This is a genomic window from Ferrimonas sediminum, assembly GCF_900100175.1.
Classification (GTDB): Bacteria; Pseudomonadota; Gammaproteobacteria; order Enterobacterales; family Shewanellaceae; genus Ferrimonas; species Ferrimonas sediminum.
The window spans coordinates 1-56,922 of the sequence record NZ_FNEM01000021.1 but is presented as its reverse complement, the minus strand read 5'-3'; the positions used below and the strand labels follow the sequence as shown (position 1 = coordinate 56,922).

Annotated in this window: 56 protein-coding genes; 17 read left to right on the top strand and 39 right to left on the bottom strand. The window is 56.5% G+C overall.

Translation table 11 applies throughout. The features are described from left to right. Positions 1–2: 2 nt before the first annotated feature. The 10 genes from BLT77_RS17870 to fliD all read right to left on the bottom strand — a co-directional run bounded on the left by BLT77_RS17870 (position 3) and on the right by fliD (position 8,436). Positions 3–1,358: a hypothetical protein gene (locus tag BLT77_RS17870; protein ID WP_090367945.1), complete on the bottom strand. Its 1,356-nt coding sequence runs from the start codon at positions 1,356–1,358 to the stop codon at positions 3–5. 585 nt (positions 1,359–1,943) lie between these two features. Next, positions 1,944–2,273: a hypothetical protein gene (locus BLT77_RS17865; RefSeq protein WP_090367943.1), complete on the bottom strand. Its 330-nt coding sequence runs from the start codon at positions 2,271–2,273 to the stop codon at positions 1,944–1,946. Further along, a complete protein-coding gene (locus tag BLT77_RS17860; protein ID WP_245709989.1) occupies positions 2,266–3,219 on the bottom strand; it encodes a flagellar motor protein MotB in 954 nt (317 codons plus the stop codon). Before BLT77_RS17860 ends, BLT77_RS17865 begins: the two co-directional genes overlap by 8 nt. A gap of 20 nt (positions 3,220–3,239) precedes the next feature. After that, complete coding sequence (motA, locus tag BLT77_RS17855) at positions 3,240–4,097, bottom strand: flagellar motor stator protein MotA (RefSeq protein ID WP_090367940.1); 858 nt, start codon at positions 4,095–4,097, stop codon at positions 3,240–3,242. Further along, on the bottom strand, positions 4,094–4,822 hold the full coding sequence (locus BLT77_RS17850; protein WP_090367938.1) for an RNA polymerase sigma factor FliA: 729 nt from the start codon (positions 4,820–4,822) through the stop codon (positions 4,094–4,096). Before BLT77_RS17850 ends, motA begins: the two co-directional genes overlap by 4 nt. Positions 4,823–4,830: 8 nt before the next feature. Continuing rightward, a complete protein-coding gene (locus tag BLT77_RS17845; protein WP_176819379.1) occupies positions 4,831–5,286 on the bottom strand; it encodes a flagellar basal body-associated FliL family protein in 456 nt (151 codons plus the stop codon). Positions 5,287–5,309: 23 nt separating this feature from the next. Continuing rightward, positions 5,310–6,425: a flagellar hook-length control protein FliK gene (locus tag BLT77_RS17840; RefSeq protein WP_176819378.1), complete on the bottom strand. Its 1,116-nt coding sequence runs from the start codon at positions 6,423–6,425 to the stop codon at positions 5,310–5,312. Continuing rightward, positions 6,406–6,732: a hypothetical protein gene (locus BLT77_RS17835; RefSeq protein WP_090367932.1), complete on the bottom strand. Its 327-nt coding sequence runs from the start codon at positions 6,730–6,732 to the stop codon at positions 6,406–6,408. Before BLT77_RS17835 ends, BLT77_RS17840 begins: the two co-directional genes overlap by 20 nt. After that, positions 6,701–7,081 (bottom strand): flagellar export chaperone FliS, encoded by a 381-nt coding sequence (fliS, locus tag BLT77_RS17830; protein ID WP_090367930.1) that lies wholly within the window; start codon positions 7,079–7,081, stop codon positions 6,701–6,703. The genes BLT77_RS17835 and fliS overlap by 32 nt, the downstream gene beginning before the upstream one ends. 11 nt (positions 7,082–7,092) lie before the next feature. Next, entirely contained in the window at positions 7,093–8,436 is a 1,344-nt protein-coding gene (gene fliD, locus BLT77_RS17825; RefSeq protein ID WP_245709988.1) for a flagellar filament capping protein FliD, read from the bottom strand. A gap of 433 nt (positions 8,437–8,869) precedes the next feature. Between fliD and BLT77_RS17820 the strand changes: the two genes are divergently transcribed. After that, positions 8,870–9,067 carry a hypothetical protein gene (locus BLT77_RS17820; protein ID WP_090367924.1) on the top strand — a complete coding sequence of 66 codons (198 nt, stop codon included), beginning with the start codon at positions 8,870–8,872 and terminating at the stop codon, positions 9,065–9,067. Here BLT77_RS17820 and BLT77_RS17815 read toward each other — a convergent pair. From BLT77_RS17815 to BLT77_RS17760, 12 genes are read right to left on the bottom strand one after another with little or no spacing between them, the layout of a single operon-like run. Then, positions 9,061–10,080, bottom strand: a complete 1,020-nt coding sequence (locus tag BLT77_RS17815) for a hypothetical protein (protein WP_143026677.1) — start codon at positions 10,078–10,080, stop codon at positions 9,061–9,063. The two genes, BLT77_RS17820 and BLT77_RS17815, sit on opposite strands and share 7 nt — an antisense overlap. 8 nt (positions 10,081–10,088) lie before the next feature. Beyond that, positions 10,089–11,006, bottom strand: a complete 918-nt coding sequence (gene flgL / locus BLT77_RS17810) for a flagellar hook-associated protein FlgL (protein WP_090367919.1) — start codon at positions 11,004–11,006, stop codon at positions 10,089–10,091. 9 nt (positions 11,007–11,015) lie between these two features. Further along, positions 11,016–12,386, bottom strand: a complete 1,371-nt coding sequence (gene flgK, locus BLT77_RS17805; protein WP_090367917.1) for a flagellar hook-associated protein FlgK — start codon at positions 12,384–12,386, stop codon at positions 11,016–11,018. After that, complete coding sequence (locus BLT77_RS17800) at positions 12,383–12,787, bottom strand: rod-binding protein (RefSeq protein ID WP_090367915.1); 405 nt, start codon at positions 12,785–12,787, stop codon at positions 12,383–12,385. Before BLT77_RS17800 ends, flgK begins: the two co-directional genes overlap by 4 nt. Continuing rightward, complete coding sequence (locus BLT77_RS17795; protein WP_245709991.1) at positions 12,787–13,863, bottom strand: flagellar basal body P-ring protein FlgI; 1,077 nt, start codon at positions 13,861–13,863, stop codon at positions 12,787–12,789. The genes BLT77_RS17800 and BLT77_RS17795 overlap by 1 nt, the downstream gene beginning before the upstream one ends. 32 nt (positions 13,864–13,895) lie before the next feature. Then, a complete protein-coding gene (gene flgH, locus BLT77_RS17790; RefSeq protein ID WP_028114949.1) occupies positions 13,896–14,564 on the bottom strand; it encodes a flagellar basal body L-ring protein FlgH in 669 nt (222 codons plus the stop codon). 10 nt (positions 14,565–14,574) lie between these two features. Continuing rightward, complete coding sequence (gene flgG, locus BLT77_RS17785) at positions 14,575–15,360, bottom strand: flagellar basal-body rod protein FlgG (RefSeq protein ID WP_028114948.1); 786 nt, start codon at positions 15,358–15,360, stop codon at positions 14,575–14,577. Positions 15,361–15,370: 10 nt separating this feature from the next. Beyond that, positions 15,371–16,087, bottom strand: a complete 717-nt coding sequence (locus BLT77_RS17780) for a flagellar basal body rod protein FlgF (protein WP_090367911.1) — start codon at positions 16,085–16,087, stop codon at positions 15,371–15,373. Positions 16,088–16,094: 7 nt separating this feature from the next. Continuing rightward, positions 16,095–17,297: a flagellar hook protein FlgE gene (gene flgE / locus BLT77_RS17775; RefSeq protein WP_090367909.1), complete on the bottom strand. Its 1,203-nt coding sequence runs from the start codon at positions 17,295–17,297 to the stop codon at positions 16,095–16,097. 13 nt (positions 17,298–17,310) lie between these two features. Further along, the gene (locus BLT77_RS17770; RefSeq protein WP_090367907.1) at positions 17,311–18,000 is read right to left on the bottom strand and encodes a flagellar hook assembly protein FlgD; all 690 of its coding nucleotides are present in this window, start codon (positions 17,998–18,000) and stop codon (positions 17,311–17,313) included. Next, positions 18,000–18,422, bottom strand: coding sequence for a flagellar basal body rod protein FlgC (flgC, locus tag BLT77_RS17765; RefSeq protein ID WP_090367905.1), 423 nt, complete (start codon positions 18,420–18,422; stop codon positions 18,000–18,002). Before flgC ends, BLT77_RS17770 begins: the two co-directional genes overlap by 1 nt. Before the next feature lie 2 nt (positions 18,423–18,424). Then, the gene (locus BLT77_RS17760; protein ID WP_028114943.1) at positions 18,425–18,775 is read right to left on the bottom strand and encodes a flagellar basal body protein; all 351 of its coding nucleotides are present in this window, start codon (positions 18,773–18,775) and stop codon (positions 18,425–18,427) included. 95 nt (positions 18,776–18,870) lie between these two features. Between BLT77_RS17760 and flgA the strand changes: the two genes are divergently transcribed. From flgA to BLT77_RS17745, 3 genes are read left to right on the top strand one after another with little or no spacing between them, the layout of a single operon-like run. Then, positions 18,871–19,617: a flagellar basal body P-ring formation chaperone FlgA gene (flgA, locus tag BLT77_RS17755; protein ID WP_090367904.1), complete on the top strand. Its 747-nt coding sequence runs from the start codon at positions 18,871–18,873 to the stop codon at positions 19,615–19,617. Positions 19,618–19,631: 14 nt separating this feature from the next. Next, positions 19,632–19,958 carry a flagellar biosynthesis anti-sigma factor FlgM gene (gene flgM, locus BLT77_RS17750; RefSeq protein ID WP_281241985.1) on the top strand — a complete coding sequence of 109 codons (327 nt, stop codon included), beginning with the start codon at positions 19,632–19,634 and terminating at the stop codon, positions 19,956–19,958. Beyond that, positions 19,955–20,401, top strand: a complete 447-nt coding sequence (locus BLT77_RS17745) for a flagellar protein FlgN (RefSeq protein WP_090367900.1) — start codon at positions 19,955–19,957, stop codon at positions 20,399–20,401. The genes flgM and BLT77_RS17745 overlap by 4 nt, the downstream gene beginning before the upstream one ends. Here the strand turns inward: BLT77_RS17745 and BLT77_RS17740 are convergent. Genes BLT77_RS17740 through BLT77_RS17705 form a run of 8 tightly spaced genes read right to left on the bottom strand, consistent with a single transcriptional unit; the run spans position 20,346 to position 28,049 of the window. Beyond that, complete coding sequence (locus BLT77_RS17740; RefSeq protein ID WP_090367898.1) at positions 20,346–20,798, bottom strand: flagellar FliJ family protein; 453 nt, start codon at positions 20,796–20,798, stop codon at positions 20,346–20,348. The two genes, BLT77_RS17745 and BLT77_RS17740, sit on opposite strands and share 56 nt — an antisense overlap. Continuing rightward, positions 20,791–22,113: a FliI/YscN family ATPase gene (locus BLT77_RS17735; RefSeq protein WP_090367965.1), complete on the bottom strand. Its 1,323-nt coding sequence runs from the start codon at positions 22,111–22,113 to the stop codon at positions 20,791–20,793. The genes BLT77_RS17740 and BLT77_RS17735 overlap by 8 nt, the downstream gene beginning before the upstream one ends. Then, complete coding sequence (gene fliH, locus BLT77_RS17730) at positions 22,097–22,804, bottom strand: flagellar assembly protein FliH (RefSeq protein ID WP_090367896.1); 708 nt, start codon at positions 22,802–22,804, stop codon at positions 22,097–22,099. The genes BLT77_RS17735 and fliH overlap by 17 nt, the downstream gene beginning before the upstream one ends. Further along, on the bottom strand, positions 22,804–23,790 hold the full coding sequence (locus BLT77_RS17725) for a flagellar motor switch protein FliG (protein ID WP_090367964.1): 987 nt from the start codon (positions 23,788–23,790) through the stop codon (positions 22,804–22,806). Before BLT77_RS17725 ends, fliH begins: the two co-directional genes overlap by 1 nt. 19 nt (positions 23,791–23,809) lie before the next feature. Further along, on the bottom strand, positions 23,810–25,456 hold the full coding sequence (gene fliF / locus BLT77_RS17720) for a flagellar basal-body MS-ring/collar protein FliF (RefSeq protein WP_090367894.1): 1,647 nt from the start codon (positions 25,454–25,456) through the stop codon (positions 23,810–23,812). 9 nt (positions 25,457–25,465) lie between these two features. Next, positions 25,466–25,789 carry a flagellar hook-basal body complex protein FliE gene (gene fliE / locus BLT77_RS17715; protein WP_218126951.1) on the bottom strand — a complete coding sequence of 108 codons (324 nt, stop codon included), beginning with the start codon at positions 25,787–25,789 and terminating at the stop codon, positions 25,466–25,468. Positions 25,790–25,806: 17 nt separating this feature from the next. Next, the gene (locus BLT77_RS17710; RefSeq protein WP_090367892.1) at positions 25,807–27,111 is read right to left on the bottom strand and encodes a sigma-54 interaction domain-containing protein; all 1,305 of its coding nucleotides are present in this window, start codon (positions 27,109–27,111) and stop codon (positions 25,807–25,809) included. Continuing rightward, positions 27,108–28,049 carry a MotY family protein gene (locus BLT77_RS17705; protein ID WP_090367889.1) on the bottom strand — a complete coding sequence of 314 codons (942 nt, stop codon included), beginning with the start codon at positions 28,047–28,049 and terminating at the stop codon, positions 27,108–27,110. Before BLT77_RS17705 ends, BLT77_RS17710 begins: the two co-directional genes overlap by 4 nt. A gap of 490 nt (positions 28,050–28,539) precedes the next feature. On the opposite strand from BLT77_RS17705, the gene BLT77_RS17700 reads away from it, so the two are divergent. From BLT77_RS17700 to BLT77_RS17665, 8 genes are all read left to right on the top strand, one after another. Next, on the top strand, positions 28,540–29,307 hold the full coding sequence (locus BLT77_RS17700; protein WP_176819375.1) for a FliM/FliN family flagellar motor switch protein: 768 nt from the start codon (positions 28,540–28,542) through the stop codon (positions 29,305–29,307). A gap of 1 nt (position 29,308) precedes the next feature. Continuing rightward, complete coding sequence (locus BLT77_RS17695) at positions 29,309–29,665, top strand: FliM/FliN family flagellar motor switch protein (RefSeq protein WP_028114931.1); 357 nt, start codon at positions 29,309–29,311, stop codon at positions 29,663–29,665. Position 29,666: 1 nt separating this feature from the next. Continuing rightward, positions 29,667–30,395, top strand: a complete 729-nt coding sequence (gene fliP / locus BLT77_RS17690; protein WP_090367885.1) for a flagellar type III secretion system pore protein FliP — start codon at positions 29,667–29,669, stop codon at positions 30,393–30,395. Positions 30,396–30,398: 3 nt separating this feature from the next. Next, the gene (locus tag BLT77_RS17685) at positions 30,399–30,668 is read left to right on the top strand and encodes a flagellar biosynthetic protein FliQ (RefSeq protein WP_028114929.1); all 270 of its coding nucleotides are present in this window, start codon (positions 30,399–30,401) and stop codon (positions 30,666–30,668) included. Positions 30,669–30,670: 2 nt separating this feature from the next. Continuing rightward, positions 30,671–31,450, top strand: coding sequence for a flagellar biosynthetic protein FliR (gene fliR / locus BLT77_RS17680; RefSeq protein ID WP_090367883.1), 780 nt, complete (start codon positions 30,671–30,673; stop codon positions 31,448–31,450). Next, positions 31,447–32,580 (top strand): EscU/YscU/HrcU family type III secretion system export apparatus switch protein, encoded by a 1,134-nt coding sequence (locus BLT77_RS17675; protein ID WP_090367881.1) that lies wholly within the window; start codon positions 31,447–31,449, stop codon positions 32,578–32,580. The genes fliR and BLT77_RS17675 overlap by 4 nt, the downstream gene beginning before the upstream one ends. A gap of 10 nt (positions 32,581–32,590) precedes the next feature. Next, on the top strand, positions 32,591–34,678 hold the full coding sequence (gene flhA, locus BLT77_RS17670; protein ID WP_090367879.1) for a flagellar biosynthesis protein FlhA: 2,088 nt from the start codon (positions 32,591–32,593) through the stop codon (positions 34,676–34,678). Positions 34,679–34,777: 99 nt separating this feature from the next. Beyond that, entirely contained in the window at positions 34,778–35,305 is a 528-nt protein-coding gene (locus tag BLT77_RS17665; RefSeq protein WP_090367877.1) for an NUDIX hydrolase, read from the top strand. Between the two features lie 6 nt (positions 35,306–35,311). Here the strand turns inward: BLT77_RS17665 and BLT77_RS17660 are convergent, their stop codons facing one another. The 5 genes from BLT77_RS17660 to BLT77_RS17640 all read right to left on the bottom strand — a co-directional run bounded on the left by BLT77_RS17660 (position 35,312) and on the right by BLT77_RS17640 (position 41,940). Continuing rightward, positions 35,312–36,493: a CaiB/BaiF CoA transferase family protein gene (locus BLT77_RS17660; protein WP_090367875.1), complete on the bottom strand. Its 1,182-nt coding sequence runs from the start codon at positions 36,491–36,493 to the stop codon at positions 35,312–35,314. Then, complete coding sequence (locus tag BLT77_RS17655; RefSeq protein WP_090367873.1) at positions 36,493–37,641, bottom strand: acyl-CoA dehydrogenase family protein; 1,149 nt, start codon at positions 37,639–37,641, stop codon at positions 36,493–36,495. The genes BLT77_RS17660 and BLT77_RS17655 overlap by 1 nt, the downstream gene beginning before the upstream one ends. A gap of 16 nt (positions 37,642–37,657) precedes the next feature. Then, positions 37,658–39,790, bottom strand: coding sequence for a 3-hydroxyacyl-CoA dehydrogenase NAD-binding domain-containing protein (locus BLT77_RS17650; RefSeq protein ID WP_090367871.1), 2,133 nt, complete (start codon positions 39,788–39,790; stop codon positions 37,658–37,660). A gap of 12 nt (positions 39,791–39,802) precedes the next feature. After that, complete coding sequence (locus BLT77_RS17645) at positions 39,803–41,011, bottom strand: acetyl-CoA C-acetyltransferase (RefSeq protein WP_090367869.1); 1,209 nt, start codon at positions 41,009–41,011, stop codon at positions 39,803–39,805. A gap of 236 nt (positions 41,012–41,247) precedes the next feature. Next, positions 41,248–41,940, bottom strand: coding sequence for a TetR/AcrR family transcriptional regulator (locus BLT77_RS17640; RefSeq protein WP_090367867.1), 693 nt, complete (start codon positions 41,938–41,940; stop codon positions 41,248–41,250). 456 nt (positions 41,941–42,396) lie between these two features. Between BLT77_RS17640 and BLT77_RS17635 the strand changes: the two genes are divergently transcribed. Both BLT77_RS17635 and BLT77_RS17630 read left to right on the top strand, forming a co-directional pair. Beyond that, entirely contained in the window at positions 42,397–42,981 is a 585-nt protein-coding gene (locus BLT77_RS17635) for a helix-turn-helix transcriptional regulator (RefSeq protein ID WP_176819374.1), read from the top strand. Between the two features lie 314 nt (positions 42,982–43,295). Continuing rightward, positions 43,296–45,332 (top strand): hypothetical protein, encoded by a 2,037-nt coding sequence (locus BLT77_RS17630; RefSeq protein WP_090367863.1) that lies wholly within the window; start codon positions 43,296–43,298, stop codon positions 45,330–45,332. Positions 45,333–45,748: 416 nt separating this feature from the next. Here BLT77_RS17630 and BLT77_RS17625 read toward each other — a convergent pair whose 3' ends face one another. Both BLT77_RS17625 and BLT77_RS17620 read right to left on the bottom strand, forming a co-directional pair. Next, positions 45,749–47,560: a hypothetical protein gene (locus BLT77_RS17625; RefSeq protein ID WP_090367862.1), complete on the bottom strand. Its 1,812-nt coding sequence runs from the start codon at positions 47,558–47,560 to the stop codon at positions 45,749–45,751. Between the two features lie 610 nt (positions 47,561–48,170). Further along, positions 48,171–48,881, bottom strand: coding sequence for a TetR/AcrR family transcriptional regulator (locus BLT77_RS17620; protein WP_090367860.1), 711 nt, complete (start codon positions 48,879–48,881; stop codon positions 48,171–48,173). A gap of 439 nt (positions 48,882–49,320) precedes the next feature. Between BLT77_RS17620 and BLT77_RS17610 the strand changes: the two genes are divergently transcribed. The 3 genes from BLT77_RS17610 to BLT77_RS17600 all read left to right on the top strand — a co-directional run bounded on the left by BLT77_RS17610 (position 49,321) and on the right by BLT77_RS17600 (position 54,672). Further along, a complete protein-coding gene (locus tag BLT77_RS17610; protein ID WP_090367857.1) occupies positions 49,321–51,243 on the top strand; it encodes an Ig-like domain-containing protein in 1,923 nt (640 codons plus the stop codon). 413 nt (positions 51,244–51,656) lie between these two features. Further along, positions 51,657–53,492 (top strand): Ig-like domain-containing protein, encoded by a 1,836-nt coding sequence (locus tag BLT77_RS17605; RefSeq protein WP_176819373.1) that lies wholly within the window; start codon positions 51,657–51,659, stop codon positions 53,490–53,492. A 232-nt stretch (positions 53,493–53,724) separates the two neighbouring features. Then, positions 53,725–54,672: a helix-turn-helix transcriptional regulator gene (locus BLT77_RS17600; RefSeq protein WP_090367853.1), complete on the top strand. Its 948-nt coding sequence runs from the start codon at positions 53,725–53,727 to the stop codon at positions 54,670–54,672. A 445-nt stretch (positions 54,673–55,117) separates the two neighbouring features. On the opposite strand, the gene bamJ is transcribed toward BLT77_RS17600, so the two are convergent. Next, positions 55,118–55,567 (bottom strand): BamJ family beta-barrel-assembly machinery protein, encoded by a 450-nt coding sequence (bamJ, locus tag BLT77_RS17595; protein WP_090367960.1) that lies wholly within the window; start codon positions 55,565–55,567, stop codon positions 55,118–55,120. An 81-nt stretch (positions 55,568–55,648) separates the two neighbouring features. Beyond that, positions 55,649–56,377: a class I SAM-dependent methyltransferase gene (locus tag BLT77_RS17590; RefSeq protein WP_090367851.1), complete on the bottom strand. Its 729-nt coding sequence runs from the start codon at positions 56,375–56,377 to the stop codon at positions 55,649–55,651. Between the last annotated feature and the right edge of the window lie 545 nt (positions 56,378–56,922).

The following is a 56,922-nucleotide window of genomic DNA, read 5'->3' as shown; positions in this document are numbered from 1 at the left end:
AATTAATGCTTAGGCAGACGGGAGTTGGGCACGATCCACTGCTGTTCCGATACTGGATCCAGTACCCCCAGCTGCACATCGCTCTCCTTGAGGAAGATGTCGTTATCAGTGTTATGGCAGTTTTCGCACATCCGCTTGCTAGCACGCGCCTCCGCAGTAGCCAGAGGATTTTTGCTAACAAAGTGAGCGGCAAAAGGAACCCAGTAGGACTTGGTTTCAGGATTCTTCAAATCCACTACGACCTTACTGTCCTTGCTGGCACCAGCAGAGTGGCTCAGAGGAACCAGTTTGCTGTGGGGGTCGCCAGCCACGCTCAAACCCAGTTTGATATTCTCATCCTCACCCACCTGTCCCAGGGCACCCTGAGCAACGCGCTTAAGGGTTTCCCAGGTACCGACCGACTCGGTGTCGTCCTCATGGCAACCGAAGCAGTTGGTATAGGGTTGGGTATGACAGGCGGTACACTTGAGTTTCTCGTTGTGGTTGATTAATGCCGCTTTGCCAGTCAACAATTCGGTGTGATCGGCCACTTTATCCTGGTGGCAATCTTCACACTTAACTTTAATTACATCCCGTTTTTGGGTCTGTTCATAAGGTCCTGTCTTGGTTCCGTTTGGCCCTTCGTTATATAAACGTCCCTCGGGAATGTCTTTAATATCCCGACCATGGAACTCCTGTACATCGGAGTGGCAATCCAGGCAGGTCATATTGTGTTTCGTTACGTGGGCGTCGACCTCTCTGTGAGTTTCGGCATTTTCGTAATGGCAAGTTTCGCAGGTTTTTTCAGTTTCCGGCTGCTTAATAAATTCGTGTTTATTTAACAAACCACCGCCGGCGAAGTCAGGCTGGCTCACGTGACACTGTCCGCAGGTGGCGTGGCAACTGTTGCAGCCCTCCTCCGGATAATGATGCATCTCGTCGAATATCTCCTGCGCATCCGGGGTCTGCGCCAGGCGCTCCACCAACCCCTTGGTGACGCCGTTGACGGTATAGTGCAGAGAGTGACGGAAGTTGGTCACCATCTCCTCACCATGGCAGTCGCTGCACACCGAACCGCCATCGGCGGTGGGGTCAGCCTGAATGGCCGGGTGCCAGGATTTGGCCTTATTGCCATCGGCCTGGTGGCAATCGCTGCAGTCAAGCGCACTGTGGCTGGCCATGGCATCGACGCTCACCTGAAGCTGGGCTGCCCGTTGCCCCGCGTCCAGGTCACCGGTAGGCAGTTGTTTCTTTTCAATCATTTTTTGCAGCAGTTTGGCGTTCTTATGGCAATTGACGCAATTGTCCTGAGCCAGCGTTGTGGCACTGAACAGGGCAGCAACAACAGCCAGACAAACCAGCGGGTTGTTCGTTTTCATCATCATTTCCTTTGTATTGCAGCGATGCCCTGGCTTAATGACCGGCATTAAAACCAAAGTTCTCAGCAATAAATACAGTTATATTACTCTTATCAAATCACTGTTCGAAAATATTACGTCTCGAATTCATGACTGATGTTTTCAAGCAACTTTGAATTACCAATCAAATAATTCAACTGTATTGTGGCGCTCCATCATCGACATCAACCGTGATAGTAATCACACACGCGGATATTCAAATATTAAAACTGTTACCTTATTCCGAATATTAAATTGGCGGGAAAAGCGTTTCCCATATTCCGAAACCAACCCCGGTAAATCATAATCTGAACCAAAATTGAGACCCTGCCAACACCTCCTTGACACTCATGAACAAAAGTTTCACCCATTAAAAGCGGTTACGCCACTCCAAGACTAAAAAACGGTTCAAAACCGATATCGAGCACAAAGATAGCAGAGAGGCGAATAAACAGGATGACACCACGACCTGCGATGGCGACGGATTAAGGGGGCCGAACAACATGGTCTGCAGTAACAGGAGAGTAATGGCCGGCGCGAGTCAAGCATACCGGCCACCGGAGTGGATCAGTAGAAGAAAAAGAAGCCTATCAACAGCAACACAATCAGCAGGGTACTGGCAGTTACCGGGTACAGCAGGTAACCATCGCCGGCCCGCCGGGCCCGCATTAAACTCAGTTTTAACAGAAAAAACTGCAATAGAATAATGCCGGCGCCGGCCAGGGTGCCGGCCAGAAAACTTAAGCTGTCGATTTTCATCAGCAGCAAGCCGGCCACCAGCCAGTTAACCAGAATCAGGTACAGGAAAACCTTCTGCAGCCGATCCGGGCCATTGCGGACAAAAGCCGGTCCTTGCTGAGTCGATTTGCCATTTTGAGTTTGAGGAGAATCAGTCATTGTATCTCAACCTGGATCTGTTGGACTCGGCTCGGGAACGGGCCTGCTGCATCTGTTGGCCACTCAGGCCATGCTGGTCGAACAGGGTCTGCTCCCCCTCGTCACTGAGAATAAACAGTTCGATGCGTCGATTCCGGGCCGCCATGGGATCCGCTTCATCGAACAGCATCTGGTCGGCATAGCCGGCGACCTGCAGCACCCGTCCGGCATCCACACCACCGATCACCAACGCCCGGCGCGCCTCCAAAGCCCGCATCGACGATAACTCCCAGTTGGTCTTACGATTACCGGCAAACGGTGCCGAATCGGTGTGACCGCTGACAATAAAGCGATTTTTCACCGGTGTCAGAATCTCGGCCAGCGACAGCATCAGGTCTTCAAAATAGGGCTCCATCTGATTACGGCCGCGCTTAAACATAAATTGATCCGACGAGTCCTGAATCACGATTCGCAGCCCCTGCGGCGTCATATCGAAGTCCACGTGTTTGGCAATTTCGCTGTTCTGGGTCACGTCACGCACTTTCTGAGCCAGGGTCTGCAGCTGAATCTGGGTGTCACTGCTACCCGGTACCATGGCGTTAAGTTCATCGCCCTTGCCGGCCAGCGAGTCCACCTCACCTTCGGGAATGTTATTGAACATCGCCACCCCGGCCTGCTCAGGGCCTGTTCCGGTGGCGGGCACCGCCGCCTTATCGACACTGGGTCTGCCCTCAAAGTCGATGATGGAGCTGTTGACACTGGTGGCCAGGGGGTTGGCGCCCTGTTCAATCGGCGGGCCGTTAAGCTGCTGCACAATGGCTTTGCGCTCCTGCTGATCGGCGATTTGCATCAGCCACATCACCATGAAAAAGCACATCATCGCCAGGGTGAAGTCGGCGAACGCGACCTTCCATGCACCGCCGTGGCTGCCTCCGTGTTTCCGTTTCTTACCCTTTTTAACGATCACTGGCGACTTTCCTTGCTGCATCAAAGTTGTTGTGCCTCAAGCCAACGTTCAACCTCGATAAAACTGGGTCGATTCTCTTGTTGAATCTGACGCCGTCCGGCATCGATGGCCAACAGAGGTGGCTTCCCTTTGGCGTGCATCACCAGAATGGCGGCCATGCACCTGAGTCGAGCGGTATTCCTGTCCACCAAATGCTCCAGAGCGGTGGCCAGCGGGTCGAACATGCAGTAACAGGCGAAGATACCGATAAAGGTCCCCACCAGGGCGGCGGCCACTTTGACCCCGATCATGGTCAGCGGTCCGTCGATGCTGCCCATGGTGATGATGATGCCCATCACCGCCGCCAGGATACCGAATCCCGGCATCGCCTCGGCCACCTTTGACAACGCCTCGGAAGGCCGAAGGTGATCATCGTGGATACGTTCAATCTCTTCATCGAGAAGCGACTCCAGATCGTGTGGGGCCACCTTGGCCATCGACTGCATCCGCAGGTTATCCACCATGAACTGCAGCAACTCCTTCTGCTTCAGCACCGCCGGATACATCAAAAACATCGAACTCTCATTGGGGTTTTCGATGTGCTCATCCAGCACCTTCATCCCCTGGGACTGCAGCTGGCTGAGCAGCACATGCATCAGGCCAAATACCTGCGGGTATAGCTCGGGATCCTCGGACTCATTGGCCCACAGGTCTTTCAACTGCTGCCACATATCCTTGATGACATCGATGGGGTTGGCAATGAACAGCGCGCCAATACCGGCGCCAAAAATAATCACCATCTCCGATGGTTGCCACAGGTTGGACAGGTAACCGCCGTGGGAGGCATACCCGCCGAAGACCGCCAGCAGCAAACCAATAAAACCTAACATTTTTTTCATACGTGTCGTCTCTTCTCGGGGGTTTGCCACTGTTGCAGAACTTGTTGCAACTGGCTGACAGCCAGCTTATGCAACTGGCACACCCTCGACTCCGTCAGCCCCAGGGTCAGGGCAATCTCTTTCAGGTTCAGCTCATGTTGGTAGTAGAGGCCCAGCACCAGTTGTTCTCTCTGTTTCAACTGGCCCAGCGCCTTCACCAGAGTGCGTTTGTCGATAAAGCGATTCTGGCCATCCTGCCCCGCATCCGGTTCCACGCCGCTCTGAAACATCTCATCCAGACTCTGCATCGACTCCGCCTGACTGGCGTACAGCCGCTCTCTGAGCTGTTCCGGTGTCAGTGCCATCGCCTCGGCCACTTCGCTGTCCCGGGGCGGGCGGCCCAGCTCTCTGGAGAGCTTGCGAACGATGTCATTAAACTCATGGGCCTGCTGGCGCACCGGTCTCGGCCGCCAGTCCAGTCGCCTGAGCTCATCGAGAATCGCCCCGCGAATGCGCTTGCTGGCAAAATTAATGAAGCCGCCATCCAGTTCACCCGGGTAGCGGCGCAAAGAATCGAGCAGGGCCATCATGCCGATCTGCTCCATGTCCTGCACTTCCAACATGGTGCCGCAATGGCTACGCAACTGATTGACGGCCTTTTTCACCAAAGGCAGAAACTGACTCAGTTGTTCCGATTCTGAGCCGCTGCGACTCTCACTCTCGTAATTGCAAGCCTGAGCTAACATCGAACCTCCTACTGAACCACCAGGCGGGTAAACAGGACTGCGTCCAGTTGAACGCCAAAACCATGCTCGGTTAACACGGCTTGCAGCGCCTGTTTGGCCTCCTGCTGCAACTGCTCCATGTTATGGGTGCCATTGAGCTGCTCCACCGACTTGCTGCCCATCAACTTGATCATGGTATTTCTCAGCAAGGGGTCACTCTGCAGCAGAATAGACTCAATCCCTTCAGAGGGGGATTGCAGCGCCATCTCCAGCAACAGGTAGCGGGGGTAGCGCTCACCGGGCAGCGAAATCACCAATTTGTCCATGGGGTAAAACTTATCCGGCTCCGCCGCCTTCTCACTGAGGCCGAACGGAAGATCCAAGTCTTCCGGGTTACCGATGCCGATGACCCCGAAGATCACCATGGCGCCGGACCACACCACCAGCACGCTGAGCTGAAGTAGTCGTTTGATTCCTGTCGACATTGCCATTTTCTGTGCCCTTTTCTCTATGCCAACATATCGATGATGTCGTGTTCATCCTCTGACCGGCTCATCTCCTGATGCTCCGCGGCCAGTATGCGCTCGTCCCAACTCTGGGAGTGTTGCTGCTGCTCCGGCTGGTGCTGACCAACGTCCACATCCACCTGCCCGTCGAACTGCTGCATCATCTCCTGACGAAGACGTTCAGCCCCGTTAGCCAGAGCCTCCCGAACCTGCGGATTGGCGGCCTGGAGCTGAACCGAAATCCGATCCCCCTCCTGGCGAATGGTCAACTCGATTCGTCCCAGATCCGGCGGGTCCAACCGCACCTCTGCCCGCTTTATCCCCTGCTCCAGATTGAAGCGAATCTGATCCCCCAGCGGCGCCAGCATCTCTCGTGCCAGGGATGCCTGGTCTCCGGCCTTGGGCACCGTCATCGGCCCCCACACACTGACCGCAGACTGGGTCGTTACCACGCTGACTCCCCCGGCATCCATCACCGCAGCCGGCACGGTTTTACTGTGCGCCGCCGCCAACTGAGCCCGTGCTTCCAGCTGCTCAGGAATCACAGTCACCGGTACAGCCGTCGCCGCCATGGCGGTGGTCACGCCCGGCGGTGCCGCCAGGGTCATCCCTGCTTTGTCCGCCGGTGCCAGCAGAGCCGCCGGGTGCGAAGAGGTGGCAACGGTGGCCTCACTGGCCGGGGCTGCCGTTACCAACGGGGCGGTCGCCAGCCTTGTCACCGGCAGATCATCCCCCACTTCGGAGTGACCTGACAGCAGCAAGCCGGTGGCGGGCACCACTGCAGCGGTAACCGTGTCAGCCAATTCGGGACGGGTTACCACCGGCGCTTGCGCCAAATCAGGCTCAAGCTCAGGGAGCTCCTCGGAATCGGCCATGGAAACCGGCAAATCGAACTTGGCCGAAGCCTCAGCCTCAACGAGCAACAACTCAGCGTCGCCCTCTTGGGATATCACATCCACGGGAGCGAACTCGGTGGTCATCGGCAGTACCAGTTCACTGGCCACCGCCGAGTAAGGTGACGTCGAGGCGGCCATTGGCTGCCCCAGCGGGTTGGCGCTAATACCGCCAGTGTCGGTTGCCGCCCCCGCACCAAACAGGTTAATTGGAAATGCGTTCACCGCTGAGCTCCGTATGTCGGTAGGCCAATGCGCCTTCCCGCTGTAATTGAAATTGCCCCATCTCATCGGCCAGCTGGTCGCGAGCACCGATCAATTGAGACAGCACGTCCCGGTGAACCTTTGCCAACGCCTTGCGGGCCGCCAGCTGCTCATCATTCTGTGGCTTGCCTTCCTGAATCAGCAACGTCTGTAGCTTGCTGTCAATCTGGGCCACCCGGGCCCAATCCTGCTGGGCCGCAAACTGCTGCAAGGCCTTGCCAAAGCGGGCCCACTGCTCAGTTGAGATTTTGCCAACCTTCTCGGACATCGGAGATTACCTTTACTACGGGGTCTAACATCTGGCTGTCATTCTTCATGCTTGTGGACATCAACTGCCGGCTGCAATAGTCGTACAGCTGGTGCAGGTTCTGCGCCACTTCACCGCCATTTTCCAGATCCAGCATGCTATCCAGACCGTGAACAATATTGATGCAGCGCTGAATGCTGTTGCCCTTTTTTTCATACTGCTTGGCGTCGATGTGCCCCTGGGAGCGAGCAAGCTCATCCATCAGGCCATCCAGTAACATTCGCACCATCTCATGCTGGTTGGCGGCGGCGGCCCTGGCATTGAGCGAGGTTTGCTTATAGGCGTTAAAGGGATCTTGGTCGTGTAACATTGGTTTATCCGTTAGTAAAACAATCCGGCTGAGTTGCTCATGGAGCTGATGTAACCTTCCATGGCGGTAAACTGGGCGAGGTAGCGCTCATAGGTCTGCTGCATGCGATAGTTATGACTGGCAATGTCGTCCTCTAGACGCTCGATTCGAGAATCGATGTTGTCTTTTTTCATGTCGATAAAGCCATCACGCTTGGTAAAAGGATCCATCACTTCATCCAATCGGTTCAGATAACCGTTGTCCGAGGTGAACATCTTCTCCACCGACGCAGAGTCACTCTTCAGCGCCTTCTCCAACTTGTCATCGTCGATGGTCAGCTTACCGTTGCGATCCAGTTCGATGCCGACATCGCTCAGACGCATGCCATTGTCTGAAGCCGTGAACAGCACATTCTGCAGAGACCCTTTGAGCATTCGAAGGCTGGCGTCCCCTTTGAGTACACCAAGCTGATCCTCTTCAATCTGCTTCTCGTCCTCTTTATCTGAATCCTCATCGTCGTTACCGATGCTGGACTCCACACCCACCGAGCTACCCAGACTCTGGGTCAACCCGGTGATCTCACTCATTAACTTGTTGTATGAGTTAACAAAGTCTTTAACCGCATCCATGGTGGACTCGGTGTCATAGTCGACACTGATGGTGCTGGATTTACCCGGTTCATGGGTCTCCATCAGCTCCAGAGACACGCCATCGATGACGTCTTCCACAAAGTTGGTGCTGCTGGTGATGTCGATGCCATTCAGCTTGAATTTAGCGTCCTGCCCCACCACCAGATCGGTAAAGCCAAAGGCGTTATCGTCCTGGGTCACGGCGATCTGGTTTGCGGCACCGGTCTCGGTCGAGGTCAACAGCAACTCCACGGTGCCGTCGCCTTTGCGCATCAACGACGCCTGGACACCCATGTCGGCCGCATTCTTGTTGATGTAGTCGCGCAGGCCTTCCACTGTGGCGGTACCACCGGCATTCATAGTGGCGAAATCGATAGTCAACTTGTCACCATTAACATCGATTTCGAACACGCCGGAGGTAGGCAACAGCGCATCTTCACTGGCAAAGCTGGCGGTCACCTGGCTGGCCTGAGCCAGTTGTGAGACCTCAAGTTTATAGTTGCCGGCGGGTGCATCAGGACCAATGGTGACCTTGGCGATGGACTCATCACTGATGCTGCCGGACTTGGCGTTAAAAGCATCGTCACCGAGGGCCTCCAGATCGGCCGTCATTTTATCCAGAGAAGATTCCAGCAATTTGTATGCGTCCAACTGGCTATCGAACTGAGTTTGTCGAGTGGAATAGAGCTGGTCCTTCCCCGCTCTTTCAACGGCCGTTAACTGCTCGGCCCATTGCACTGCTGACATTCCTGAAATCATGGTTTCTCCTCATTGAACACAAGACTATTGCTAGAATCGTGCCATTAATTATTTTCACTTTTAATCAACAAGTTACTTAGAAAAGGGAGGAAGCAGAGTGTCCTGTGGCGGTGTTGTTTCCGATGCTGGGGAAATCGCACTTCCGCCCACCTCACTCTCTTTGGCCCTACTGCCCAACAGCGACCTGACGGCCCGGAAACTTAAACCTGTGTCCATCGGCGCCACCACCAAAATCAGCAGCGCCGCTGATCGGATCGGATCAGGGTTTCTCCCCGATCAACCACGATCTCATCGGATCAAAACCACGATCGCACCCGATCGCCATATCGGAGCTTAATATTTGAAATTAAAGAGATTTTATTCTTGAAAACGCTCAAGGCAATTGCGACAATGAGCAAAATTTCATCAGCAGGATATCTCCATGGCACTGATTCAGTTTCTGGGTATTGCCGCCCTGATTGCGGGCCTGGCTTTTGCTTTTACCTGTAGTGGCCGACCATCAGAGTCGATGGCGACGCCGCGAGACCTGTCCGGGTTTCTGGCGCACCTGGAGCAGATGCATCAACAGGGAATGGTAGATGAGCAGGAATACAGCGAACTCAGGCGCCTGTTTCAGTAGAGCAGGGATTGGGTCTGATTCCGACTGGCGTTTGCCTGAGCCATCAGGCTTTTAATCCGCTGCTGAAACCCTCGTGGATTCAGCAGACTCTGCAGCCGTTGCAGCTGCGACTCAACTTCGTGTTCCGCCAGGCCCCCGTCGGAGGATTCCAGCGCCTGCTGCATCTGCGCCTGGACCCCTTGTGTCATTGTCAACTGGCGTGCCAGCTTCGCCACCACGCCCTGGATTTTCGGTAAACTCTGCTTCATCTCATCGAGGGAGGAGAAGCGCCAGCCTCGTGGATCCTGCCAGTGAAACCGCTCCAGCAGCCGTATCGGTCGCAACTCTCCCGCTGGCAGGCGCTGCCCCTGGCCACGCATGGCTACCTGGCCCTGCAACGACCTCCACAGCGTCGATGGCACACTGAGTTGCGCCACTCCCTGCTCGACACTGAGCTCGATTCCCTCAGGCGCCAGGGCCTGACGAACCACCGATTCCAGTTCCGCGGTCGCGACACTGGCAGGCAGCATCATCTGTAACCACTGCTCCCCCAGCTTCATCTCCACCAGTTCATCCCGGGGACGGGTCGCCAGCAGCGGCACCGATTTCAGTTGGCACAGCCGCGGGGCAGGTTCACCATTAAGAGGAATCAATGTCATTCGAACATCCAGCAATGGCCGGCCGCGGTACTGGCCCGGAATCTGCGCCAGGCGCTCGGCCAGCGCCTGCATCTTCGGACTCAGGGACAGTTGCTGATGTGCCACCCCTTGTTCAACCAGGCGCTGCAACTGGCAGGCAAGCCGCCATACCCGGCTTAGTGTGGCTTCGGCGATCTGGGCGTACACCACCTGTTGATGCTCCCGGGTCACCCGCTCCCACTGCTGATAACAGCGCAACCGGTGCCGGGACAGTGGCGTCGCCGGCGTGGGCCGGCGCCGATCGCCGTCGGTTTTGCTGGCCACCGTCGAGGCCGGTCCGGGCCGCTGCTGTGAACCGACAGGGGTAAGTAAAGAGTCAGAAACCCGGCTAAGCATGGTCTACCTTACATCTCGTTGAACAGAGACAGTTGCGCAATCTTCACATAACTCTGTTGGGCAATTTTCATCGCCACCAGGGAGTTTTCATATTCGGTTTGGGCCTCGGCGTAATCCAGGCCCGACACCTCTCCCATCAACTGCTCGTTAAACAGCATCATGTCGGTGTGGGAGGACTGAATCAGCTCCAGGCTGTTCTGGCGGCCACCGATGCTGGTGACCACGCCGCTGACGCTGGTCAGAGTGTCATCCAGGGTAGACATCATTCCAGACTGCTGAGCATCAAAAGCCGGGTTCCCCGGGGCCAGGGAGGGGTCTTCCAGTACCGCAATGTAATCATTCAGAGCGTTGAAAATATCGTCACTGGCGTTGTTGAAAAACAGCTCATCGCCACTGCTGTTGGCGGTGATCCAGGTCGAGTCCGACACCTGGACCTCCCGAGTGTTGCTGTCGCCGCTGTAGACGTAGTTACCTGAACCATCCTTGGTTACCGGCGCAGTATCAGTCAGGTTACCGGAGAAGATGTAGTTGCCTTTGTCATCCTTGGCATTGGCCATGTCCACCATGGCTTCCTGCAGTTCGGTCAACTCATCGGCGTAAGCCTGGCGGTCTTCATTGGACAGCGAGCCGTTACCGGTGGCAGTAATGATCTCCCGCATTCGATTCTGAACGTCGATCATGCTGGTCAGGTAGCTTTCACTGCGATCCAGGCTGTCCGACAGGGCGCCGATGTTATCGACGTACTGGCTGGTGGCCGCCTGATCCCGCGCTACCGTCATCACCTGGACCGCACCAATGGGGTCGTCCGATGGCTTGAGAATACTCTTGCCATAGGCCATTTTTTGCAACAGCTCGCCCAGATTGTTGGAGTTGTTTTGCATGCTGTACATGTTGTTCAGATACAGCTGTTGATTAGAGACGCGCATTCCCGCTCCTTAAAACGCTTGCAGTACGGTTTGGAACAATTGATCGGCGGTGGAGATCACCTTGGCATTCGACTGGTACGCCTGCTGATACAAAATCAGGTTCGCTCCCTCTTCGTCGGTATTCACGCCGCTGACACCTGCCCAGTCACTCTGGGCACGAATCAGGGATTGCTCCGAAGAGTCGGCATTCAGCCTGGCCTGCTGGCTGGATGAGCCCAACTGCCCCATCTTGGAGGCAAAGGCATCTCCCATAGTGCTTTCCAGTCCAAGGGAAACGAAGGTCAGCGGCTTATTGGCCAAATCGATCAGATCCTGAAGATTACTGTTGTCACCGGGAGTGCCATCCTTGGCAAAAGCCAGTTTGTCTGCAGTGAATCCGTCGGTCACCTTCAGAGTGCCGGCGGGGTTGGCCGGATCGTAACTGAACAGATCCTGTGTCGGCGGATTGCCATTGAGATCCGTACCGGCCATCAATACCGTATTCATCTCATCGGCAATCTGCTGAGCCAGTTCATCGATGAACGCTTTGGAGTCTTTCAGGCTGTTATCACGGTAGTCCAGCAGCGATCCCATGCTGCCTTCGATGCCCTCATCCAGAGAAAACCGGTTATCACCAAAGCTCAGGGACAACAAGCCAAATTCGGGGGTGGCCGGATCCGGGGTCAACGACAGCTCGGCAGCCACCGCTCCCACCACCAGCGGCTGCCCCTGAGACAGCGCCACATTCAGGGTGCCGTCTTTGTTCTCGGACACGCTCACGTCCATCAACTTTGACAGCTCGGCGATGACGTTATCGCGCTCATCGAGCAGCTCCGGCGGCGCCGTTTCCACCCCACCATGGGACTTCACTTCACTATTGAGGCGGGCAATCTGTTGCAGGTACACATTCGCCTCGGTCACCGAGGCCCCCAGCTGGCTTTCAATCTGATCGAACTGGCTCTGTACGCCGTCATTAATGGCATTAAATCTCAGTGCCAGTCCTTCTGCCTCATTCAGGGCGGCCTGACGGGTGGCGATGTCGTCGGGTGCCAGCAGGTTGGCATTCAGCGCCGCGTACAGCTGATCCAGGCCGGCTGAGATGTCCGACCCTTCCGAACCGAAAATCTGCTCCACCTGGCCAAAGTAGCTTTTCTGCACCGCATGAAACTCGGCGTTACTGGCATTTGACCAGACCTGATCCACCAAATACTGATCGGCAATGCGCCGCACTCCGGTGACGGCCACCCCGCTGCCGTAGGCACCACCAGAGACGGTGGCCAACATCGCCTGCTGGCGCGAATAGCCGGCCACATTGGCATTGGCAATGTTATTGGAGGTGACCGATAACGCAGACTGACTGGCCAGCAGACCGGACAGGCCGATATTGATCATGTTACTCATCGGGGTTCCTTAGCCACAAATGGGAGTATCACCGCTTGCTGCATGGCAGCGGTTGTGGGTTGCTGCTGTGATACAGCGACCTCGTCTGGCTGCGACTTTAATTGCCCGCCCAATTGCCGGGTGAGCGCCTCCACCAGGCCAGTATTGGCCTTGCCACTCAGAGACAGCGCCAACTCGCCATCGTACAGATCCCGGTAGACCCCATCATTCTGAGACGACAGCGGGCTGTCTTCATCGGCCAGGGCATCGGAGGCCGCTCGCATGTGCTTGAGCACGGTCTGCAGAAACTGGGCTTCAAACTGCTCGCTCACGGCTCGAATTGCACCCTGCTGACCGTGTTGGGCCACGATCTGGCTGGCATCCAGCCGCCCCAGGTAGCCTTGAGTTGCCATCACTTCCATTACATCACCACCAGTTCAGCGTCCAGGGCACCGGCTTCATCCAGCGCCTGCAAAATGGCCATCAGATCCGCCGGCGCGGCGCCGAGGGAGTTGACCGCCTTAACGATGGTCTCCAGTGAGGTGCCCTCCGGCCAGACGAACATCGGTTTTTGTTCCTGGCTGATGTCGATGCTGCTGTTGCTGGTCACCGTAGTCTGGCCACCGGCAAAGGCGCCGGGCTGGCTGACGACGGGCTGCTCGGTAATGGCCACGGTCAGATGACCATGGCTGACCGCCGCCTTGTGCACCTTGACGTCGGCCCCCATCACCACGGTTCCGGTGCGGCTGTTAAACACCACCCGGGCCGGACGACGTCCCGGCTGAACCTCCAGCTCCTCCAGCATCGACATGAAGGTCACCCGCTGACGCAGATCCTGAGGGGCATGCACCAGCACCTTGGCGTTACTCTGGGCCCGGGCCACGTCCGGACCAAAGGTATCGTTAATGGCCCGCTCGACGTTGCGGGCGGTCTTGAAGCTCTGTCGTTTCAGGTTGAGGACGATGTCACTGTTGGCGCCAAAGGTGCTGGGAATCGATTGTTCCAACAAGGCGCCGTTGGGAATGGTGCCGACGGTCGGTACGTTCACCGTCACCGAGGTTCCATTACGGCCCTCGGCGGAGATCCCGCCAACCACCAGGTTACCCTGGGCGACCGCGTACACCTCGCCATCGACCCCTTTCAGGGGCGTCAGCAACAGGGTGCCGCCGCGCAGGCTTTTGGCATCGCCGATGGAGGACACGGTGACATCCAGTTGCTGACCCGGGCTGGCCAGGGGAGGAATCGTGGCGTGGATCGCCACCGCAGCCACGTTTTTCAACTTGGGGTTGGAATTGCTGTCCAACTGAACCCCGAACTGCTTAAGCATGTTAACCACCGACTGACTGGTGAACTTCACCTGACTCTTGTCGCCGGTGCCGGTTAAGCCCACCACCAAACCGTAACCCACCAGTTGGTTGTCCCGGATCCCCTGGACGTCCACCAGATCCATCATCTGCCGGGTTTGCAGCTCAGCCGATACCGGCAGGGCCAGCATCATTATCAGGGTTAAAAAGATTCGCATAGCGGGTCCTACATTGGAAACCAGGGACTGTTGAAGTAACGCGCCGCCCAGCCCATGGCATTGCTGTCTGCGATGGCACCCTTGCCGCCATAGATGATGCGGGCATCGGCAATTCGCTGTGATGACAGGTTATTTTGGGTGTCGATATCGTCGGTACGGATCAGTCCCACCAGGCGCAGATACTCGTCGCCCTGGTTCAGGCGCAGCCACTTTTCACCGCGAATCAGCAACACCCCGTTGGGCATCACCTTAGCCACCGTCACCGTAATCGAACCGGTCAGCTGGTTTTGCTGACTGGAGCTGCCGTTGCCGCTGTATTCATGGCCGGTTCCCATGGCACCACTGCCGGAGTAACTGTCACCACTGCCAAACGCCGCCTCGCCGTTGGCCTTGAGGTTGGTGCTCTTGCTGGTGGAGGTGTCGGCCTTTTTACTGGCTTGTGTGCGCTCATCCAGGTTCACGGTCAGGATGTCGCCCTCACGGTAGGCACGCTTGTCCTTGAACAGGGTCAGCATGTACCCCGGACGGTACAAGCTGCCATTCTCTGCGTTCGGCAGGCTGTAATCGATGGTGGGCGGTGCCCACTCCTTCGCATTGGGCTGAGGCTCCGCCTCAGGAAAGTGAGACGCACAGCCCCCAAGCAGGGTCAGCAACAATACGGCAATCCAAACTCTCACGGCCAACTCCTTATACGGTCTGATTCAGGAACTGCATCATTTCATCGGATGCGGTCAGCACCTTGGCGTTCATCTCGTACGCCCGCTGAGTCGAGATCATCTCTACCATCTCCTCCACCACATTGACGTTGGCACCCTCCAGCGCCCCCTGGCGCAGGGTACCCATGCCCTGCTCACCAGCCACGCCTTCGACCGCCACACCTGAGGCACCGGTTTCGCTATAGAGGTTGTCGCCCATGGCTTCCAGACCGGCGGCGTTGATGAAGTTCACCAGGGTAATCTGCCCCAGCTCTTCCCCTTCTGCCTGACCGGCAATCTGGGCCGTGACCCGGCCGTCGGTTCCAATGGTGACCGTCAGCGCTTCTTCGGGAATGGTGATCTGCGGCACCATCGGCAGGCCACCGGCGGTCACCATCATGCCGTCGGCATTACGATAGAACTGGCCATCACGGGTATATGCCAGATCGCCGGTCGGCAGCTCCACCTGGAAAAAACCCTGGCCTTCGATGGCCATATCCAGCTGCTGTTCGGTGGTGACCATGGCACCGGTGGTGAACACCTTCTGGGTGCCCGCCACCCGTACACCGGTACCCAGCTGCAGGCCTGATGGCAGGTCGTTCAGCTCATCAATCTGGCCACCGGGCTGTCGCTGCACCTGATAAAACAGGTCATTGAACGCCACCCGGTCACGCTTAAAGCCCGTGGTGTTGACGTTGGCCAGGTTGTTGGCAATGGCCGTCATCTTGGTGTCTTGGGCCGTCAGGCCGGTTTTACTGATCCACAAAGCAGAGCTCATGGTATTTCCCTTATACGTTAGCTAACAGGCGATTCCCGGACTTGGCCAGGGTCTCTGCGCTTTTCATTAACTTAATCTGAACTTCAAACTGGCGGCTGAGATCCATGGACGCAACTAACTCACGAACGGCGTCGACGTTACTGCCTTCCAGGAAGCCACTGACCAGCCGCACCTGACCATCGGCCTGCAGCGGCACACCATCGGCGGTTCTCAATAGACCGTCCAGGCCTTTAACCATGTCGGCCAGCGGCGCGTCCACCAGTTTTATCTGACCAATCTCTTCAATCAGTCCGCCCTCGGCGGGAGTGATGCTGACCATGCCGTCATCACCCACAAACAACTCCTTGTACTCCGGCACCACGATGGGGCCATCCACACCGGCCACCACCCGCCCTTCGAGCATCATCTGGCCGTTGTCATCCAGCACCATGTGGCCGGCGCGGGTATAGGCTTCGCCGTCGCCGGTCTGCACCACGAACAAGCCGTTCTCCACCACCGCCAGATCCAGGGTGCGTCCGGTGGGGGCCAGCTTTCCGCCCTTCTCACTGATGCCGGCGCTACCCAGCTGCGACATCACCCGGGTATCGGAGACCGCCAGCGCCTGAACCCGCTCCAGATCGGCGCGGAAACCGGCGGTGTCCACGTTAGACAGGTTGTTGGCCCGTAGGGCTTGGGCCGCCATCACCCGGTCGGCACCGCTGGCAGCGGTATAGAGCAACTTATCCATGGGTCACCTAGATGGCATTAAGCAGAGACTGGTTCATGGTATCCGCCGCCGTCAGTACCTTGGCGTTGGACTGGTAGTTACGCTGAGCGGTCATCAGGTTGACCATCTCGGCGGTCAGATCGACGTTTGAGCCCTCAATGTAACCGGAGGAAACACTGCCCAGGGTGCCGCTGCCCGGTGCACCGACTGCCGGAGCGCCGGCGGCCTGATTGGCGGTCCAGGAGGTGTTGTTGACCGCTTCCAGGCCATTGGGGTTGGTAAAGCTCGCCAGCACCACCTGCCCCTGCAACTTCTCTTCACCATTGGTGTAGGTGCCATACAGGAAGCCATCTTCGTCCACCCGGACTCCGACCAGCTCGCCGGAGGTGTTGCCGTTCTGGTCGATGCTGGAGGTGTTGTAATCGGAGCCGTACTGGGTGGTGTGTTTCCACTCCAGTGCCAACGTCATGTCGCTGGCTCCGGTGCCCAGGGTCGCCCCGGTAATGGTCAGGTTATCGATGGCACCACCGGTCATGTTGCCGTCGGTATCGAAGCTGACGTTATTCACATCCGGCAGGGTGGTGCCATCCAGCGAGTAATGGACATTCCAGGTGTTATCGGCGGTCTTGACGTAGTACTGGGTCAGCGCGTGCTCGTTACCCTGGGAGTCGTACACAGACACGGTATTGGAGGAGTGGTAGGTGCTGACATCGGCGGAATCAAACGGCTTGGCCACCGGGTCAATGGCGGTCACCCGGGCATCCAGGTTGGCGGTCATATTGATGTTGGTGGTCGCCTGGGCCGGAATCGAACCTGCCTGCACCTGGATGTCACCGACGTTACCGGTCATCACATCACCGGTGGGGCCGACAGGATACCCCTGCAGCTTATTGCCATAGGGGTCGACCACGTAGCCTTCGGCATCCTGATTGAACATGCCGGCGCGGCTGTACAGGGTAGAACCGTCGCTGCCATTCACCATAAAAAAGCCGTTGCCCTGAATCCCCAGATCCAGCTCACGTCCGGTGTAGGTCATCGACCCGCCGAGGGAGAAGTTCTGGCTGGCGCCGGTCATGGCCACACCTCCGGCCTGGCCGCCGTTGTAGACTGCGGCAAACTCAGCCCGGGCGCCCCGGAATCCCGCCGTCGAGGCGTTGGCGATGTTATTACTGATGGTGGAGAGCTCCTGGTTGGTGGAACGCAGGCCGCTCATGGCGATGTTATAAGACATAATTTCCTCAGGATTATTGTTGCGCCGACAGGCTGTCGTTAGCGCTTACTTCGCTGATTTCGAGTACGGAAACCGTACCCAGGCCGTTGCCCATCTCCGCCATCATCATTCCTGATGCGCTGGCAAAATGGATCTTTTCTATGGGTGCCGACAAGAAGGTGTTGACACTCAGGTTGGCGTCTCCGGCGGTCGCCTTGGTGTTGAGGCTGTACTCACCCGGTGTCAGTCCCAGCGCCTCGGGGTCGATGCTGAAACCGATGTCCCCTTTGCCCTGGGCCCCCAGCTCCACCGTGGCCACCACCTCTCCCCGCTCATCCAATACCTCGACCTGCAGGTTGTCGACGTTGTTCTCCAGGTAGATCTTGCCGTCGATGGGCTCACTGCCCAGGGTAAAGTCCGAGGCTTTAACCATGGCGTCTTTGCCCAGCAGCGATGCCGATTGCACGATGGCGGAATTCTCCATCATGGTCATCTGGGTGGACTGGTTTTCACGGATGTACTCCAGGCTTTCTACCTGAGAAAACTGGGCCAGCTGAGCCACGTACTCGTTGGCGTCCAGGGGATCGGTCGGATCCTGATTCTCAATCTGGGCGATCATCAGGGTCATGAACTCATTCTTGAGATCCGCACCGGAGTTGCCCTGGGGGGCAACCTGATTGTTGCCGCTGGTGCCATTGGCACCGGATACCGCATTAACGCTCATCATTTACTCCCAAGTTGAAGCAGGCCCTGCTGCATGGAGCGGGCCCGGTTCATCACATTGACGCTGGCTTCGAAGCTCTGTGTAGCCGCCATCATGTCCGCCATCTCCGCCACCGGATTGACATTGGAATAAGCCACAAAGCCCTTATCATCCGCATAGGGGTGGTTGGGCTCGTAACGCATCTCCACCGGCGCGTCGGTATTGACTACCGCTGCCACCTCGACACTGGCGCCGGGAACCTGGCCGGCCTGGTTCACCTGCTCGTAGACCGCCCGGAACACGGGTTTTACCGCCCGATAGGCCTGATCCGCCGACGCGGCAGCGGAATCGGCGTTGGCCAGGTTACTGGCCACGGTATTCAAGCGCAGGCTTTGCGCCGCCAGCGAACTGCCGGCAATGTCATAGATCTGATTAAACGACATGGTTACTGACCCTCAATGGCAGTACGGATGCCATTTATCTTCATATTCAGAAACGTCAGGCTGGTCTGGAAATCCATGCTGTTGGCCGCAAACCGCGCCTGTTCCTGGTCTAACTCAACGGTATTGCCGTCGGCGGACATCTGGTGCGGTACCCGATAGCCCATCTGGTAATTGCGTTGAACCTCACCACTGCTCTGGTAACGCTGCATGGCGGCAGCAAAATCGATATCCACGGCCTGATAGCCCGGGGTCTCGGCATTGGCCAGGTTGGCGGCCAATATCTTGGTGCGCTCCACCCTTAAGTCCAGCCCCTGGGCATGCAGACCAAGTGCTGATTCAAGGTTGATAGCCATGGCAACTCCTAGTAACGTGTGTGTACAACCGATGGCAGACACCTTACAAAAGTCATGCCATAATTAATAACCCTTCAAATACATAAGGTTAGCCATTGAGCAAGGCCAGAAACGGAAGCGGGATTTCCCTATTCCGTCCCCTGCTGATAGCGGCACTTCCGCTTATCGCCGCCCTTCCGGCCCAGGCAACGCCTGCCGGTGCCGGCGAGCAGATCGCCGCCGCAGTAGAGCAACAGCTTCACCAACAGGTGCAGCGTTGGCAACGCGACCAACCGGGACGCTGGCTGCCCACCTCAATCACCGTGGTACTGCCCAGAGGGGTTAAACGATTGTCTCCCTGCGACCGCGAACTGGCGGTTGACGGTAATGCCAATGGCTTTCCGGGAGGGCAACAGCAGCGACAGGTCAGCTGCCCGACTCCGGCCTGGTCACTGTTTGTCAGAGCCAAAGTCGTGATGACCGCCTCCGTTCCGGTGGCGCGGCAGAAACTGGTGGCCGACCAACCCATCAGTGCCAACCAGCTGACCTGGCAACAACACCAGTTCCGGCAGCGGGATCGGGCCACGCTGATGACGCTGGACGCCATCGATGGTCTGCGCCCCAAGCGCAGCATTCGCGCCGGCGATCCGATCAGGGCCGGTCAGCTGCAGTCGCCGTTGTGGGTAGAGAAAGGTCAGGAGGTAATCATCGAAGCCACCGATGGCAGCTTCGTCGCCACCACCAAAGGTGTTGCCCTGGCCGAGGGCAGTCAGGGTGAGGCCATTCGCGTGCGCAATCTCAGCTCAGGTAAGCAAGTGTCCGCTTACGTGGTGGCGCCAGGCAGGGTGAAAACAAATTTTTAAGTTATGCTCACTCTGTGTCGCTATTAACAGGCATAAGACCCATTGAACGAGAGAGTCCCATGGAAATCAGCCCATTAACTCCCCAATTAAGTGCAGTACAACCGTCAGACACTAAGCCCAATGAGGCGCCGGTCAGCAAGCACCAGACCGAAAACCAGTCCCAGACCGTCAGTCAGGAGTGGCAACAGCTGAACCAGGCCAGCAAAGAGCTGGACGAGATGGACAGCATCGATTACAACAAGATTGCCCAGCTGCAAGCGGAGCTGGCAACAGAAGGCTACCCCATCGATCTCGACCGGATTGCCGAAGCGATGCTGGAAGAGCATGGACCCAAGCTGTGAATAAAGCCGATCAGGTCCGACAGCTCGTCAAAGGCATTCAACTGGATGTAAAAGGCTACCAGCAGCTGAAAAGCCTGCTGAAGTTTCAGCGTGAACTGATGCAACGCCGTGATATAGACGGACTGGAACAGCACAATCCCCGCCAGGATAAGCTGTGCCAGTCCCTCACGGCCAACGCCCGCACCCGCAGCAGCATCCTGCAGTCATTGGGGCTACCCGAAGACGACAAAGGCATGAACCGGTTGTTGGCGGCAATTCCGGGCGAGTCAGGCAAGAAGGTGTCGTTGATATGGCAGCAACTGCAGCAACTGGTGGTGCATTGCAAAGCCGAAAATGACGCCAATGGACGACTGCTCAGTGGCCAACAGCGCACCCTGAACCGATTGGTCAATCCTGACGCCGAGGCCGCTCGCCAGAACGACTATGGCGCAACCCGGCCCTAAGGCCGCTCTCATCCTGCTGCCGTTGTTCGGCACGCCGCTCCCCCGCCTGGTGTTGTTGCAACCTGTGTTGCTCCAACCAGGCCAGCCCCTGACGCTTTGACAAGGCGTTCTGCCACAGCTTTCCGACCCGGTTGAGCTCTTGCTGAGCCAGTTGCTGCTCCCGCTGCACCTTTCCCTGAGCCGGGATCAGCTGTCCCTGCCAGTACGAGCGGTTCTGCCAGCTCATGGGACTGGCTCCGGCGGTCTCAGACTGGGCCCGCTCCAACGCCTGGTTAAGAGAGTGCTGACGCCGCTGCAGCTGCTCCAGTCGATGTTGATTGCGCTGGCGCTGCTGCCCCAACTGTGCCATCTGCTGCTCATGACGCTCTTTCAGCCGTTTGATTTTGGCATCAACCATGCTCGATCTCCGATAACAGCGCCATCAACTGGCTCTCTGATTGCTGTAGGTCCACCGGCTGTGACCGGTCCTGCTGCAGGTACTGGGACAGCTGTGGATAGTGGCGCACTGCCATGTCCAGTTCAGCATCCTGGCCGGGCTGGTAGCCCCCCAGAGGCAGCAACTCCCGCACCTCCTGGTAGCGCCCCAGCAGCCGTCTTACGCGCTGGGCCCGCTGCAGTTGCTCCTGGCTGTGCAGTTGGTCCGCCACCCGGCTGGCCGACGCATTGATGTCGATGGCCGGAAAGTGTCCCTGCTCCGCCAGGGTGCGACTGAGCACGATGTGGCCATCGAGAATGGCCCGGGCCGCATCGGCAATGGGATCTTGCTGGTCGTCCCCTTCGGCCAACACCGTATACAGGGCGCTCAGGCTGCCCTGGGGGTGGTCGCTGTTGCCCGCCATCTCAACCAGGGATGGCAGGGTCGAAAACGCCGACGGCGGGTAACCCCGGGTCGCCGGCGGCTCCCCCAGGCTCAGCCCGATCTCCCGCTGTGCCTGAGCATAGCGGGTCAACGAGTCCATCAGCAGCAATACGTCTTTGCCCTGGTCCCGAAAGCCGGTGGCGATCTGATGGCACAACCGGGCCGCCCTGAGGCGCATCAGCGGCGTGGTGTCCGCCGGCGCCGCAATGACGATGGCGCGGCGGCGCCCCGCCTCGCCAAGGGCATGATCGAGGAACTCCCGCACCTCCCGCCCCCGCTCGCCGATCAGCCCCACCACCACCACGTCGGCACGGGTGTACTTGGTCATCATGCCAAGCAGCACACTCTTACCGACACCGGAGCCGGCAAACAGCCCCAGTCGCTGGCCTTTACCAATGGGTAACAGGGTATTGAGGGCTCGCACCCCTACATCCAACTGACCATCGATGGGCTTTCGCAGCAGCGGGTTAGGCACATTCAGGTGGGCCGCCTGCCAATGGCAGGCCGTCAGTGGTCCCTGGTTGTCGATGGGGCGGCCATTGCCATCGAGCACCCGGCCCAGCAGGCCGGCACCGACGGGGATCTGCGCCGCAGAGGGCAAAGGGCGAACCCGGGCCCCGGGCATCAGGCCCCGGGTGGCATGAATCGGCATCAGCAGCAAGGTGGCACCTTCAAAGCCCACCACCTCCGCTTCCACCTCGCTTCCATCACGGCAGGACAGCAGGCAGCGATCACCGGTGCCCAGTTGGCAACCGACCGCTTCCAGCATCAATCCGTTGACTCGAACCAGGCGGCCGTAAATGGTGGCCACCGGCACCTTGGGGTGGATGCTGAAATTAAGCACCCGCGCCATGATCATCCACCAGATGCTTGCCCACCTGCTCCATGCAGGCGTCAAGCCGGCTTTGAGTGGAGGCGTCAGCTTCACACTGATCGGTGATCACCTTGACGTCGCCCATCGCCAGCGTCGCATCCGGCTGCAGCTTCCAGTTGGCCACCTTGTCGGCGGCCAACTCATTCAGGGTCGCCACCACCGATGGCTCCAGCACAATGGTCGGATCTTCACGGCCATCGGGCAGGGCGTCCAGAGTCTCTTCGATCAGGCTCAGGATCTGTTGCGGATGCAGGGTCAGCTCGCAGCGAACCACCTGCTCAGCCACTCGCTTCACCAGCTCCAGAATCAACTCCTGCTGGCTATTCAGTTGCTGTTCGTGCCCCTCTCTGAGCAGCTCCTGCAGAGCCGTCATGGGCGTCAGCAGCTGATTCAGTTGCGTGTCCATCGACTGGCGTGCAGCGGCCAGGCCATTTTGCTCACCCTGAGCAAAACCGGCTTTTTCACCAGCCTGACGCCCCTGCTCCAGGCCCTCCTGGTAACCACTCTGGCGGCCCTGTTCCAGCCCCTCCTGGTAACCCTGGTCCATCGCCTGCTGAAAGCTGCCGTACTGACCCTCTTCCTCACCCTGGCTGGCGGCTTGCGACGCCAACGGCGGGAAGTGAAACAGCCGCGCCCGGGACGAATTCATACTCCAGCGATTCTGACTCATTACTCCACCACCGGTTCTTCAAACAGTTGCAACTCAAGCTCTTTGGCTTCCATCATCGCCTTGGCTTTCTCCATTACCTCAAATCTGGCCTGGTCGGCCCGGCTCAGTGCCACCGGCCCGATGGCCTCGACCTGAACCTCAATGGAGGAGGACATTCGCTTTGGCAACGCCTTGAGAATCGCTTTTTTCAAGTTGCTATCAACCCCTTTCAGGGACAGCGCCAGGGTTTCCGGCGCCACTTCCGCCAGCAGCCTCTGCAGCGTTTCATCTTTCTGGCGACCCAGAATGATGTAGTCAAACATGTTGTCTTCCACCTGGGTAGCCAGACGGTTGTCATGCAGGCGCAACACCGACATCAGCTGTTCACGATCGCCCTCATAGCGGTTAAGGATATCGGCCACCTGCTTGACTCCGGCGACCTGGGTGTGGCTCTTCTCCATGGCGATGGCCACACAGCGCTCCACCAGTTGACGCAACTCCTCCACCACATCCCGATCCAGCTCTCCCAGGGCAGCAATGCGCAGCAACACTTCGTCATGACAGTGGCTGGGCAGGTGCTGCAGCACCAATGAGGCATTCTCCGCCGGCAGCAGCCCCAGCAATACCGCCTGCAGCTGACTGTGCTCGTGGGTGATTTCGTTGGCCAGCAGCTTGGCATCCACCCACTCCAACCGACGCACCAATGTCTGGATTTCGTCGCCGTAGATGTTATCGATCAGGCCCTTGGCCACCCGATCGCCCAGGGCAATGTCCAGGGTCCGTTGCAGATACCCTCTGGATGCCCGGGCAATGCCGGACTGGCCACGGTATTCATCGAAGAACCGGCTCAGCACACCGCCGGCCTGATCCTGGGAGATGTTGCTCAGCCGCGCCATCTTATGGCTCAGGCGCTGCACATCGGCCCGATCCAGGTGGGCCAGCACCTTGGCCGCGCCCTCTTCCCCCATGCTCAGCAACAGCATGGCCGCCTGCTCAATGCTATCCAGCTGGTCTTGATTCGAGGCTCTAGTCACGTTTGTCTGCTCCGATCCACTTGCCGATCACTTCCGCCACTCGGGCTGGCTCTTCATTGGCCAACAGGCCCAGGTGTTCCAGCTGCACCGTCAGCGGCGAGCCAGGCTCTGGCAGGCCCAACGCCACAATGGCACTGGCCAACCCTTTCTGATCTTCTTTCTGCTCCACCGGCGGCTCCAGCTCAGGCAGTGGTTCATCCACCACCGGAGGCACATAGGCCGGCATCTTCTCTACCCTGATCAGGTGGCTGACCAAAGGTCGCAATACGAAGAAGATCAGGCACAGCGCCACCAAGGCACCCAGAATGTAGCGCAGGTACTGCTGATACTCGGGCATCTGCCACCAGGGCATAGGCTCCACCGGGGTGGCAGTCACCACCGCAAACGGGAACACCGTCAACGAAAAACTGTCGCCGCGAACCTGATCGAAGCCGATGGCATCTTTGACCATCTGCCCCATCTGTTGCAGCTGGGCCTGCTGCCACTGACTGCCGTTGGCCACCTCTTCGTTCACCAGTACCGATACCGACAGCTGCTGCAGCTGCGCCTGCTGATACTTGGTGTGGCGAACCGAACGGCCGACATCGAAACTGCGGCTGGCCTCCTCGGTCAGATTGGTAGACTGGTTCTGTTTCTCCTGTCCGTCCGGCTGAGGCGGCTGGTTGGACAGGGCACCGGGAATGCCCAGCGCCATCGAGCCACTGTTCTGCATGCTGCTGGTCTTCTCTTCCCGAATCACTGCGGTGGGATCGACACTCTCCTCGGTCTCCTCCACCTGGTCAAAGTTCACCTTGGCGGCGACCTGAACCCGGAATTGGGACGGCCCCAGAACCGGCAGCAGCATCGCTTCGGCGCGGCCGATCAGCTGTTGCTCCAGACTCTGGGTGTATTGCACCTGCAGATCGCTCAGACCATTGATGCCATTGCCAGCGGCATCATTGCCGCTGAGCAACTCGCCAAACTGGTTTACCAACTGCACCCGGGCGGCATCCAGACCTGCGACGCTGCCCGCCACCAGGTTGACCACCGCGGTCACCTGGGCAGGGGTCAGGTTCTGGCCCGGCTCCAAATCGATCATCACCGAGGCCGAAGCCTGTGCGTCCTGCTTACGGATAAACAGGGTACGCTTGGGGATAGCCAGGTGTACCCGGGCCACTCGAACCGCATCCAGCGCCATGATGGTACGGGACAACTCCCCCTCCAGGCCATGGCGATAGCGGGCCTGTTCCATAAACTGGCTGCTGGTGATGTCACTGTTGATGTCATCCAGGCCGGACGGCAGCCGGGCCTTGACCCCTTTTGCTGCCAGCAGCATCCGCACCGCACCGACCTTGCCGGATTCCACCAGAATCTGTCCGGTGGTGGGTGAGATCTGGTAGTTCACCCCGTCAGCCTCGAGAATCTCGATGATCTGGGCGCTGTCGAACCCCTCCTGATTGCCGTACAGAGGACGGTAGCTGGTGCTGGAACTCCACAGCACCATTACGATCACCATCGCCGCCATCACCGCTAATATTGAGACAACAATGACTTGCTTCTCACCACCACTTGACTGGCTCAGTTTCTGCCAGCTGCCTTTTAATCCATCCCAGGGGGAGGTTACCGACGCATCGGGATTTTGAGTAATTACCGTTGACATCTGTTATCCCTACATCGGCATCTTCATGATTTCATCCAGCGCCTGAACCAGGCGATTTCTCACCTGAACCATGGCGCTGAACGACAAACTGGCTTTTTGAGACGCGACCATGGCACCCACCAGATCGTCGCTGTCTCCGGCCTCCACCGCAGCGGTGCGTGCCGAAGCCACATTCTGGGCCTCATTGATCGCTTCCACTTTTTCCGACATCAGCTCGGAAAAACTGCCGGCCCGATGGGGGCCCTGATCCGGATTGGGGCGAATCTCACCCGCCGCCCGCTCCTTGGCCGCCACCATGGTCGACAGCATCGATTGCTCTGTTATTGTCATCATCTTCACTGATTCTCTGGTTAGGCAGCGCAATCAGCGCTTTTTAAAATGGCATCGACGTCAATGCCTGCTTCCCGCATCTGCGCCATCTTGTAGCGCAGGGCCCGGGTGGTCATCCCCAGGGTTTCGGCACTGCGGCTTCGATGGCCACCAAAACGCTTCAGGGTATCGATAATGAATTGAAACTCCGCCTGCTGCTTAGAGGCTTTCAGGCCGGTCCCGGCACTGGCGACCGCCGTCAACGCCTGCTGAGGCAATCCCAGCTCCAAGGCTTGCAACGAACAGCCCCGACGCATCACCAGCGCCCGCTGCACGCAGTTATCCAGCTCACGGACATTGCCCGGCCAGTCGTGGGCCAGCAATGCCGCCCGTGCCGACTCGCTGAAATAGCAGCGATCGCTGCCAGCCAGGTTCTGATGCCGCAGCAACAGGTGCTCTGCCAACGGCAAAATGTCATCTTTGCGTTCCCGCAGCGGCGGAAGCGCTAATGGCAGCACATCCAGGCGGTAAAACAGGTCCTCCCGAAACTGGCTTTCATTGACGGCCTTGCGCAGGTCCTTGTTACTGGCGGCGATAATACGAATATCCAGCGTTACGCTCCGGTGGCAACCCAGACGCTCCACTTCACGCTCCTGCAGCACCCGCAACAACTTGGCCTGCAGCATCAGTGGCATCTCGCCAATCTCATCCAGCAGCAGGGTACCGCCGTTTGCCAGCTCGAACTTGCCAGCCTTATCCGCATGGGCGCCGGTAAAGGCCCCCTTGCTGTGTCCAAACAACACCGACTCCAGCATCGACTCCGGTATCGCCGCGCAGTTCACCGCAATGAACGGCTTGTCGGCGCGACTGGAGTGGCGATGAATGTAACGTGCCAACTGCTCCTTGCCTGTGCCGCTTTCACCGCTGAGCAGTACACTGGCCTCAGTGGCCGACGCCCGATGGGCCAGCATCAGCAGTTGGCGGCTGGCCGCCGAGACGGCCACCAGTTCCTGGCGGCTTGACTCGATGCTAATCAACCGGGTGATCAATCGGTGCAACTGCTCCACATCCAGTGGTAACAGCAGGTAGTCCTGGGCGCCGGCACTGAGGGCGGCACTGGCCAGTTCACTCTGTTCCGGTTCCACAAGGGCCACTTTCATCTCGCCACTGACGGCCCCAAGACGTTCAGCCACCTGCTCGGGAGCACACTCCGTCAGCCCCACCAATGTCAGCCAGGCCGGCCGGGAACAGTCCTCTGCCAGCAATGAAAACCCTTGCAGATCCAATTGCTTTTTGTCACGACTGCCGAGCTCACAACCGACAACGCGAATGGAATAGTCACTCATTTTACTGTTACCTGACCGTTGAGGGATTTTGGCAGCGTGGCATTCAGATCCAGCTCGTCATCCGTTGAAATGGGAGTGCCGTCGTTGTTCATCACCAGGCGGATGGTCACCCGGCGGTTGGTTGCCCGGCCGTTTCTGGAGCCGTTGCTGGCCAAAGGGAAACGTTCGCCGTGACCGCGAATCTCCAGCTTGTCTGCCGGTACACCGGCCGCCACCAGGCGGGCGGCGATTTCGTCAGCCCGGGTGCGGCTGAGCACCAGATTCGACAGGCTGTCGCCCTCGTCATCGGTGTGGCCATCGACCAATACCTTGGTAATGCGGGGGTCTGCCAAGGTGTACTGTGCCGCCGCATCGATGTACCTGGCCATTTGGCCATCCGCTTCCACACTGCCGCTGGGATAGCTCAGCTGCAAGCGCCGCACCTGCTCATAAGACATCGGCAACAGCTGTTTTCGGCAGCGGCGCATCGCCAGGCTGGCGGGCTGGCCATGAACATTGGCACTATTGACCCACCATTGCTGCCCCTGGCCGTCGCTCAACTGTGCCTGCCAGTTCCAGCCCAGCTCCAGAGACTGCAAAAACCCCTCCGCAGTCTGAACCATGGTGGCATGCCCAGACTGCCAGCGGGCACCAAAACGGCGGTCGGCTTGTTCATCAGCGCTCTGCCATTGTGGCTGCAGCAAGCGAAAACTGGCCTCAATACCCGTAGATGGTAACCAGTCAGAATTGAGCTGCAATGTCAGTGGACCGCCCGCATTTTGAGACAGTATAAATTGTCCAAAATCACTGACGTCATGAATTAATCGACACTGAAATTTGTCACCGTCAAAATTCCAACTGGCTCGTTCAAGCTCGGTCTGATATTCAGTCACCGATGCAAAGGCAAGTGACGGAAAAACGACTACCGTCAAAAATAAATTATTTAAAAAAGCAGGCATGATACACACTTGGCATTTATTTTTAGGCTTGAAGATTAGTATTTATTCCGGGTAAAAATCAACAAGCAAAATTCAATTTATTGGGGAGTTTTGAATTTATTACAATATTAACCAATCACCATTGAACCCAGCCCTAAGTACTGATACGGTTAGCCCCCAAGCTAGTTTGAATGTCGTTTAGGCAAACAGAATATTGACAAAGTCGGTTTATTGACGGAAAAGAAATATTGTCAAATCCTGAAACTAAAAAGCAGGCAAATAAAGTCACCAAGAAGGCATATAGAGGAAGGGAGCAAATTTTGGACACAAAAAACTCTGGTTCTTCAATTGCCGCCAGACGTGGAAAACAGCTAATAAAACAAATTCGAGTTCAAAAAATAGACGCGAAATGATGAAAACAACCGCCAAAGCAAAACTTCTTCCTGTTTCCTCAAAACAGTCGGTCAGGCCCGTTGTTTTAGTTCAGGAAAAACTCGCTCGCAGTCGCCTTTTGCGTCAGCTCGAGCAGGGGCACAGCCAGATGCTGGATGCCATATTGCAGATATTCAAACCGCTTATGCGCCAGGGCCAGGCGACGCCCAGCAACATCACCCTGGAACAAAGCCCCGCTGACCCTGCGTTCGGCACCGGCTATTTTGTGCTGTCGCTGGGGCGCACGCCCCTGGCCTGGTTATCCATCGATCGCTGCACCCTGGATCAACTGGCCAGCAGCTACTACGGCGGCTCGAGTCAGCGACTGGTGAGCCCGATGCGCGCCATCAGCCAGTCGGAGCTGCGTCTGGCCCACCGAATCGTAACCGCGGCGCTGGAAGCCCTGCCCAAAACCAAGCTCAACCTCAATCAGGTGGAGCTGGAAACCATTCCAACCCTGAGTGAACTGCAGGCTCCGGTGTGCTGGCAATTTGGCTGGCCCTCCAGCCACCCGTTTGAACCAATTCGTCTGTACGTTTCCGACGCCCTGCTCGGCTCCTTGGCCGAGAAGCCGTCTGAGCACCAGGTTCCGGAAGACCTCAAGCAGCGGGTTCAACAACGACTGACCCAGATTCCGGTCAAGGCGCGGGTAGAACTGGCCCGTCAAGCCGTGCCAGTAAATGTGCTCAACGCCTTGTCTCAAGGCGACATTCTGCCCATCCATATGCACGCCCGCTGCCCGGTCACCATAGGTGGCCGCCCCCAATTTTACGCCAGTGTCCATGCCCACGAAGGCAAGTTGGTAGCCAAGCTAAACCAGGACGCCCACAAACCAGAGGAGTATTAACGTGGTTGAAGACACCCTGCTCGACGAAGATTTGCTATTGGATGATCTGCTTGACGACAGCCCTCAGCCGATGACCCCGGAATCCCAGCCGCGCCCCAAGCGCGACATGGGCTTTTTCCAGCAACTGCCGGTTCAGGTCACCCTGGAGCTGGCCAGTGCCGAGATGTCGCTGGGCGAGCTCACGACTCTGGGCGAAGGCGACGTCATTACTCTGGATCGCATGGTCGGTGAACCGCTTGACCTGAGGGTCAACGGGGCCCTGCTGGGACGGGGCGAAGTGGTTGAGGTAAACGGACGCTACGGAGTGCGATTGCTTGACGTGGAAAACACCCAGTTAGCAGGAAGTCATGACGGCTAAGATGACCCGTTGGCTGCCGCTGCTGGCGCTGTTGCTGTGGCCGATGATCGGTCACACCGAAGGCCTGACGCTGCTGACACTGGATGATGGCAGCCAGAGCCAGGCGATCAACATCAAGCTGGAGATTCTGGCTCTGATGACCGCCATCAGCCTGCTGCCGGCGCTGTTGCTAATGGCCACCAGTTTCACCCGCATCATCATTGTGCTGGCGGTGCTCCGCCAGGCGCTTGGGCTGCAACAAAGTCCCCCCAACAAGGTGCTGTTGGGCATCGCCCTGATTCTGACTCTGTTTATTATGCGTCCGGTGGGAGAAACCATCTACACCGATGCAGTTCAGCCCTACGACAGTGGTGCCATTACCCTGGTGGAGGCCGCCCAACGGGCCGAAGTTCCCCTGCGCGCCTTTATGCTCAGCCAGACCAGGGAAACCGATCTGGAGCAGATGCTGAGAATCTCCGGCGAGTCGCTGGATCTCACTCCGGATGAGGTGCCGTTCCTGGTACTGATGCCAGCCTTTGTACTGAGTGAACTCAAGACTGCGTTTCAGATCGGCTTTCTGCTGTTCCTGCCGTTTCTGGTGATCGATCTGGTGGTTGCCAGTGTGCTGATGTCCATGGGGATGATGATGCTGTCACCACTGATCATCTCTCTGCCTTTTAAATTGATGGTGTTCGTTATGGTGGATGGCTGGGCCATGACCGTATCCACCCTGGCCGCCAGCTTCGGATAGCCCATGGATACTCAGGTTCTCAGTACCCTTTTTGCCGACTCCATCGCCTTGGTTGTGAACATGGTGGCGGTCCTGATTCTGCCCGGCCTGGGGCTGGGCGTACTCATCGCCGTGTTCCAGGCCGCCACCCAGGTAAACGAACAAACCCTGAGCTTTTTACCCAAGCTGATCATGACCCTGTTGATGGTGTTGTATGCCGGACACTGGCTGCTGCAACAGATAACGGATCTGTTTCAGCGTTTGTTCAATGATATCCCCTACCTGATAGGCTAGGCATGCTGAGTCTTACCAGTGCCGAACTGGGCAGTCTGCTGGGCCACATCTGGTGGCCGTTTTGCCGCGTCATGGGAGCCTTCCTGATGCTGCCGATGTTCTCCAGCGCCCACATCAATGCCCGCACCAAGATTCTGTTTGCGCTGCTGCTGTCGGTGGTCATGGCCCCCATGGTGCCCACGCCTCCAGCGCTGGATGCCCTGTCTCTGACTGCGGTTCTGGTGGCCGCCGAACAGGTGCTGACCGGCATGTTGATGGCGTTTCCGCTGATGCTGCTGGTGCATGTCCTGACCATGTTAGGAGGCATCGTATCGATGCAGATGGGCCTGTCCATGGCCATCATGAACGACCCGGTCAACGGCACCAGTCAGGCCATCATCAGCCAATGGCTGCTGCTGTACGCCATTCTGATGTTCCTGTCCCTGGAAGGCCACCTGGTGGCTCTGGGGATCCTGGTAGACAGCTTTCGGTTATGGCCGGTCGGCAGCGGTATTTTCAGCCTGCCACTGCAGGAACTGTCACTGCGGTTCGCCTGGATGTTTGCCTCGGCGCTGGCACTGGCGCTGCCGGCTGTCTGTGCCATGCTACTGGTTAACCTGACCTTTGGTGTACTCAGCCGTGCCGCCCCCAGTTTGAACGTGTTTGCCCTGGGTTTTCCGATGTCGATGATGATGGGATTGGTGTGCATGCTGCTGGTGTTCAGCGGCCTGCCGGAACTGTACAGTGCCCTGGCCACCGATGCCCTTAAGGCGATGCTGACTTTTGTCGGAGGCACCCCATGAGCGATCAGCAGGGCGCCGGTGACAAGACCGAACAACCCACGGCCAGCCGACTTAAAAAGGCCCGCGAACAGGGCCAGGTGGCCCGCTCCAAAGATTTTTCCAGCGCCATTTTGCTGGTGGTATCGGCGGCCATTCTCGACGCCAGCAGCGATCATCTGGGCCAGCATATGCTCAGCATCGCTAGCAACAACTTTGCCATCTCCGCTGCCGATCTTCGGCAACCCGGCATGATGCTGCAGCACCTTGGACTGGCTGTAGTCCTGCTGCTGCAGATGCTGATACCGGTACTGGCAGGCATCTACCTGCTGACCGCCGTGGCCGCCGCCATGCCGGAAGGGCCGCTGCTCAACCTGGGCAATGCCGGCTTTAAACTCAGCCGCATCAGCCTGATCGCCGGATTTGGCCGGCTGTTTTCGGTGAACTCCCTGGCGGAGTTGGGTAAGTCCATACTCAAGGTCACCCTGGTGGTCTTCACCATGTTGGTGTACCTCAACCAGGTGTGGGAAACCCTGCCACTGCTGGCACGCCAGCCGTTGCCACTGGCGCTGGAACGGGGCGCCCAGACGCTGATTTCCGGCCTGTACTGGCTCGGCGGTGCCGTTGCCGTGGTGGGCGCCATCGATCTGCCGTACCAGGCCTGGAGCCACCGCCGCAAACTTAAAATGAGCAAGCAGGAGGTCAAAGATGAGCACAAACAGCAAGACGGTAAACCCGAGGTCAAGGCGCGCATCCGCCAACTGCAGCAGAAGATGGCCCGTGGCCGGGCGGAAGTCGCCCTGCCCAAGGCCGATGTACTGCTGATCAACCCCAGTCATTATGCGGTGGCTCTCAAATACGAGCCGGACAAAGCCGACGCCCCCTATGTCCTGGCCAAGGGGATGGACGAAGTGGCGCTGTACATGCGTTCACTGGCGCCCAAGTACGATCTGGAGGTGGTATCACTGCCGCCGCTGACCCGGGCCATCTACTACTCCACCCAGATTGAGCAGCAGATTCCGGCCCCCCTGTATCAGGCCATCGCCCACGTACTGAGCTACGTGCTGCAACTGAAAGCATTCCGCAAAGGTGCCCAGGCCAAGCCGGCACCGCTGCCCCACTTCCATATCCCCGACCATCTGCGTCACGATTGAGGATCCATTGATGAACCGGCTGTTACAGGCATTCAAAGACAATCAGAGCTTTATCGGCATTCCGCTGATGCTGCTCGCCATTCTGGCAATGGTGATCCTGCCGCTGCCACCCTGGCTACTGGACATCATGTTCACTTTCAACATCATCCTCGCCATCCTGGTGCTGCTGGTGTCGGTGTCGATTCGACGGCCGCTGGAGTTTTCGGTGTTCCCGACTCTGCTGCTGCTGGCCACCCTGATGAGGCTGACCCTCAACGTCGCCTCCACCCGGGTGGTGCTGATTGAAGGCCACCAGGGCGGTGACGCCGCCGGTAAGGTGATTCAGGCCTTTGGTGAGGTGGTCATCGGCGGCAACTACGTGGTCGGTGCGGTGGTGTTCCTGATTCTGATGATCATCAACTTCGTGGTGATCACCAAGGGGGGAGAGCGGATCTCAGAGGTCTCCGCCCGCTTTACCCTGGACGCCCTGCCCGGCAAACAGATGGCCATCGACGCCGACCTCAACGCCGGCACCCTGACTCAGGATCAGGCCCGCAAACGCCGTCAGGAGGTCGCCAGAGAAGCCGACTTCTACGGCGCCATGGACGGAGCCTCCAAGTTTGTCCGCGGCGATGCCATTGCCGGCATCCTGATTCTGGCCATCAACATCATCGGCGGCATCTGCATCGGCATCTTCATGTACGATCTCAGTGCGGCCGAGGCCTTTAAGACCTACGCCCTGCTGACCATCGGTGATGGTCTGGTGGCCCAGATCCCGTCATTGCTGCTGGCCACCGCCGCCGCCATCATCGTCACCCGGGTTTCCGATGCCGAGGAGATGCCCAAGCAACTCTCCAGGCAGTTGCTGGCGCAGCCCAGGGTGCTGGCCACCGCCGCCGGGGTGATGGCCATACTGGGGCTGGTGCCCGGTATGCCCACCCTGGTGTTTCTCTCCTTTGCCGCCGTCATCGGCTTTGTGGCGTTTCGCCAGACCCAGCTGGAACCGGCCGCGCCACTGGATGAGGTCAAGGAGAAAGCGGATCAGGTGATCAGCGAGCCCAGCCAACCCAGCTGGGAAGCGCTGCCTTACACCGACGTCATCGAACTGAGCGTCGGCTACCGGCTGGTGCACCTGGTGGATCGCAGCAAAGGTGCCGAGCTCATCAAGCGGCTAACGGGGATTCGCCGCACCCTGTCGGAGCAGGCGGGATTCCTGCTGCCGGAGGTGCGGGTTCGGGACAACCTGTCGTTGCCACCCAACGGCTACCAGATCAGCATCCTTGGTACCCCCCTGGCCCAGTCAGAGCTTCAGCCCGAACGTCTGATGGCGATTCAGAGTGGGCCGGTGTACGGCAGCATCGAGGGGATGATCACCAAAGATCCCGCCTATCAGATGGACGCCACCTGGATCGAGCCCAATGACAAGGCCCGAGCCCTCAACCTCGGCTACTCGGTGGTGGATCACGCCACCATCATCGCCACTCACGCCAGCAAGATCATCCGTGAGGCGCTGCCGGAGATGCTGCAGCATGACGACATCACCCACCTGAATGAACGCCTGGCCAGCCAGGCGCCGAAGCTGGCCGAGTCCCTGTCCACCGCCCTGACCCCGGTGCAGCAACTGAAAACTTTCCGGCTGCTGCTGCGGGAGCAGGTGTCACTCAAGGACATCCGCACCATCGGCACCACCCTGCTCGAGAGCAGCGACGCCACCAAGGACCCGGTGTTGCTGGCCGCCGATGTTCGCTGCGCCATCAAGCACAACCTGGTGCACCAGATCGCCGGCGACGCCACCCGCCTCAACGTCATTACCCTGGCACCGGAGCTGGAGCAGGTGCTGCTTGGCGCCCTCAACCAGGCCCAACAGGCCGGCCAGGTGTCACTGGACAGCTTCCCGGTGGATCCGCAGGTATTGGCCAAACTGCAGCAGGCGATGCCGGAGCAACTGGCGGCGGCCCGCCACAACGGCCAGCCGCCACTGCTGTTGGTGGCGCCTCAGCTGCGGCCGTTGCTGGGTCGCTATGCCCTGGCCTTTGCCCGCGGCCTGACGGTGCTCTCCTACAACGAGATTCCGGAAAACCGCGAACTGGAGATCGCCGCCCAGCTCTCCGGTCAGTAACCACTCGCCCCCGGTCGGCGCCTGCGGGCGCCGACGCTCTGGCAACCCTGCCTCAGATTCCGTACAATCGCCGCTCTCGTTTCAGGACCCGGATACCCCATGCAGCTTCTTCACCGCACCCTTCACCCCGACGCCATCGACAACGGCAGCGAATTCCTGCGCACCGCGGTGCGGGCGATCATTCGCCAGCAGGACCAGATTCTGCTGCTGTACACCGAGCGCTACGACGACTACAGCCTGCCCGGCGGCGGCGTGGATGAAGGCGAAGCGCTGGACATTGCCCTGATTCGGGAGGTGGAAGAGGAAACCGGCGCCACCAATATCGCCATTCTCGGCAGCATCGGCACCTTTGAGGAGCTGCGCCCCTGGTACAAAAAGGACTACGACAACATGCGTATGCTGTCCCACTGCTTTGAATGCCGCGCCGACAGGCAGCTGGGGCCCACCCGTCTGGAACACTACGAACAGGCCAATGGCATGAAGCCGATGTGGGTCAACCTTGACGACGCCATCAACCACAATCATCGGGTGATGGCCAGCAGCGACAAACAGGGGATGTCCATCGCCCGGGAAACCTGGCTGCTGGAGTACATCGCCGCCGGCAACCTGGATAACCGGGTTGCCTGACCGGCATCAGTCACTTTGCAGGGCTGCGCCGGACGCCAGCAGGGCCTGAACCGCTTCCGCGCTCAGCCCTGCCTCCAGCAGCACCTCCCTGGTATGTTGCCCCAGCACCGCCCCCGCCTGAGGCAGCCCCTGGCTCTGACGAAACGTCACCGGCATCGCCACCTGCAGCAACTCGTGCCCATCCACCGCCACCGGCATCAGCATATTTCGGGCCTGAAACTGGGGATGCGCCGCCGCCTCGGTGGGGGTCAGCACTGGCTCACAGCAACAATCCAGTTCAGCAAACACCTGCCGCCAATGCTCGAAACTGTGCTCGGCAAAACAGGCGCCAATCTCCTGCTTCAGCGCCTGCTGCTGACCGCAAGGCTCGGCAGCCCTGGCCAGCCACTGCGGCTGGCCTAAGGCGGTAAAAAACACCTCGGCAAACTGTGGCTCCAACCCGCCCACCGCAAAGTAGCGGTCGTCGGCGGTGCGGTAGTAGTCGTAAAATCCCCCGCCATTGAGCATCTCCTGGCCCGGCTCGGGATCCTCGCCACTGGCCAGGGCGCCGGCGCCATAGAGGGCGTTCATCGCCAGGGCACCATCGGCCATGGCCACATCCAGATGCTGGCCTTCACCATCGACACCCCGCCCCAGCAGCGCCGCCAGAATGGCGACCACCGCCTGCTGGGACCCGCCGGCCAGATCCGCCACCTGGGTGCCGGACAACACCGGACCGGTCTCCCGGCGGCCGCTGTAACTGGCCAGCCCGGACAGCGCCAGATAGTTGATGTCATGGCCGGCCCTGGCCTGCATCGGTCCGTGCTGACCATAGCCGGTAATGGAGCAGTAGATCAGCTGCGGATTGATCGCTTTCAACTGCTCATACCCCAGCCCCAGGCGCGTCATCACCCCGGGACGAAACTGCTCCACCACCACATCGTATTGGCCCACCATGGCAAGCACCGCCTCAATGGCCTCGGGCGACTTCAGGTCCAGAGCCACACTGTGCTTGTTCCGGTTCACGGTCAGGTGGGCCGCCGATCGCCCCGCCACCATCGGCGGCACACTGCGCAGCAGATCCGGGCGCGTCGGCGACTCAATCCGGGTCACCTGTGCCCCCATGTCCGCCAGCATCATAGTGGCATAGGGGCCGGGCAACAGGGTGGAGAAATCCAGCACCCGGATCCCGCTCAGCGGCCCTTTCATCACCCCTGCTCCAGCATCTGACGGGCGATGATCAGCTTCATCACCTCGCTGGTTCCGGCGTAGATGCGCTGGACCCGGGCATCGGCCCAGGCACGGGCCACCGGGTATTCCCACATGTAACCGTAGCCCCCATGCAACTGCAGGCACTCGTCGATCACCTGCCCCTGCAGTTCGGTGGTCAACAGCTTGGCTTCGGCAGCCATGGCCGCGTCCAGCTTGCCCTCAAGGTGCAACTCGACGCAGCGATCCACAAACACCCGGGTAGCATCGACCCGGGTTTTGCACTCCGCCAGCTTAAACTGGGTATTTTGAAACGCGGCGATGGGCTTACCAAAGGCCTTGCGATCCGACACATACTGTACCGTCTGTTCCAGGATCGATTCGGTATTGCTGATGGCGTTGGTGGCCACAGACAAACGCTCCTGCGGCAACTCCTGCATCAGGTACACAAATCCCTGCCCCTCCGCGCCCAGCAGGTTGTCCGCCGGCACCCGCACATCCTCAAAGAACAGCTCTGAGGTGTCCTGGGCCTTCATCCCCACCTTTTCCAGATTGGAGCCGCGGCTGTAACCATCGCGCGTGGCTTCCACCAGAAACAGGCTGATGCCCCGGGCCCCGGCACTCTTGTCGGTCTTGGCCACCACGATCACCAGGTCCGCATGTTGGCCATTGGTGATGAAGGTCTTGGATCCATTGATGATCCAATCATCGCCATCGCGCACCGCGGTGGTTTTGACCCCCTGGAGATCCGACCCGGTTCCCGGCTCGGTCATGGCGATGGCGGTCACCAGTTCACCACTGATGCACCCGGGCAGATAACGCTGTTTCTGCTCCTCGGAGCCATAGTTGAGGATGTAGGGCACCGCAATATCGGAATGCAGTCCCCAGCCGATGCCGGAAGCGCCGGCGCGGGCGATCTCCTCGTTGATGATGACGTTGTAGCGAAAATCCACTTCGACCCCGCCATAGGCCTCCGGCAGTGTCGGGCACAGGAAGCCCTGCTCACCGGCCTTATTCCACAAGGCCCGGTCGACGCAGCCGTCCTTCTCCCACTGGGCATGGAAGGGGGTAATCTCCGTCTCGATAAAGCGCCGTACGCTGTCGCGGAACAGCTCTTGATCGCTGTCAAACAGGGTTCTTGGAAACATGCATCACTCCTTGATATCAGTACTGTTGATTGGCATCGGCGCGCGCTCTGAGCGAGTCCGGCACCAGGAACCGATCGCCGTAGCGCTCGGCCAGTTCATCGGCCCTGGCGACGAAACGACCAAGGCCATATTGATTGATGAACTGCAGGGCACCTCCGGTCCAGGCTGGATAGCCGATACCAAAAATCGAACCGATGTTGGCATCGCGGCTACTGGTCAGCACCTGCTCGTCATAACAGCGGGCGGTTTCTATGGCCATGATGAACAGCAGCCGGTCTTTGATCTCCGTCAGAGGCAACTGCGCCTCGGCTCGATAAAACTGCGCTTCCAGCCCTGACCACAGCCGTTTTTTGCTCTCGGGCGGATAATCGTAGAAGCCTTGCCCCGCCAGCTTGCCGGGCCGCTCCAGTTCGATCATTCGGTCGATGGTAGCGTCACCGGCCTTCGGTGGCTGAATGATGCCCTCATCGGCCAGATCGGCAATGGTCTGGTTGCGAATCTTCTCCATCAGAGTCAGGCTGACCTCATCGGAGACCGCCAGTGGTCCCACCGGAAAGCCGCACAGGAAAGCCGCGTTCTCGATGGCCGCTGCCGACACCCCTTCGCCGAGCATGGCGATACCTTCATTGGTGAAGGTACCGAACACCCGCGAGGTGAAAAAGCCGCGGCTGTCGTTGACCACGATGGGGGTCTTTCCCAGCTGCAGCACAAAGTCATAGGCCCTGGCCAACGTCGCCGAGTCCGTCTGCTCACCGCAGATGATCTCCACCAGCGGCATCTTGTCCACCGGGGAGAAGAAATGCAGGCCGATAAACTGCGACGGCCGCTCCGACGCCTTCGCCAAGCCAGTAATGGGCAAAGTCGAGGTGTTGGAGGCAAACACCGCCTCCCGAGGCAGGTGACGCTCCGCCTCCTGGGTGACGCGCGCCTTAAGCTGACGCTGCTCAAACACCGCCTCAATCACCAGCTCACAGCCACCGAGATCCGCCACCTGTTCGCTAGGATGAATTCTGGCCAGGATCTCCCTCTGCTGGTCAGCAGTAATGCGGCCGCGCTGCAACTGCTTGGCCAGCAGGGTCTCGGAGTAGCCTTTGCCTTTTTTGGCGCAGTCCAGGCTCACGTCTTTGAGCACCACTTCGATGCCGCGACTGGCAGCCGCGTAGGCGATACCGGCCCCCATCATGCCGGCGCCCAGCACTCCCACCTTGGTCACCGTAGTGGCGGCAATGCCATCGGGACGACTGGCACCTGCCTTGATGTCGTTGAGCTGAAACCAGAAGGTGTTAATGAGGTTCTTGGCAACCTGACCGGTCACCAGAGACACAAAGTAACGGGACTCGATACGACAGGCGGTGTCAAAATCCACCTGCGCCCCCTCCACCATGGCGGACAGGATCGCTTCCGGTGCCGGCAACACCCCTTTGGTCTGCAGCTTCAGCATGGCCGGGGCCACCGCCAGCATCTGCGCCATCTTGGGTGAGCCGGGGTTGCCCCCCGGCAGGCGATACCCTTTCATGTCCCAAGGCTGAGTCACCTGTTCATTGGCCTGAATGAACGCGGTGGCCTGGGCCAGCATCGCCGGCTCGGTATCGGCCAGCTCATGCAGCAGCCCCGCTTTGAGCGCTTTCTCGACGCCAAACTGTTTGCCCTCGGTGAGCAGCGGCATAGCCGCCTTCAGGCCGAACAGACGCACGGTGCGGGCGATGCCGCCGCCTCCGGGCAGCAGCCCCAGAGTCACCTCGGGCAGCCCGACTTTGACCGATTTGTGCTTAAAGGCGATGCGATGGTGGCAGGCCAGCGCCACCTCCCAACCGCCTCCCAGTGCGGCGCCGTTGATGCAGGCCACCACCGGCTTGCCGCCGGTCTCCAGCGCCCTCATGCTGGCCTTGATGGACTCCACCATGGCAAAAAACGGCTGGCCGGTCTCTGTCGTAACCTCGGCAATCTTGCCCAGATCGCCACCGGCAAAAAACGTCGACTTGGCCGAGCGGACAATGATCCCGCAGTAGGTCATCTGCTGCAGCTGAGCCACCACCTGGGCCAGATCGGCGGCAAACTGCTCGTCCATCAGATTGGCGGAAGCGCCCTGGCGATCCAGAACAAGGTGGACAATGCCATTTTGATCTTGTTCGATACGTAAGCTGTTCATGGTGTGGCTCCCTTAAACCCGTTCGATGATGGTGGCAATGCCCATGCCGCCGCCGACACAAAGTGTGGCCAGGCCGCGTTTCAGGTCACGGGCTTCCAGCTCGTCCAGCAAGGTGCCCAGAATCATGGCGCCGGTGGCCCCCAGCGGGTGGCCCATGGCGATGGCGCCGCCATTGACGTTGACCTTGTCATCACCGACGTTCATCTCGCGCTGGAACCGCATCACCACCGAGGCAAAGGCTTCGTTGACCTCGAACAGGTCGATATCCTCGACACTCAAATTGGCCAGTGTCAGCGCCTTTCTGGCAGCCGGGGCCGGCCCGGTCAGCATGATGGTGGCATCGGTTCCCACCACGGCAGTGGCCACTATCCGGGCCCTGGGGGTCAGTTGATAGCGCTGGCCCATTGCTTCACTGCCGACCAGCACCAGGGCGGCGCCATCGACAATGCCGGAGGAGTTTGCCGGAGTATGAAGGTGATTAATCCGCTCCACCTGAGGGTATTTCTCCCGTGCAACCGCATCAAACCCCATCTCCCCCAAGGCCTGGAAAGAGGGCGTTAATCCGGCCAGGGTGTCGAGGCTTGAATCCGGACGGATAAGCTCGTCCTTCGCCAGCACGGTAAACCCATTTTGGTCTGCCACCGGCACCACCGAACGGTCAAAGGCGCCCCTCTGCCAGGCCGCCGCCGCCCGCTGGTGCGACCGCACCGCAAAGGCGTCCACCTGCTCGCGGCTGAAGCCTTCCAGGGTGGCGATCAGATCGGCACCGATGCCCTGTGGCATAAAGCCGGTGGCCAGATTGGTGGCAGGATCATTGGCCCAGGCGCCGCCATCGGACGCCATCGGCACTCGGGACATCGACTCCACCCCGCCGGCCACCACCAGCTGCTCCCAGCCGGAGCGCACTTTCATCGCCGCCATATTGACCGCCTCCAGCCCGGAGGCGCAAAAACGGTTGAGGGTCACCCCGGCCACATCATCGTGCCAGCCCGCCGCCAGCGCCGCGGTCTTGGCGATGTCCGCGCCCTGATCGCCCACGGCGGTAACGCAGCCCAGAACGATATCATCCACATCCTGGGTCTGAAAGCCGTGGCGACGCTGCAGCTCATTCAGCAGACCGACTAGCAACGAGATGGGCTTGATCTCATGCAGGCTGCCATTGGCTTTGCCCCGTCCCCGGGGGGTGCGTATGGCATCGAACAGGTAGGCGTCTTGAGTCATGAGCAATCCTTGCAGTAACGGAAGTCTCACCACTCTAAGAAAAAACACCAGGGGGAGGAATGACCATTTCGGTCAACAGCAGTGACTAAAATCCGCAGCCGATCAGCCACCGTTTCTGGAGGGGATCAACATAGGATGGCCGGAATAATAATTTCCTGCCCGCGCAATAAAAAAAACAGAGAATAGTGCGGTACCCAGTCCAAAAATCAATTCCGGTTGTCACCCAGTCTTGATCATTACCAAAGTTCAGAAACGGACTGCTCAACTTCAGAGCGCAATGCCAGCAAAATAAGCCTCTTATCCGCCCTGCCCTCATCGCCCTGCCAATCCAGTTGATCCAGCGTATGACAACACAGGTTGATCAGATCTTCGATCTTAAATGCCTCTTGGGGAATAAATACATGGTTGGAAATCACCATGCCTCCACGGCCAATGATGGTCATCTGCCTGAGCACTTGATAAAGCAGGTCCTCATCGGCTTTGACCTTGCCGCTATCGACAAGATCCGAGAACTGCTTTTTGAATTTTACAGCGGACATATCAAAAATGCGTTTAAATTTTTCTCTGGTTTCCGGCCGAGCCTGATTGAATATCGCCTTATTGGTTCCTATAAGATCCAGTGACGCGCTGTCTGGATAGAATTGTCTCAAGTAGAATTGGTAGCAATGAAAACAAACAATCTTCTCTTTTGCCGACAGTTCCATCCTGCTAAATTTATACATTGATTCGGCTAGAGTTTCTATTACCGAACTGAACAAATAAACCAGCAAATCATCTTTAGAAGCAAAGGTGCGATATAGGGTACCTGCGGTTACCTCTACCTCCTTGGCAAGCTCATTCATCGAGAACTGCAAATAGCCCTGCTCTCTGATCAGCCTCATGGCGGCTTTGGCAATCTTTACCTTTCTTATCTGAGCTTTATTAAACATTTTAACATCCAGTGTTGCGTTCTAGTACTGTTTGGAGCACCGCTCCATCATTCGCATGGCTTCACTATAACACTGAACTTGGCTGGGGCTAACTTGGCCTAGGATGGTCGAAACTCTATCCACCTCTCGATTTAAAACACCAACAAAAACCCTAAGGCAATGTTTTATAAACAATTAACTGTATTTCCAGATCAAACACTTTTCGCCCCTCAAAATGGAGAAACTCTCCACTTCCCATCAGGATGGCTGATGTGACAACACACAGTTAGTGACCCCGATCACACATCCGCGAGACAAATCATCCAAAACTTTCATGGCGGCAGCCAGAAGTGGGACAGCGATCACACCCGCATAGCTCCGTTATCACCTCAATGAGTTTTGCGAATGGCACTTCGAAATCAGCTTTACGTTTTTCCTACAATGGCTGCCAACAAATACCGCTAACAGGGGATGGTTATGCAATCAGAATTGGGCTGGGTATTTTTCAGTACAGGTAATGAACACCTTTCCTGCCCGACGCGGGTGGTTGAGATTCATTTAAATGAGATAGATCAATCACTGGTAACAGCCATTTCAGTGTCCGACCACAAACTGAGAAAAGCCGGTGCTGGCATTGTTCTTGGGCTTAAATACTGTCTGAAAGGAACAGGTAAAATTACCGTGGGTGGACACACCTTATCAGCAAAGTCTTACTCTGTTTTTTCGTCTAACCAATCCATGCTGATGGGATTTCTGGTTGTCGTCTCGAACAAGAACCAGTGTCAAAAGCTTGAACGCTTTTCGACTCAAGGTGCACTAACCCTGGCACGTAAAACCATCCTAAAAAACAATCAGGCTAGGCAAGTGCCCGAAGAGTTGAAGTTAAAAACCCTTCAGGTTGTCAAAATGACCGCGTTGGGTCTAAGCGCCAGTGAAATTGCCGATGTGTTGCATCTAACAAATCGAGGGGTCGATTATCACCTGTCTGTTGCGAAGCAGAAAATTGGCGCAATCAACAAGCCTAATTTAATCTTCGAGGCCAGAAATTTGGGCTGGGTGTAACGCCTCGATCAAACTTCCACCGAAGTCATTTAGCATATTGGCTCTATGGTTCAATCTAGAGAGCAAAATTCTGGTTATAAGCAATCCAGAGTGTTAAAGACACTATAGTATTTATGCAAGTTAGATTTAGATTTAATTTTACACAATATAATTTCCATAAAAGACAAATCCAAACCATTTTATAAAAAACTGAGATCAAATATGACCTAAAATCAAATGGTTCGGTCATATTCAATCTCATTATCGCCATGATAATTACAATCCGTATGGCAAAGCCAAAAGTTGACTCTTGGTCAAAAATGGAGAATCGATCGATGATCAAAAACAAAAAGGCACTATCTGGCCTACTCGCATTAATGCTTGCAGGTTGTGGCTCTGACAGCTCTACGACCGCAACACCTGGCCCCGGGCCGGACCCAACTCCAGATAACCCCGCTTGGCAATATGTTGAAAGCGGTAAAATGGCACTCGATACCAGTGGATTAACAGGCCATGTCAATGTGACCTTTGACTACATGAACGAGCAAGTATGGAAGTGGATCCGCGGGATCACCATGGACTCAAGCAAATTCTGCATGACATTGCCAGATAACGTCACCCATCCATGTAACACAGACGTTAATGGCGACGGATTTGTCAATGCCCTCGATGCAAACCTTGCCGGTGTCATTAATCAACAGACAGACATATCTCGAGTCGCAGCCGAAGATATTCATCGAGTATTGTCAACGAATCCCGACGGTCTGGGCGCAGGAACAGCGAGGCCAGACATATTTAAGGAGGGAAGCTACTCTGTTTTTGACCTGCTGCGCTATATGGTCGCAACTCGTGACGACATGAAGTTCGTAGGAGAGATCATTACTCCAGAAAACTCTGACTACAATACGCATGAGTTCACTTTAGCCTACGATCGAAACGGAAATGGCAGCTTTAGCGATGAAGGAGAGGAGTCAAGTAACTGGCACTTTAGATTCACCCAAAGCATGGGCAAGGCCGGGTTGTACAGAGACCATAGCGGGGAGATTCCGTTCAATAGAATGGATATGTTCTTGGTGAAAGAGGAACAACGCATTCGCTTCATTGACGCCTCTTCATCCTTCAAGGCCCGCCTTAAACACCTCTGGAAGAGTGAAGCAGAGCGCCTGGCCTCGAACAATGGAAAAGTCATTGTAGACAGGATTGGCTGGAGCGACGACCCAGAAAACCCAATTGCGACAAACATTGAGGTCAAGGCACACAACCTTAGGAGTGACGTGTACCAAGAGGGCGTCATTACTAACATGGACGTATTTTTGACCTTGGCTGATATGGGACACGACTTCAGGCTCACCTGGTGGCCAACCCTGGAGACTGGCGCTATTGTTAACTCCTTCGCCTTATCCCGTGCCCCTGAACTGGGTAAGACCATAGGGCTGCGCTCCTTCGTCACCACCACTTCTGTCCTGAACGAGTTCGGCAAAGACATCTTTTTCTCAGACCGCATGCCGGGGGTCTGTAACTTTGATGCTGTCACAGGTCGCTCCGATACGATCAACACCCCAGTGCCAATGACCGATTGCGTGCGAGATTTCTGGAGTGCATTTGGCATCGGAGGCTGGTTCGGAAACATCAACAACGATCTGTGGATGATGCCTTATGGTGCCGAAAACGTAGTCTTGTCGAAACAAGATCTAAACAATGCCGGTTTCCATAGCCTCGGAACCAAGATCGATAGCGTTTCAAAAAACGAAATCATCCAGTGGGATTACAACTGGCGTCATAATGCGCTTGTAGACAAAGGGGTTAAAGCAGACTACATAGACTCTGACATTGTGACTTTGCGCACCCTGACTCCAGCAACGGAAGAAAACCAGAATGGCAAAGCTCCCCTGTTGAACGAAAACCACTTTGGCTGGAAAGTGGCTGACTGCACCGTATGCCATAACGAAGAAGCAGCACCTCTGGGGCATGGTGGCTACTCTTGGCCAGTGAATGCAGCGGACGGATTCGATGAAATCCAGCCCTACTACTGTTCCACTTGCCATGGCAATAATGGTGCTCCCGAAGCCCATGGACGGGAAGCCCGCTGTTTCTGGTGCCACTCAGAAGACAAGTTACCCAAGAATCATGGACCAGCCAGCACTCGCAAGCTGCTGAAACATGAAGATAACTGGATTAATACAGTTACCACGCGTCGCAAAGCAGGAGATGACAACAATATGTATGGATTCTCCGACAACCATAGTGAAGTCCTGGAAGGAGACGAAAAAGGCTATGGCGATCGCTGGGTGTCTTCAAACAATGATTATGACTTCACCAAGAAATTCCCAGACCCATTCTCCTGTGGTACCTGCCACCAAGATAAGCAGTAAATCGCACTACCTGTGAGCCGAATGAAGATCGGTTAACGGCTGTTAATTAAGCCAGTTGTCAATGACAACTGGCTTTTCTATACACCTCGTTATGGACAGCAATTCAGAAGTAGGATTGCATCTCCTCGCTACTGCTCCATTAACTTCAATGAAAGGCTCACCAAGTAGCACTGCATCAGAGTTATAAAGAAGGAACATCTTTACATGTTCCGATTTTACCTTCCTGGCAACCATTAAAAGCAAGTCGTCAATACCAACCTTTTGTCACCTTAGGGTGAATCGCAGTCCAAATAACCAGGCGTATCGTCAAAAAAGGCATACCGACATCGGTATACCTTTGATTTGCTTCGGAGCTTATTCTTTTCAGCCAAGACAAATATCATCGTCTGACAAATGCTTGGCTTAAACTCCTGGCACTAGTCGTTCGGGTGACAGGTCACACAGGAGTAAGGATCAGGGAAGTCCTCACTGTTGTGCCAGTCGCTGTTGATTCCCGTACGCTCACCGGCGCTGTAATATTGCAGGTTATCCGCCTGATCGTGGATAGGCTGCTTAATGCCACCCCACTCGCCATTAGGACCAGCAAGGCGCTCTGCGTCCAGGGTATTCACCGCGTTAGCACACGATCCCTCTTCCATACCGGCAAGATTCAAACCAGTCAGGCTGGTGCCTTCGCACACAACATCGCCGAACTTCATGAAGCCCGAGGCTGAGCCGTGGTGAGCCATTTGGTTATCTTCGGTGTGACACCAGAAACAGCGGCTGACTTCACCGTGCCCCTTCATGGCGCCATTGCTGCCGTGACAGGAAGCACACTCATAGGGCTGCTCTACCCCTAACGATCCCTTATGCACATCATCGTGACAATTACGGCAATCGGCGATGCCCCAGCCAAAATGATCGTCCGTCAAAGGCGCGATGGCGTCATTGATGTCGGCGATCACCTGGTTTTCATAGTCTCCATCTTCATCCACGAAATGACGTTCGGTGATATCAAATTGCCCTGGCATCCACGTTTGATAGCCAGCAAAAATCACTCCCTTTGGATAGTGCATCACCTCCTGATCCGGCATATCGTGATCCATGAATCCGCCAAACTTGTTATACCACTCGTCGATACAGATTTGGGCGGATTCGATGGTATGGCCCTGACCGCCATGCATCCACTGACACTTGCCCTTGAGCTTAGGATCGCCTTCCCCCCTGTCGGCTGCCATCAGTGCACTGGGGGTTGGCCATTCCAGGTCATCCAGGAAGAAGTCCTGAGTTGTAAACATTTCGCCGGTTGCCGCAGCCCAGCCCACCATTCCCTGAGCACGCAGGCCATTGACGGACGTCAGCGCGTAGTTGTTAACTTCCGCTTCCGTCGACATGGTGCCCCAATAGGTGAAGCGCACATCGGCCAATCCCTGGTCCTGAAGCGACAGCCACACATCCATGGATGTGATCACGCCGGGCTGGAAGATGTCGGTGCGAAGGTCGTGGGCGGTCACTTCCAGGTTTTGAACTTTCACCACGTCATTGCCCTGGGCATCAATTGCCCACACCAAAGGCACAATGACTTTATCGCCGTTTGCTCGCCTACGATCCGCTTGCAGTTTGAACTGCATGTTACGACGCTCGGTCACGGCGGAATTGTATGGCTGGATGCGGATACGCATCTTGCTCTTGGCCAGACCTAGGTCGGCACGAACATATACCGTCTCCAGGTTTGGCGTACCCTGAAGGCGATCGAACTCGCCGTCGTGCCAGATGTAGGAGGGGTACCAGTCGGTGCTCCGGTTATTCAATTCGGTTTCAGACAGGGTGCCATCGCCATCGGTGTCCCAGGCGGTGCTGAGCAGATGGGTGCCGAGTTCCTCACTCCAGATGGCTTTCACATCCAGGTCGTCGCGGACGTGAGAGGCATAGAGCACCACATCCATCACAGAGAAATGGCCTTCTGCATAAACATCGGGGCGAAGGGGAATGGGCGAGTCTGGCTGGGCCGCATAGGCCTTAATATCATCGGCATTCACCTTGAAAATGTACTTGCTGTCATCCGGGGTGATTTTATTGCGATTAAACTCATTATCCGCGTATTCTCCCATCGGCGTCGGCGGCTCATCACCGGTGCAATACTGACTAACGTCGACGCCATCGCCCTTGTATTCCCGCTCCATACAGGGGTACCACCTGCCCATATAGATGGTGATGTCACCATCGAAAATGGCCTTCTGTGGCTGCACAATATCCAGTGATTGGTGTGGTTTGCTGCCTGCTGGCGGCTCTACAGGGGGCACTTCCGGTACCGTTGAATCATCGCCATCGGAGCCACCGCAAGCGGTAAGCGTAGCCAATAGCAGATATGACGCGCACAGTTGCGCGAGTCTACATGGTCTCATAATCATCATCCAAATTTTGATACTACAAATCCCTGGACAAGCATTTAAGCCAATCCAATATAACTTAGGGAAAAACGATAGACTGAACCTCTCCTAATTTAGAGCCACTCAGTATCTACCAGCACCAAATATTGTAAATTCGACCACGTTTTTTACCGATAAAGGCTTCTCACCAAGCTCCTAAAACACTTAATCTCACGCCTTTTGCTACAGGAGTAACGTTTCCGTCGCACCCACCAGAACACTTTTTCACATTCTTACCCCACCTTCTCAATCAACATCTCACTAACGCTCAAGATAAACCATGACAATGGAGAGTTTCTCCACTGTACTCATCACCAGACTGTCAGCTAAAATCAAAGGCACCAATAGTTTAATCCGCAGATCATTACAAGCCCCCTTCTGAAAAGTCAAAAAAGTGAATGTAACAATATGAAATAACTATTTAAAAGCGTTAACTGGCAAAAGGAAACTGAGATGAATGACCAGATGCTGACTTGTCGCGAACGGTACGCATCGCCAACAGAATTAATCTAAAATCACATCGCCCCTCGTTCCCAGCCCAAGTTAACTGGTCCAGAACCAAATCACAAAACTCCATCAGATCTTCTATCTGATACATCTCTTTCTCGATAAATATATGATTTGCTATAACCATTCCACCTCTGGAGATTACTATCAGACGTTTAATGGTCTTTTTTAAATCTTCTTCGCTACAAATTAATTTTCCTGTAAGAACCAAATTGGTGAAGTTAGCGGCCTGCCATTGAATAGTCTCATCAAAAATCTCTTTGAATCGATTCTTTGTTTCCTGAGATGCCTGGTTAAAAATCGCAGCATTTGTACCGATCAAGTCCAAGGATGAAAGATCTGTGTTATAGCTTCGAATGTAATACTGATAGCAGATTCGGCAAATCACTTTTTCTCTTTCAGAGAGGTCCATACGATCGAACATCCTTAATGATGCTCTTAGGGATCCTACAACAGATCCGAATAGATAAACGAGCAGGTCGTCTTTAGATGGGAATGTCCGATATAATGTGCCAGGAGAAACATTAGCCGCCTTACTGAGATCATTCATAGTAAACTGCAAGTAACCGCATTCCCGAATCATTCCTAATGCAATTTTGGCTACTTTCAACTTTCGAGCATTGTCGTTTTCCATTACTGTCCCCTTAGCTTGATAACTCTGTGGCAATGGACTCTACATTCGATTCGTTGGCAAGGCGAATTCACCCGCGTCAATGAATCTGAAAATTTCACCCTTTACCTCACGGACGACATCACCAGCAAATAGCAGCAACATACTGAAGACATTGATTTTAAATTGAATTATTAACAACCACTTCCCTCCCCAACCGATTGGAGAACTTCTCCACTTTTTGACGTCAGTAACCAACTGACCGCCAGCAAACCGCGACCAAGGAGACACATTCAAACCCTGAAAGTGAAACTGTTTCGCTCCAGCTGCAGATTTGTGAACGAACTGTCACGCCCCGACCTAAGAGACACCCAGCCCATGAATCTCTGTCAGCGTGCTCACTCAACGCCAATCCGTTTCCATCGTACGATCTCATTGCAAAAAAATTACAAAGGACAACCAAATGATGATGAAACGCACAACTCCACTCATGCTGGCACTGTCAGTAGGTCTGGTTGGCTGTGGCAGTGATGATGACAACACGCTGATACCACTACCGGACAACCGCGCCCCCGTCGCCCAGCCCGACTATGTCTCGGTCAATCGCGGTGACACCGTAATCATCGACGCCCTGGCTAATGACACCGATGCCAACGACGACGTACTGACCCTTATCTCCAGTGACCTGACCATCACCGACGATGGCAAATTGACCTTCAGTGCCAAATCCGATGCGCCACTGGGCGAATCCAGCTTCGGTTACACCATCTCCGACGGAGAGCTCCAGGCAACGGGCACCGTCTACATCACCGTAGAGAGTGGCCAGACTGAACCGACCGAGGCCAGCTTCGTTACCGCCAAGACCTGTAAGAGCTGTCACTCCAGCCACTATAACGACTGGCAGCCCACCAAGCACGCCCAGGACTATCGTCGCCTCTACACCCAGGAAAACAAGACCATTGAGGCGATCATCCCCGAACTGGATTGGGGTACCGAGACCGACCCCAAGCGTCATACCATTTATGGCAAACCCAACATGGAGTTCTCCACCTATAAAGGGGCCGATGGTAAGTACTACGCCGAACTGCACGATGCCGTCAATACTGACGAGTCTGTGGTGTACCGTATCGACGGCATCTCCAGCACCGTCTCCAAGCAGTTCGTCAGCTACGACTTCCCCTCCGACGACGATCCCAACGTGGAGAGCAGTTATGGCCGGATGATGCCCTTCGCCTGGTATAATAACGGCGATGTGGCCCGGTTCACTTCGTTCTACACCACCGGGATTTTCTGGAACCAGGACGGCAGCCTGGTCAAAGAGGGCGAGACGGTTATGTCATACTTCCCGCCTGCTGGCCCCATCGACCAGCGTGAAGAACTTAAGAAGATGAGCTGGGACAACCAGTGCTTCACCTGTCACACCACTGGCGGCAATATTGAGGGGTGGGACGTCAGCGAAAAATACACCATGCTGGCTGCTCACACCAACTCCAAAGACTCCGATGCGGTAGAGGATGGCATCAGCTGCGAACGCTGCCACAACGAGGGCTCCATTCACGCCACCAGCATGAGGGGCGACGACATCACCAACCCGGGCAAGATGAGCTTCCAGCAATCGGTGGATTCCTGCGCCCAATGCCACCAGATGGCCAAGCATCCGGACATCTACCACTACTCTCAGCCCTACCTGCCTGAGTTCGATGAAGATGGAAACATCACCACCAACCCCGGAAAGCACTACCGGACCGGCGATGACCTGAGCCTGTTTACCGAAGTGGATACCCAGGACGTGTTCCTTGGCACCGACTACCCCAAGGGGCAGAAGAATCAGGTGGCCACCTACATGACCTCCAAGCACTTCGAGATGCAGATCGACTGCGTGACCTGCCATGACCCTCACGCCATGGGCATGCAGAGAGAGGGTGATGCCCTGTGTACCCAATGTCACCAGGACCGCGGCACCAATCACACCCTGCCAATCCACGACATGGTGGGTGTCTCCTGCGTCGACTGTCACTTCGTCGCCACCGAATCGGTCGCCAACCGCTGGAGCAACGACAACCACAGCTTCGATGCCATCAGCCCGGCCGAGTCCCTGGCCAACTTCGATGCCCTTGCCCCCTACTCCCGAGGTGAAGGCACCGATCCCGTGATGGCCAACTGGTGGAATTACATCCAGGCCATGGGCGGCGCCAATGGCGTGTGTTACAGCGACGGAATCTTCCGCCCGAGCCAGGTGTGTGATTACTTCGATGTCCTGCCCAATGCCTGCAGCAACTGTCACGACGATGAATATCCCAAGCCTGGGTTGTTCGACGAGACCGAACGCGCCAAGCTGGTTGAAGGCACAGAGCGCTACCAGCGCTTCCTGGACCAGCAGAAGTAACACCTAAGTACCCAACTTAGAAAAGGGTAACTCAGGGCAGCGGCATCGGCCGCTGCCCTTTTTTGTATCCGGTGTCATTACCCAGCAAGGTACCAAGAGCTTTAATCTCAATGGCGAAATAACACCTTTCCACCCACATAAACCTCACCCAAAAGTGAATCATTTTAACCTTGGTTCATCGTCCATGGGATAAAAGTCGGCACAATATATAAATGACAAAACCTCTCCTTTTGTCCGGAACTGTTTCCACTTTCGTATCAAACATGATTTTGTGAACTGGTTGAGCGATCGGCACCACACCGTTCGCTAATCGGAAAAGTTTTGCATTTGTCTTCAAATCATCCCTAAGGGAAAAATAGAGTAGCGAACCGCAGCCATGCAGCTCGCTATTTAATATTTTCACAGGAATGATGATGAGAAAAATAAACCTATTGTGTGCTGCTTTAATTCCATTGCTTTTTGGTTGCAATGGCAGTGATGACAGCCCGGCTGAGGTAAAAAACTCCGCCCCTTTAGCAAACCCGGATGAGGTTACCCTCTATCAGGGGGAGGCCGTATCAATCGATGTTTTGGCCAACGACACTGACCCAGAAGGCGACACGCTGAGTATCGTTAAGGCCGGTAACCTGACCATCGAGGATAATAGCGTACTCTATGCCGCCGGCGAGGATCAGCCCCCCGGTGAAATCACCATCTCTTATACAATCTCCGACGGTGCGCTGGAAGCCAGTTCCTCCATTACCATAACCGTTCTCGAAAAAGCCGGCGAACTCCCGCCTTTAAGCCGTGGAGAGTTTGTCGGCTCAAAGGAGTGTGCCACCTGCCACAATCGTCAGTATGAAGAGTGGAAAGATACCCGGCATGCCACCGTCATGCGCAAACTCTATACCGAAGAGGGCCATACCATCGATGCGCCCTGGGGCACCGAAGATAAGCCCCGGGTTGTCTATGCCGACTATCAGCATAAATACACCACCTTTATGAAAGGAGATGAATACTGGGTGACTCTGCATGACGGTGTGGATGCCACGAAGGAGATTTCCTATAAAATCGACGCCGTTGGCTATCGCACCCAAATCAATTTCTTCAGCTATGACGAAGAGAAGAACTCCCTGCAGGTGCTGCCGTTGGTGTACTGGCCCGACACAGGTGTCGGCGAAAACGAGCGATGGACAACCTGGTTATCTTACTTCTGGTATAACCCAGATGGCTCATTCATTGCCGAGCCCACGTGGAGCATGTACAGGTCGATATCCTCCTACGAGAACAAATGCGCAGAGTGTCACCTGACTGCATTCGAAATTGATAAATGGAAGCAACTGCCTATCGGTTTCCCTGTGGTCACCGAGTCCAATATCTGGGACGCCCACTGGGAAACCGGCTGTGAAAAGTGCCACGGCCCCGGAGCCGAGCACAGCCGCTCTATGAACAAAGAGGATATTGTTAACCCAGCGGACCTGACCGGCGACAACAGGGGCTCAGAATGCTCCAACTGTCACCAGTCAGGCATGCCAGCGAACAAGCCTATCCCATATGCATTGGAGTTGCCCTACAAGTTCAATGAGGAGAACCCCGAAGACAAAGGTGAGCATTTCAATGTTGGCGACAACCTGTCCGACTTCTACACCTATATGGAAAGGGCAAACTGGATCGGTAACGGTCATAAACGCGGCTCCAAGAGCCATCCGGAGGAGATCGCGGCATCGTCCCACGGTAAGGCCGGACTGACCTGCAGTTCCTGTCATAATCCCCACTCCCAGGAGCTCAAGTTGCCGGGTGACCAGTTGTGCAGCTCCTGTCACACGGATAAGGACAATGCGGCTCACAAGATGACCAGCCACGATATGCTGGGCGTTGAATGCATCGACTGTCACATGCCATTCAGCAAGCACAGTTTTGAGCGCTCACGTCGTTATGATATTCGCAGCCACTCATTTAAAGCCTACTCACCGACTGACTCACTGGCCGTTTATGATGCTCTGCTCCCCTTTACTGAGGAGGGCGCAGATGAGGAGCAAGAACTGACCAATGCCTGGAAAACCATCCAGGCGCTGGGCAATTGCTATGAAAACTTCGCCTACCCGCCGAACATGAAGCAATGTACTCAGTTCGACATCATGCCTAACGCCTGTTCAAGCTGCCATAGCTCAGAGTTCCCCACTCCCGGCGTATTCAGTGATGAAGAGCGTAACAAGCTCATCGAAGGTGAGAAGCGCTACCAAAGATTTTTGGATGCAAGCACTCAATAATCGACGCGGTTAATGATCAATAGTTGAGTTTTCTAAGGCGCTTCGATGAAGCGCCTTTTTTCTATCGATACCAGAGGTAAAAACAGACCGTCCGTAAACATGGTTGCCAGTTGATTGTTTCGGTGATGCAGGACATAAAGACCACAAGCCTGTGTAAAGTCACAGTTGGCGTCCCTCACCTCCTTAGCTAGAGTCAGGTGATATATTCCTGCTTATGCTCCATGGATGCCTAATGCAATACGAAATTTCTCCCGCCATCTCTGTAAAATCACTGTTGAAATCCGCAAGGGATATGGGAATTTCCAGATTAGAACCTTATGGTCATATCCTGCATCTGCATGACTTAGAACCAATAGGTAAACTTATGGTATGTAGAGTCTTTCAAATTATGGAGGAGGAAACGGGCAGCGATCAGTTTTTTAAGGACCACATTCACAGAACAGTAACCTCGAAGCACCCCATTTTACCCAATATTGTCGGTCATGGTGACCTTGCCCTCTCGTCAATGTATCGATACTTATTGGTTTTTTCATCGACTATTGCCAATCCCGGCCTGTTCATTGCCTGCGACCACACATCCCTGAAGCTCACCCACCCTCATGCCAGGAAGGACCTGGTGGGGAAATACAGCGACCTGAACATGGTCATCTTCCTTCAGTTGATCATGCGTTATGCCGGACTGCAATCAACCTCAACAGCACTGAAGCTGCCACTTGGAGGGAGGTTTTATGGAGGAGATAAACCCTATCTGGAGCACGCGGAATTTGGTGGTGATGCCTTTGAGTTTATTATAAAACACTCTGGAAACACTACGTTTCCTCCGAGTGAGGGGCATCTAGGTAAGCGGATTGGTGTCATCAGGCAGGTTCAGGGGGCACTGAACTCCCTGCCCTTCGAATGCCTCAATGTAGAGCAGTTGTCCCTGATGCTGGGTTGCTCACGCCGACATCTGGAAATATTACTGCGACAACAAGGAGAAACCCCTTTAAAGATGGTTAATGCGGCGATATTTTCCAGAATGCAACAGGCTGTTATTCGGCACAACTGGAATGTGAAGGCAGTAATGCACGAATTCGGAATAAGCAGCCAAAGCTCCATTACAAAGAGGTTCATACAATCCAGCGGCATGACATTTAAGGAGTACAAGGAGTGGTGGATGAACCCTGGTGGGAACCGGTAAGCAGAAATGATCAATTCAGCACTGCCTGTGTCACTGTCATCTCAGTGGTATTGCTGTGGCCTTCATTGACTAGCTTAACGTTCGGCTGACGCCACCGATACGAACAGGAAACAGGCAAACCCCGTCAGTTCTTAAATTCGGTGAGGAGAGGAATATCACCACCAACCCCTGAAAACACGACCGGGCTGGCGATGAACTGAGCCCGTACACCGAGGTGGGTACCTCCAGCGTAGACTGCCGCTTCGTCGCCACCGAGTCGGTCGCCCCGCTGGAGTAACGACAACCACGGCGTCGATGCGTTCAGCCCAGCAAATTCTTTGACCAATTTCGATGCCCTTTTTTGTCTCCGGCGCCTCGCACCACGCCGTTCATTAACCGGCTTACCTCAGACCCCGTGGACACAAAAAAGGCGCCAAAGGCGCCCTGTGTCGACATGGAGGCGACCTTACTTTATCGCCAGCAGTTCCACATCGAAAATCAGCAGTGAGCCCGGCTGAATGGCACCGGCACTGCGATTGCCGTAGCCGAGCTTAGCAGGGATATACAGGCGGGTCTTTTCACCGACCACCATATACTGCAACCCCTCGGTCCAACCCGGTATCACCTGGGTCAGCTTAAACTCAATCGGCTCGCCTCGCTCCACTGAGCTGTCAAACACGGTACCGTCCAGCAGCGTGCCGTGGTAGTGCACCCTCACCTTGCTGCTGGCGCTCGGGTGCTCGGTGCCGGTTCCTGGTTGCAACACCTTATACTGCAGGCCGGAGGCGGTCGTTTGCACCCCCTCCTCTGAGGCATTTTGCGCCAGAAACTCATCACCCAGACGGATGTTTTCCGGTGCCACCTTGGCGTTATTCATGCTCTTAAAGAAAAAGTAGCCCACCAACGCCACAACCATGGCAATGATCAGAAATTTAGACACGGAATATCCCCGTTTTCAGAAAGTTGCCTGAATGGTAGCAAGCATCGATTCCCCAGCTCAAGAACCCGCGCGCCGATCCTGGCTAATTCTGTTTCTGGGCCCCATGGCCACCATCGACTTATTCAAGCCGCAGAACCGCTCCACCTGAAGTTCTGCTTCGGGAAACAGGGTCTGCAACATCTTGCGGTTGATCAACCGGGCGCTTTCCACCGTTTGCACCGCCTCGGCCACCGTCTCGGCCCGAGGCCAGTTGCCCAGCCCAAATTGCTGTACCAGCGCAATGCGTGTTGGCTTCGGCAACCAATGAAAAAACGGCGTGACGCAGTGGGGCTCGACAGGAAACCAGTAGTTGGGCGTCTGCACGAAATAACGCTCACCAACCCGGGTCACCTCCCGGGCAAAGCGGACCATGTTGGCCCAGTCTCCCACATGCTCCAGTACCGAGTTGGAATGAACCACATGGAAACTGTTGCGCTCGAACTGATGCAGATCGCAGCCGTCTGCCACCACAAACCGAAACCGGCCGTGGTTCTCGGGCTTATCCTGTTGAGGCAGGTTAGACAGGGTGAGGCGCACTTTATTCCGCTCAAGAAATTCGTCGGGCAGCACCTGCCAGTACTCTTCCATGCCACCCACATCCAGAATTCGCACCTCATCGTGGCGTTGCGACAACTGCTCGATCAAAGCCATCAGCGGCTGCAGTCGCTTGAGTCTGAGCCTGGCCCCAAAGCAGTCTCGATTCTCATAATTGGTCAGGTTACGTGCCAGTACCCGGGTCAACGACACTGCATCTCCTCACAGCCCTTGCGGCCGTTTGTGATTGATTATAAAAGCATAGACCCTGGAGAGCCTGATAACGGAAAAAATGCCGTAAAAACCGACATCAAGGCTCGATAAAGGGGCAGAAACGGCAACTTGCTGTCATGGGTACAAAGCCACTGGGCCCTCGCGTTCGCAAGGGCGACACGGTGAGGGAATGGTAGTGTGACTGATTGAGGCAGACGCCATTGAGTTGAGTGTTGTCCTCATCCTGTTACAACCTTCCGTCGTGCCCGCGTACGCGGGTACCCAGGGTCTGTCGCTTTTGTCATTCTTGCACAGGCGAGAATCCAGGGGCTTTCCGCTTTTAAAGTCGCTGGGCCCTCGCGTTCGCAAGGGCGACACGTTGGGGGAGTGGTGCTTGGGCTGGCTTGCGGTGGACGCCGGGGACAGAGAAAGATGAATGGCCGCCGTGCAGCCGAATCAGGGAGAGATGACCGCCTACGGCGTTACTGCGCTCATGCTTCGCTTCGTTGCAAACTGAAGAGCTCAAACCAAGATCTCCACAACAC

Excerpts from the sequence above, each read along its gene's own strand:
- fliD (WP_245709988.1), bottom strand. The coding sequence starts at position 8,436 with ATGTCAGCAGTGCAATGGGCCGAGCAGTTAACGGCCGTTGAAAGAGCG.
- BLT77_RS17770 (WP_090367907.1), bottom strand. The coding sequence starts at position 18,000 with ATGAGCGTTAATGCGGTATCCGGTGCCAATGGCACCAGCGGCAACAAT.
- BLT77_RS17795 (WP_245709991.1), bottom strand. The coding sequence starts at position 13,863 with ATGATGCTGGCCCTGCCGGTATCGGCTGAGCTGCAAACCCGGCAGATG.
- BLT77_RS17845 (WP_176819379.1), bottom strand. The coding sequence starts at position 5,286 with ATGTCGACAGGAATCAAACGACTACTTCAGCTCAGCGTGCTGGTGGTG.
- fliP (WP_090367885.1), top strand. The coding sequence starts at position 29,667 with ATGACCCGTTGGCTGCCGCTGCTGGCGCTGTTGCTGTGGCCGATGATC.
- BLT77_RS17675 (WP_090367881.1), top strand. The coding sequence starts at position 31,447 with ATGAGCGATCAGCAGGGCGCCGGTGACAAGACCGAACAACCCACGGCC.
- fliH (WP_090367896.1), bottom strand. The coding sequence starts at position 22,804 with ATGAGTCAGAATCGCTGGAGTATGAATTCGTCCCGGGCGCGGCTGTTT.
- BLT77_RS17665 (WP_090367877.1), top strand. The coding sequence starts at position 34,778 with ATGCAGCTTCTTCACCGCACCCTTCACCCCGACGCCATCGACAACGGC.
- BLT77_RS17620 (WP_090367860.1), bottom strand. The coding sequence starts at position 48,881 with ATGGAAAACGACAATGCTCGAAAGTTGAAAGTAGCCAAAATTGCATTA.
- BLT77_RS17610 (WP_090367857.1), top strand. The coding sequence starts at position 49,321 with ATGATGATGAAACGCACAACTCCACTCATGCTGGCACTGTCAGTAGGT.
- BLT77_RS17660 (WP_090367875.1), bottom strand. The coding sequence starts at position 36,493 with ATGAAAGGGCCGCTGAGCGGGATCCGGGTGCTGGATTTCTCCACCCTG.
- BLT77_RS17835 (WP_090367932.1), bottom strand. The coding sequence starts at position 6,732 with ATGTCCGAGAAGGTTGGCAAAATCTCAACTGAGCAGTGGGCCCGCTTT.
- BLT77_RS17650 (WP_090367871.1), bottom strand. The coding sequence starts at position 39,790 with ATGAACAGCTTACGTATCGAACAAGATCAAAATGGCATTGTCCACCTT.
- BLT77_RS17740 (WP_090367898.1), bottom strand. The coding sequence starts at position 20,798 with ATGGTTGATGCCAAAATCAAACGGCTGAAAGAGCGTCATGAGCAGCAG.
- BLT77_RS17605 (WP_176819373.1), top strand. The coding sequence starts at position 51,657 with ATGAGAAAAATAAACCTATTGTGTGCTGCTTTAATTCCATTGCTTTTT.
- flgL (WP_090367919.1), bottom strand. The coding sequence starts at position 11,006 with ATGCGCGTCTCTAATCAACAGCTGTATCTGAACAACATGTACAGCATG.
- flhA (WP_090367879.1), top strand. The coding sequence starts at position 32,591 with ATGAACCGGCTGTTACAGGCATTCAAAGACAATCAGAGCTTTATCGGC.
- flgG (WP_028114948.1), bottom strand. The coding sequence starts at position 15,360 with ATGAGCTCTGCTTTGTGGATCAGTAAAACCGGCCTGACGGCCCAAGAC.
- BLT77_RS17815 (WP_143026677.1), bottom strand. The coding sequence starts at position 10,080 with ATGCTTAGCCGGGTTTCTGACTCTTTACTTACCCCTGTCGGTTCACAG.
- BLT77_RS17685 (WP_028114929.1), top strand. The coding sequence starts at position 30,399 with ATGGATACTCAGGTTCTCAGTACCCTTTTTGCCGACTCCATCGCCTTG.
- BLT77_RS17780 (WP_090367911.1), bottom strand. The coding sequence starts at position 16,087 with ATGGATAAGTTGCTCTATACCGCTGCCAGCGGTGCCGACCGGGTGATG.
- BLT77_RS17655 (WP_090367873.1), bottom strand. The coding sequence starts at position 37,641 with ATGTTTCCAAGAACCCTGTTTGACAGCGATCAAGAGCTGTTCCGCGAC.
- BLT77_RS17735 (WP_090367965.1), bottom strand. The coding sequence starts at position 22,113 with ATGGCGCGGGTGCTTAATTTCAGCATCCACCCCAAGGTGCCGGTGGCC.
- fliR (WP_090367883.1), top strand. The coding sequence starts at position 30,671 with ATGCTGAGTCTTACCAGTGCCGAACTGGGCAGTCTGCTGGGCCACATC.
- BLT77_RS17760 (WP_028114943.1), bottom strand. The coding sequence starts at position 18,775 with ATGGCTATCAACCTTGAATCAGCACTTGGTCTGCATGCCCAGGGGCTG.
- BLT77_RS17705 (WP_090367889.1), bottom strand. The coding sequence starts at position 28,049 with ATGCCTGCTTTTTTAAATAATTTATTTTTGACGGTAGTCGTTTTTCCG.
- fliF (WP_090367894.1), bottom strand. The coding sequence starts at position 25,456 with ATGTCAACGGTAATTACTCAAAATCCCGATGCGTCGGTAACCTCCCCC.
- flgK (WP_090367917.1), bottom strand. The coding sequence starts at position 12,386 with ATGAGTAACATGATCAATATCGGCCTGTCCGGTCTGCTGGCCAGTCAG.
- BLT77_RS17635 (WP_176819374.1), top strand. The coding sequence starts at position 42,397 with ATGCAATCAGAATTGGGCTGGGTATTTTTCAGTACAGGTAATGAACAC.
- flgE (WP_090367909.1), bottom strand. The coding sequence starts at position 17,297 with ATGTCTTATAACATCGCCATGAGCGGCCTGCGTTCCACCAACCAGGAG.
- BLT77_RS17800 (WP_090367915.1), bottom strand. The coding sequence starts at position 12,787 with ATGGAAGTGATGGCAACTCAAGGCTACCTGGGGCGGCTGGATGCCAGC.
- BLT77_RS17645 (WP_090367869.1), bottom strand. The coding sequence starts at position 41,011 with ATGACTCAAGACGCCTACCTGTTCGATGCCATACGCACCCCCCGGGGA.
- BLT77_RS17870 (WP_090367945.1), bottom strand. The coding sequence starts at position 1,358 with ATGAAAACGAACAACCCGCTGGTTTGTCTGGCTGTTGTTGCTGCCCTG.
- BLT77_RS17865 (WP_090367943.1), bottom strand. The coding sequence starts at position 2,273 with ATGACTGATTCTCCTCAAACTCAAAATGGCAAATCGACTCAGCAAGGA.
- motA (WP_090367940.1), bottom strand. The coding sequence starts at position 4,097 with ATGAAAAAAATGTTAGGTTTTATTGGTTTGCTGCTGGCGGTCTTCGGC.
- bamJ (WP_090367960.1), bottom strand. The coding sequence starts at position 55,567 with ATGGTTGTGGCGTTGGTGGGCTACTTTTTCTTTAAGAGCATGAATAAC.
- BLT77_RS17600 (WP_090367853.1), top strand. The coding sequence starts at position 53,725 with ATGCAATACGAAATTTCTCCCGCCATCTCTGTAAAATCACTGTTGAAA.
- BLT77_RS17630 (WP_090367863.1), top strand. The coding sequence starts at position 43,296 with ATGATCAAAAACAAAAAGGCACTATCTGGCCTACTCGCATTAATGCTT.
- BLT77_RS17640 (WP_090367867.1), bottom strand. The coding sequence starts at position 41,940 with ATGTTTAATAAAGCTCAGATAAGAAAGGTAAAGATTGCCAAAGCCGCC.
- flgC (WP_090367905.1), bottom strand. The coding sequence starts at position 18,422 with ATGTCGTTTAATCAGATCTATGACATTGCCGGCAGTTCGCTGGCGGCG.
- BLT77_RS17820 (WP_090367924.1), top strand. The coding sequence starts at position 8,870 with ATGGCACTGATTCAGTTTCTGGGTATTGCCGCCCTGATTGCGGGCCTG.
- fliE (WP_218126951.1), bottom strand. The coding sequence starts at position 25,789 with ATGATGACAATAACAGAGCAATCGATGCTGTCGACCATGGTGGCGGCC.
- fliS (WP_090367930.1), bottom strand. The coding sequence starts at position 7,081 with ATGTTACACGACCAAGATCCCTTTAACGCCTATAAGCAAACCTCGCTC.
- BLT77_RS17850 (WP_090367938.1), bottom strand. The coding sequence starts at position 4,822 with ATGTTAGCTCAGGCTTGCAATTACGAGAGTGAGAGTCGCAGCGGCTCA.
- BLT77_RS17710 (WP_090367892.1), bottom strand. The coding sequence starts at position 27,111 with ATGAGTGACTATTCCATTCGCGTTGTCGGTTGTGAGCTCGGCAGTCGT.